Raw genomic sequence first — 54,985 nt, 5'->3', positions numbered from 1 at the left:
GCCGAAATGCTGCAGGAATTCAGAAGTGGTGGAGTACAGGATGGGGCGGCCCGGGCCATCAGCGCGGCCAGCTTCTTCCACCAGGCCGTGGGTCAGCAACGAGCGGATCGAGCTGTCGCTGTTGACGCCGCGCACAGAGTCGATCTGCGGGCGGGTGATCGGCTGCTGATAGGCGACGATGGCGAGGCACTCCAGCGCCGCGGCGCTGAGGCGAGTGGTCGCCTCGAGATGCAGGAAGCGCTCGACCAGCGGCGCGGCCTCCGGGGCGCTGATCAGGCGCAGCTCACCGCGGTAGCGCTGCAGGCGAATGCCGCGGGTGGCGAAGGCTTCTTCCACCGCCGGCAGGGCGGCTTCCACCTGCTTGGGCGGCACTTCCAGCGCGGTGGCGAGCTGGTTCACTGCCACCAAGCCGGGGGCGACGAAGAGCAGCGCTTCAATGCGCGCTTCGAGGGTGAGTTTTTCTTCGTTTGCTGCTGCAGATGCCTTTTTTGCCGCCATGCTATATTAGCTTTACCTTTCGATGAGCAAGCGCGCATTATACCAGCCGGGCCTTTTGGCCCAACTTTTATGCCTGCTGCTGGCCCTGGCTGCCTGCAGCCAGGCCGCCAGCGCCGAGGCGATCAGCGTTAGCGTGACAGCCGACGGCGAAAGCCGCGCTGTCAGCGTGGCGGCCGGCAGCCGGGTCAGCGATGCGCTGCAAGCGGCGGGCGTGACCCTGGGCCCGCTGGACCGCAGCGAGCCGCACAGCCTTGCGCAGCTGGCGGACGGCGACGAGATCCGCGTGGTGCGAGTCGAAGAAGCCTACGAAGTGGAAGAGCAGGCGCTGCCTTTCGTCTCGCGCACATTGCAGAACGAGGCGCTGACGGTGGGTGAGCAGCGCCTGATCCAGAACGGCGTTAATGGGCTGGAAGAAGTCACATATCGCCTGCTGTATGAGGACGGCGAACTGGTCTCACGCACGGCGGTGCGCTCGCAAGTCATAACTCCCCCGGTGGAAGAGATCGTCATGATCGGCGCGCAGTCGTCATTTAGCGCGGTCACTATTCCTGGGCGGCTGGCGTTTCTGGCGGGCGGCAATGCCTGGCTGCTGGAAGACAACACTGGGGCGCGCCAGGCGCTGGTCACCACCGGTGACCTGGATGGGCGCATCTTTGAAATTTCGCCGGATGGCGATTGGCTGTTGTTCTCGCGGGCCAGCGAGGTTGAAGGCCAGATCAATACCCTGTGGGTGGTGAGCCTGAATGACCTGCGCCTGATCGAGCTTGGAGTGGCCAACGTGGTGCATTACGCCGGCTGGGCTCCCGGTGGAGACGCTACCCAGATCGCTTATTCCACCGTAGAACCCAGCCCCAACCCGCCCGGCTGGGCAGCCAACAATGATCTGTGGTTCATCAACTTTACGCCCGGCGGCGAAGTAACCGAGCCGCGCCAAGGGCTGCCCGCACGGCGCACGGATAGCTTGTACAGCTGGTGGGGCTCGGCGTACGCGTGGAGCGCGGACGGCGAGACGCTGGCCTTCACCCGGCCGGATGCAATCGGCAGCGCCGATATTGACACTGACCGCCTGCAGACCCTGCTGGCGCTGACGCCGTACCAGACCAACAGCCATTGGGCGTGGATGCCGACGCTGGCCTGGGGCGATGATGGCTGGCTGTATACCGTTGAGCATGCCGAGCAAAGCGGCGTCGAAAGCCAGCAACGCTCGCAGCTGTTTGACCTGGTGGCGCTCTCGCCGCAGGGCGAGCTGCGCCGCCTGGCGCAGAACGTGGGCATGTTCGCCAACCCGGCGCCGGAGCCCGGAGGCGGGCAGGTGGCCTACCTGCGGGCCTTTACGCCCACCCAGAGCGACATCAGCAGCTATGAGCTGATGGTGATCACGTCAGAGGGCGGCAACAGCATGGCGCTGTTCCCGCCGCAGGGCGCGGCTGGCCTGCAGCCGCAGCGCCTGGCCTGGTCACCAAGTGCTGATGCGGGCGGGATGATCGCCTTCGTATACCAGGGCAATTTGTGGCTGGTGAATGTGCTGTCGGGCGAGGCGCGCCAGCTGACCGGGGATGGCCTGGTGAGCGCGGTGAGCTGGGAGTAAGAGTCCACAGATGCACACAGATAAACACGGATAATTCTTGGCAATAACTTTTGTTCTTTTTGGCGTCCATCTGTGTTTATCTGTGGACGATTTGATTTGCCCCGGCGTGTTAAAATGGCTTGTTTGTAGCAGTACTCCAAACCTAAAAGAGAGCGTACATGCGAATACTGGTAACTGGCGCGGCGGGCTTCTTAGGCTCGCATTTGTGTGACCGCCTGCTGGCTGAGGGGCACGAAGTGGTGGGCATGGACAATTTTGTCACCGGTAAGCCGGAGAATTTGGCCCACCTCAGCACCAATGAGCGCTTTTTGTTCATCCGCCACGATGTCTCCAACTACATCTCCGTACCAGGCAAGCTCGACGCGGTCATGCACTTCGCTTCGCCGGCCAGCCCCAATCCCAATTCGCCCATCGGATATCCCAATCTGCCCATCCAGACCATGAAGGCCGGCGCGCTGGGGACCCACAATACCCTGGGTGTGGCCCTGGCCAACAATGCCCGTTTCATGCTGGCTTCGACCAGCGAGATCTACGGCGACCCGCTGGAACACCCCCAGAAAGAGAGTTACTGGGGCCATGTGGACCCGATCGGTGAGCGCTCGGTGTATGACGAGGCCAAGCGTTTTGCTGAGGCGCTGACGATGGCGTATCACCGCTTCCACAAGGTGAACACATGCATCGTGCGCATCTTCAACACTTATGGCCCGCGCATGCATGTGGATGACGGCCGGGCGGTGGCCAACTTCATCCAGCAGGCGTTGCGCGGGGAGCAGCTGACCATTTACGGCGATGGCCAGCAAACGCGCAGCTTCTGCTATGTGGATGACCTGATCGAGGGCATCTACCGTTTGCTGACCTCGGATATTCACGAGCCGGTGAACATTGGCAACCCGGATGAGATCACTATTGAGCAGTTTGCCAAAGAGATCGATGGGCTGGTGGGCAAGAACGCCGGGTTGGTCTATCAAAAGAAGCAGTTCCTGCCGGGTGATCCCTTGCGCCGCCAGCCTGACATTGCGCGGGCGCGCGAATGGCTGGAGTGGGGGCCGACCATCTCGCTTCGAGACGGGTTGAGCAAGACCATCCCATACTTCCGTGAGCAGCTGGGGTTGGAATGACCGTGCGCAGCAAGCGGCGTGAGATCAAACGCTTTGCGCGCTTTTCCACCGTGGGCGCTTTTGGCGCCGTGGTGGACTTTGCTGTATTCAACGTTCTGCTGAACGTGCTGCATGTGCTGCCGATGGTTAGCCAGGCTGGCTCATTCCTGGCGGCGGTCACCAGCAACTTCATTCTGAACCGCAAGTGGACCTATAAGGATTCGCGCTCCAAGCCGTGGACCCAGCAGCTGGCCCAATACGGCCTGGTGAACCTGGTCGGGCTGCTGATCCGCACACCGATCTTCAACGGCCTGGCGGCCTGGTTCGACCGGTTGGCGGGCACGCGCCCGATGCCCTTTGGCCTGAGCACCTATTCGGTTACACACAACCTGGCCCTGGCCGGCGCCATCGGCATCGTGCTCTTCTGGAACTTCTTCGTTAACCGCTTCTGGACCTATGGGGATGTGGAGTTAGGCAAGTAGAGAACGAGCCACACTATTCCCAACAAAAGAGCACGGTGAAGGCCGTGCTCTTTTGTTGTGCCTTGCAAGCTAGCCTGGCGGCAGATTAGCCGCTGCTTTAGCGATCTCGTTTGGCGTTAGGCGGATATCAAAATTCTCCAGTTGGTATACGCGCATGGCCTTACCGTCTTGTGAGACCTCTAAGCCGCTGCTGACCAACCCGGCGTCTTCCAGCTTTTTGAGGTGCATGATCAGCAGAGGGCGGCTGATGTTGAGGTCGCGCGCCAGCTGGCTGACATAGTTGTTCTTGTCGCGCAGGGCTGCGATGATGCGCAGGCGGTGCGGGTTGTCCAGCGCAGCCAGAACGAGGGGGAGATCATGCTCGGGGTTCTGGGGGCTGCTCATTGAGTCAGTCTCTTGGCATGGTGCTGTGCGGGGTTATTCAACCTCGCGCAGCATCTTCTCGATCTCAGCCATTTTGCCGCGCAGTTCCTGAACGCCTTCGTTGATCTCTGCGAGTGTAGCCTTAACATCGGCTGAATTCTCTCGTGACTTCCCTTTGAGTACGGTCGAAATGAAAGCGAAGGTGATGGCTACAACGGCAACGATCATGATGAACAGATAAGGGGTGGTTTCGAACATTTTGTCTCTCTCTCCAGCTTGGTATGTGTAATAAAAATATTACATGTGTATTGTTTATTTGTCAAGCGTTAACGTAAAAGAGCCGCCCAAGCTGGGCGGCTCTTTGTTGTAAGCGAGTTGCGTTTACAGCCCCAACAGGCGGGCCAGCGAGTCGCTCCAGAAGATGCCAGCCGCCATTAGAAGGCCAGCGATGGCATGCAGCTGGATGGTGGTGGCGTTGGCGCGCACCAGGCTGCGCTCGCGGTACTCACGCAGGATGATGCGGCTGGTTTGGATGGCCAGCGGAGCGGCGATGAGGATCAGCAAGGCACCGATGGGGAACAAGCCGCTGACCAGGGTCCAGTACAGCGCCAGGCCAAAGGCGGCTGCCAGCAGCAGAATATAGCCATAGCGAGCGCGGTCCTTGCCCAGCACCACCACGAGGTTCTCTTTGCCGGTGGCCTTGTCGGCGGCTTCGTCGGGGAACTGGTTGATCCACAGGATGGCGATGGTGAGCAAGCCAATGGGCACGCCCACCAGGAAGTCCGCCAGGGTCACGCGGCCGGTGAGTGCGTACACCGTGCCGGCCACGGCCAGCGGGCCGAAGCTCAGGCCCACGGCCAACTCGCCGAGGCCCTTGCGGGCGGCCAGGCGCAGCGGGGGCGCGGTGTAGAAGTAGGCGAAGAACGCGCCAACCAAGCCGAAGGCCAGCAGGCCCCAGCCGCTCTGCAGCGCTAGCACCAAGCCCATCGCCGAGGACAGTAGCAGAGCGATGCTGCCGACCGCCAGCAGGGTCTTCTCGTTCACCAGGCCAAGCTCGATCGAGCGGCTGCCGCCGGAGTAGGGCAGGAAGTAATCATTGTTGGCGGGGTCGGTGCCGCTGGTCCAGTCAAAGTAATCGTTGAAGGTATTGGCGGCCACATGCAGCAGAATGCCCGCAAACAGCGCCAGGAAGAACTTGCCGGTGGGGAAGGGTGTGACGATGTTGTTGGCCGCCACCCAGGCCGCGCCGATGAGGATCGGCACGATGACGGCGGTGAGGAACGGAGCGCGGGTGATGACCAGCCAAGTGAAGATCTTGGTCATCAGGCTGATCTTGGGCATGGCCTCTTTGACCGGCATGTCGATCTCTTCGGTCACGCCGCAAAAGCCGTTCTGCACGCCATCTTTGAAGGTGGGGGTGATGCGAATGTCGGCGGCGAACAGCTCACCGTTCTTGCGCACGAAGACCGTGCGGCCCACGTACTCGCCTTCTTTGGAAGCTGTGCCCAGCCAGGTGGGCACGTGCTCCAGCACGACCTGGCCAGGGGAGAACAGCGACACGCGCTTCTTGCCGATGATCTCTTCTTTGGTGTATCCGAACATCTTCTCCGAGCCGTCGCCGAAGGTTTCGATGCGGCCTTCCATGTCACAGGTGATAACGGATTTTGCAAGGGTCTTTGCCATAACAGTCTCCTAGCGGTTATCGAAAGTATCTACTTGTGCGTTTCATCACAATTATAGAGGGTTCTGCACTCTTGTCAACGCAGAAACCGGCCGGAATTATGCCAAACGCGAAACCAAAGACAGGCAGAAGCGTATAACATGGTGCAAGCGAACAGTGAGGAGATCCATTGCAGCCTGATGAACAGAAATGGCTGCGCCTGGCCCAGCAGGGCAATGCGCAGGCTTTTTCACAACTGGTGGAGCTGTATGCAACACCAGTACATAACTTGTGCTATCGGATGCTGGGCAACACGCAGGATGCGGAGGACGCCGCGCAGGAAGCTTTCCTGCGCGCCTTCAGGGCCATCGGCCGCTATGACCCCAAGCGCAAGTTTGCCAGCTGGCTGCTGAGCATCGCCGCCAACTACTGCATCGACCAGTACCGGCGGGCGCGGTTGAACACCATCTCACTGGACGAGTCGCCTGAGGCCAGCCTGGGCGACAAGAGCGCAGGCCCGGCGGCACGGCTGGTGCAGCGTGAAACGCACGACGAGCTGCAAGCCTTGCTGGCCCGCCTGGACCCACGTGACCGGGCGGCCATCATTCTGTATTACTGGAATGACCTTTCGTACGAGGAGATCGCTGCGCAGCTTTCCCTCAGCGAGAGTGCGCTCAAGAGCCGCTTGCACCGCGCCCGCCGCAGCCTGGCCGACGCGTGGGAACGTAGCCAGCAGCACCCTGCAACAAGGAGCAAGAAACATGAACAAGCCACTGCACAAAACTGAAACGATGCCACCCGGCTGGGCCGCGCTGGAAGAGCGCCTGCGCTCGGCCGAGATGGTGGCGCCGAGGGCGGGCTTTGCCCGCCGCTGGCAGGCGCGCTGGCGCGCCGCCGGCGCCGAGACGCCGCAGGTTTCCCGCGCCCAGGCCGCCGGGCTGCTGGCAGCCTCCGGCCTGCTGACGCTGGCGCTGTTCGTGCTGTTGCTGGCGCTGCTGCCGCCGCTGGATGCGCTGCAGCCGGGCGGCTTGCTGGCCGATGCGCTGCGTTATCTCAGCGTGCTGGGTGTGGCTAGCCGCGTGCTGGTGACCACGCTGAGCAGCTTTCTGGCTCAGGTTCCGAATGTTGTATGGATCGTAATGAATACCAGCGCATTGGCAGCCCTGGTGCTGACCGTGCTATTACTGGATCGTAAGCATGTACGCAAGGAGACAAAATGATTCGTTCTAAATGGTTTGCAGCCCTGCTGTTGGCTGCTGTAGCTGTGCTGGCTGTACCGGGCGTGGCCTTTGCCGCTCCGGCTGAGCTGCCGGCCTTTGATGAGATCGTGCTGGGGCGTGACTTCACGCTGGAAGCTGGCCGCACCCTGAATGGTGACCTGGTGGTGCTTGGCGGCAGCCTTGTGGTGGAAGAACGCGCCCAGGTGAACGGCCAGGTGGCCGTGATCGGTGGCGATGCTGACATCTCTGGCAGCATTGACGGCGACCTGGTCGTGGTGGGTGGCGCAGCCACCCTCAACGCCGGCGCCTTGCTGAGCGGGGACTTGATCGTGCCGACCGGCCAGGCCGAGATTTCGCCCAGCGCCATCGTGAGCGGTAGCACGGTGTATGACGTGCAATTCCCCTGGGGTGATGGCGAATGGTCTCGCAACCCGGGCATGCGCGATTTTGGCAATGTGCCCCAGCCGCAGACGATCATCCGCGAAGTTGGCCGCGGCGTCTGGGCTGAGTTCGTGTGGATGCTGTTCCGCTCGGTGGCGATGGCTACGGTAGCTTTGCTGCTGGTGCTGTTCATGGAGCGCCACATGCGCCGCGTGGCTGGTGTGATCACCGAACAGCCGCCGATGGCGGCGGGCGTTGGCCTGCTGGCCGTGCTGGCGGTGGGCGCGGCCACTGTGATGCTCAGCATCACGCTCATCTTCATCCCCGTGGCGGTGCTGCTGCCCTTCCTGCTGGTGACCGCCTGGGCCTTCGGCTGGATCAGCCTCGGCCTGGAGGTCGGCCGCCGCATGGCGGACGCCTTCAAGGCGGTATGGTCGCCGGCGCTGCAAGCCTTGCTGGGCACCTTCACGCTCACCTTCGCCACCGGCGCGGTGGGTTGGGTGCCGTGCCTGGGCTGGCTGCTGGGCGTGGTGGTGGGCCTGGCTGGCCTGGGCGCGGTGGTGCTGACTCGCTTTGGCGGGCAGGATTACCCCGGCCCGGGGGCGGTGGTTGCGCCCGCGGCCACGCCGCCGGCGCTGCCCGCACCGCGCAAGCGCGCTGCGGCAAAGACCGCCGCGACCAAGAAAAGCACGCGCCGCAGCTAGCTGCTCTACACAAACGAAAAAAGACCCGCCAACGGCGGGTCTTTTTTGTTGCCAAGCTGCGCATGTTATACTGGCCTTATTCAGTTCGTTTCCCACTTTTGAACGATATGCAACCTTCTGCAACCACCTGGGTTAATTTAATTGACGCTGCTCTGGACGGGCGCACGCGTGGCTGAGTGGACTGACGAGAAGATACTCGCCAAAGCCACCCAGGGCGATAGTGAGGCGTTTGGCATGCTGTATGACAAGTATGCAGGGCGCATCTACAACTATATCTACTATCGCACTGGCAGCACGCAGGACGCCGAAGACCTGAGCTCACGGGTCTTCTTCAGAGCCATGCGGCACATTACCAGCTATACCGATCGCGGCGTGCCGTTCTCCGCCTGGCTGTACCGCATTGCGCACAACCTGGTGGCCAACTGGCACCGCGACAGCAGCCGCCGGCAGGAAGTGGAGCTGGAGGACGGCTACCGGGCCAGCAAGAGCGAGGAGTACCCGGAAAGTGTGCTGATGGAGACGGAGGAGCAGAATGCGCTGATGCGTCTCATCCGCAATCTGCCGGAGGAGCGCCAGCAGCTGCTGATCCTCAAGTTCACTCAGCACATGTCCAACGCTGAGATCGGGCAGATCATGGATCGCACCGAAGGGGCGATCAAGAGTTTGTATCACCGCACGCTGCTTTCGCTGCGTGAGGAGATCCGCAAGGATACATCCGGCCATTTTTCGTTGGAAGATTTTGGCCAACTGCCGGATGAGGAGTAGGGCTGAGCTATGAGCGGAATCATTTGGCCATGGGAGCGCAAGAAGGTGCAGCGCGAGCTGGATTCAGTGGAGGACATGCTCGAATCCGTGTTCAAGCCGGTGGATGCGCGCCCTTCGTTCACGGCGGATCTGCGCAAGCGCCTGGTGCGCAAGCCTGGCCCGCTGGCCAAGGCCAGCCTGACCACGCTGGAGCTGGTGCTGCTGATCGGTGGGGCGATCGCCGGCGTGCTGGTGTTCTTCTTCACCGTGGTGCGCTCGGTGGCGAACCTGCTCACGGGGCGCCGCGCCAAGAAGGCAGGCGGCCGGGCCGCAGCCGCCGAGAAGACTGATAGCAAGCCGCAAGGCAAGTTGAAGACTAAAAAACGGGCCGCTTCGTAAGCGGCCCGTTTTCTTGTGGGTGGATTGCTTCGTCCATCTTGTTACGCAATTGTGCATCCCGAGCGTAGCGAGGGATCCTTGGGGCTGAGTTAAGACGCGTTGCGCGGAAGATTGCTCTGAACGGATTCCTCACTGATGTAGAGTCGGCGATCTGGCGTGGCTGTATGCACTCGTTCGGAATGACACAGCTTCGATTTGTGGGGGTCCGTTCTGTATGTGACAAGGAAGTATTGCTATTAAGCGAAGCTCTCGTTTGGAAACAGCATCCGTATCAACTGGCGCGCGTCGGCAATGAGGTCAATGTCCTCCGGGAAAAAGGAGTCCTCGGCCAGGTTAGGGCGCAGTTTGGGCTGGCGCAGGCGCTGGATCAGCTGGCGCAGCTCTGGCTGGGTATCGTCCTGCGCCAGCATATGGCGGAAGTGCTCGATGACCGAGTTGGTGTCGAGGTTCATGCCGGCTTCGCCCAGATGAGCCTTGATGGCCCAGCCAGCGGCGCGGCGGGCGCACACGCGGGCCATGCCTTCGTTGCCACGCGCCCGGGCCGCATCCGCCGTATTCAACTCGTGTTGAACAGACTCCTGCCAGCTCATGCTTCGGCGAACTTCTCAACCACGCGGGCAATGTGCTGGGTGGCCTTGAGGTACAGATCCTCGCGGATGTTCTCGTTGGGCGCGTGCACCAGCGCACCGGGGTAGCCCAGGCCGGCGGTGACCACCGGCAGCTTGAGGTAGTGCAGGAAGGCGTGATTGGGCCCGGAGCCGCCGCTCATCGGCACACGCGTCATCGGCACGCCATAGACCTCGGCGGCGGTTTCCACCACCATGTTGAGGAACGGGTCGCTGGGGTCAGTGCGGCCGGGAGGCTCGCTGCCCAGCTCCTTCACTTGCACATCGGTGAAGCCTTCCGCGTCAAGGAAGGCGCGCAGGCCTTTCATCACGTCTTCAGGGGTCTGGTTTGGCACCAGACGGAAGTCGATCTTGGCGCTGGCCTTGGCGGGCAGAACGGTCTTGGTGCCGGGGCCCTGGTAGCCGGCGGTCAGTCCGCTGATGGTCATGGTGGGTTCGAGGAACTCCTGCAGGGCCAGGTTTGGGTTGCCCTCGGTGCCGCGCAGGAACTCTTTCACACCGTAGCGCTCTCTGTAGTCATCGCCCTCATAGGTGAGGGCGGCGGCCAGCTGGCGGTCCAACTCAGTGGGCGGCACGACCTTATCGTAGTGGCCGGGGATACGGATGCGGCCATCCGGGCCTTTGAGGCTGTTGAGCGCCCAGACGAGGCGCCAGGCGGCGTTGGGGAAGATGGAACCGCCCAACCCAGAATGTACATCGGTCTTGAGTAGTTCCACGGTGAACTCGACATAGCAGATGCCGCGCATGCCCATGTACTGGATGGGCTTGTCGTTGGCGTCCACATAGCCAAACTCCCAAATGCACGCATCCGCAGCCAGCTTGTCGGCATGCTTCTCGACGAAGGCGGGCATGTGGATGCTGCCGATCTCCTCTTCGCCTTCGACGACGAACTTGATATTACATGGCAGCTCGTCACTCTGTGCCAGCAGGCTGTCGAGGGCGAACAGGCGGCTGACGAAGTGGCCCTTATCGTCGCTGACGCCGCGCGCGTACATCTTTCCGTCCTTGCGGGTTGCTTCAAAGGGCGGTGTATGCCACAGCTCCAGGGGCTCGGCCGGCTGGACGTCGTAATGGTTGTAGAAGAGCAGGGTCTTGGCCGTATTGCGGCCCTTGCGCTCAGCGTAGACCACCGGCGCGCCGCCAGTGGGCATCACCTCAGTGGCAAAACCGCGCTTGGCCAGCATGGCCTGGACGACCTCAACCGCCTCGTCAATGCCGATCCCTTGGGCGGCGACGCTGGGCACGGCGCATAGCTTGGCGAGCTCGTCCAGACTGGCGTCTAGATTGGTGGCAATGTATTGATCTGCTTGCTTGAAATCGGCCATTGCTGCTCCTTCGTTGTTTTAACCACAGATGAACACAGATACTTCCTCAAAGCTAACCACAAAGAGAGCAAGGTTAGCAGTTAGTTCGCGAAGTAGGGCAACCTGAACAAACCGGCCCCTGCCAGCGCGATCATCAGCATCTTCAGCACCTGACCCAGCCAGCAGGCCAGCAGGAAGCGCGGCAGCGGCATGCGCAGCGCGCCGGCGGCGATGCCGCTGAGATCTACGATAGGGTTGGGCACCGCCGCCAGCACGAACACGGTCAGCATGCCGTTGCGCTGCATCCAGCCGACCATGCGCTGGTAGGCCGCCGTATTCTCGATGGCGGCCTGGCCGCTGAAGCCGGCCAGGTAGCCGGTCAGCTCGCCCAGGGCGGCGCCGCTGCCCGCCGCCAGGGCTACGCCCAGCGGCGGCAGGTGTGCGCCCATGGTGAAAACGACCAGCGCGGCGGGCGCGGGCAGGAACACAGTGGCGTACGAGATAAGCGTAAGCAAAAACAGGCCCGGGTAACCCAGCGCCTGTAATTGGCTTGTGTATTCGTCAGGCAGAAAGACGATGGCTAGGCTGACGCCGACCACCAGCAGCAGGGCCAGGGCGCGCCACAGCTTGAGATTGGCTGGGCGCGCCGCCACGCTAGCTCTCCTGGATAGTGATGGAGACCAGCTGGCCGGCTGGGCCGCCGCGGCCGGGATCACGCTCGGGGATGGCCATGAGCACATCCTCGCCCTCAACCAGTTCGCCGAAAACGGCGTGGCGGTTATCCAGGTGCGGGGTGGGGCCGTGGGTGATGAAGAACTGCGAGCCGTTGGTGTTCGGGCCGGCGTTGGCCATGGAGAGGATGCCGCGCTTGCTGTGGCGCAGGCTGGGGTGGAACTCATCGGCAAATTTGTAGCCAGGGCCGCCCATACCACTGCCGGTCGGGTCGCCACCCTGGACCATGAAGTTGCCGATGACGCGGTGGAAAGTGGTGCCGTCGTAATAGCCCTGGCGGGCCAGAAAGACGAAGTTATTTACGGTGGCTGGCACTTCAGCGGCGAAGAGCTTGATGACCATATCGCCCTTATCGGTGGTGATAGTGGCGGTGTAGCTCTTGGCGGGGTCAATCTCCATCGCCGGGGCTTGGTTCCATTGCTTGGACATGTGCAAATTTTCCTTTCAGACTAGTTGGCTAATTCTTTCTTGTATTCGCGCAGGCGGGCTTCAATCCGGGCCAGCACAAATTCCAGGGCGACTTTGTTGAAGCCGCCATAGGGAATGATCAGGTCGGCGTAGCGCTTGGAGGGTTCGACGAACTCCAGGTGCATGGGACGCACCGTGGCAAAGTACTGCTGGATGACGCTTTCGGTCGAACGGCCGCGTTCACTGATGTCACGTTGCAGGCGGCGGATGAAGCGCAGATCGGCGTCTGTATCCACGAACAGCTTGACATCGCACATCTCGCGCAGCTCCGCCTCCACATACAGCAGAATGCCCTCCACCAGCACGATGGGGCGCGGCTCCACGGTGTTAGTTTCCTTGCGGCGAGTGTGGGTGGTGAAGTCGTAGCTGGGCACTTCCACACTGCGGCCCTCTTTGAGGGCGCGGATGTGTTCGACCATTAGCTCGCTTTCCAGCGAGTTGGGGTGGTCAAAGTTGGTGGTCTTGCGCTGGGCTGGGGCCAGGCTGCTGAGGTCCTTGTAGTACGAGTCGTGCTGGATGTAGGCCACACTGCCCGGGGTGGCGCGCTGTACGATGGCCTGGGCCACAGTGGTCTTGCCGGAGCCAGAGCCGCCGGCCACGCCGATTACAAGAGGAACGGGCATGAAGGTGATTATAAAGGATGGGGTCGGCGATTGTAGATTTTTGATTTGAGATTTTGCATTGACTGGTTGATAATCACCAGCGATGAGGCCCTACGATCAGGACGTGTATCGCCAGCTGTTCGTGCGCTTGCTTGACCGCGCCATGCAGCAAGGGAAGGCTCAGCCCGAGGCCGCGCTGGCCTGGCTAGAGCGCCGCTACAAGCTGGGGCTGGCGATGCTGTTCAGCCGCCACAAGCTGGAGCTGGCTGATGCGTACATGGATGTGCGCCAGCACATCATTGCAAGAATGGAGAACAAGATTGGCAATGGGAGCGCTGACGAGCAGGCTGGCGCAATGGGCGAAGAAACGTGAGAGCCACCGATGGGACTCGAACCCATGACCCGTCGCTTACGAAGCGACTGCTCTGCCAACTGAGCTACGGTGGCGTACCCAAGCGTATTTTATTTGCCGGAGGCAAACAAAATGCTTGGGTTTGGCCTTGCCAAAACCAGGCAAGGCCACGCGTGCTTGGCGTATTAGGTTTCAATCACTTCGATAGCGCCAACGCTTTATAAGGAACGAAGGCAGATTATAACTGCTCAATAATTGCTTGCAACTATGACGCCGCCTGAGAATCCGAAACCGCTGAACATCGCCATGCTCAGCTATCACGCTAGCCCGCTGGCGTCGTTGGGCAACGCAAAGAGCGGCGGCATGAACGTGTACGTCGGCGAACTCAGCCGCCACCTGGCCGCCCGCGGGCACCGCGTGGATGTGTATACCCGTGGCCCCCAGAGTGTGCGCCCGCTGGCGAATGGGGCGCGAGTGATCTCGCTGGCCGCCGGCCCACAGGACGATGCACCGGTGCACGAGCTGGCCGCCTACCTGCCCGAGTTCGAGAGCGGCCTGCTTAACTTCGCACAACAGGAAGGCGTGCAGTACGACGTATTGCACGCTCACTACTGGCTGTCGGGCCTGGTCGGTATGCATCTCAAGAAGCAGTGGGGCGTCCCGCTGGTGCTGATGTTCCATACGCTCGGCCTGGTCAAGAACCGCGTCACCGCCCTGGGCGCGCAGGAGAGCGCCGCCCGCATCCGCGGCGAGCTGCGTGCCATGCACGCAGCTGACACGGTGGTGGCGGCCACGCCCGCCGAGCGGGCGGAGCTGCAGTGGCTGTACGAGCTGCGCAGCAACAAAGTGCGTGTCATCCCGCCGGGTGTGGACCTGGCCCGCTTCCAGCCGCAAAACAAGTCCGTGGCCCGCAATCTGCTTGGCTGGGATGATGGTGGTGACCATCATCTGCTCTTCGTCGGCCGTATCGAGGCGCTGAAAGGGATTGATACGCTGATCCGCAGCCTGCACTTTGTGCGTGATGAGCGGCCCGAGATGCAGATCCGCGTGCATATCGTGGGGGGTGATCTGGAGGGCAGCCAGTATGCACTGGATACTGAGCTCGCCCGCTTGCGCGCCGTGACCCGCGCCCTGGGGCTGCAAGACCAGGTCGAGTTCCTCGGCAGCCGCAGCCAGGACACGCTGCCACTGTATTACGCCGCCGCCGATGCACTGGTGATGCCTTCGTATTCGGAGTCGTTCGGCATGGTAGCGCTGGAAGCCATGTCGTGCGGGCGGCCGGTGATCGCATCCAGCGTGGGTGGGCTCAAGTACCTGGTGCAGGACGGCGTGAGTGGTTACCACGTGCGCGAAGGCGATGCGCCCCAGCTGGCGGCGCGCATCATGGCCCTGCTGGGCGAGCCCGGCGCGCTGGAACGCATGGGCAGCGCCGCCCGCAGCGAGGCGGTGCGCTATTCGTGGAGCCGCACCGCGGCCGAGGTGGAAGGGGTGTACGCGGGTTTGCTGGCGGCTAGGGCGCCTGGTACCAGGTAGTCGTTGAAACTGCGCCAAAGCCGATGCCCAGATACAGCGCGCCGGCAATTTCAGTCTGATAAGAGACCTTGATGCGCTCAGCGCCGCGCTCGGCCAGGCGCTGGATGCCTGCGCACAGCATGGCACGCGCCAGTCCCTTGCGCTGGTATGCATCCTCGACCCGCATTGGCTCGACCAGGCCAACCTTGGTTATTGGGTCAAACCAATAAAGCGACACGCCTGCCACTTCACCGCTACTGGTCTCGACTGCCAGGTCAAGCGCAGGGTCGTAGAGCGAGCATTCGGCCAGGCGTTGAGCAACCCCTTCGCCAACGCGCCCTTGCATTGGGTGGGGGGCGCTAGCGCGCTGGGTGCGGTCGATGAGCACGAATTCATTATGCAACTGCCGCGGCTGCGGCAACTGGCGTGTATCCAGCCAGGCCGTGCTGTCGCTTTCGTCTGCCGTGAAACCGGAGTCGAGCGCCAACTGGCGCAGACTGTGGTCATCGTCGTTGATGGGGACTGCAAATTTGGGCGAGTGCGCCGCGGCGTGAGCGATCGCACGCTGCCAGACCACATCCAGATCTACGCCAGCGTGAGGAACGATGACCGGGTCGCACTGCCAGCTTTCGTCGTTGGCGGTCGTAAGCAGCACGCCAGCCACTGGGCCTTCGTCATCGAGCCAGAATAGCTTCTCGGCCTCGTCGGAACGGCGCGGCTTGCGCCAAGACCACTGCATATCGGCGGCTTCCCATACGCCTTCCAGCGGGTCAGCCAGGCGGGCGCGTTGCAGCAGTTCAGTCGCTAGCTCGAGTGCTTCTAGTCCGTTGGCTCTCTGTTCACGCATGGCGCGCTCCTCGAGTGGATATGGACTTAATCAAAAAATCACCCAGGCGGGTGATTTATGGTGGGCGCGGGGGGACTCGAACCCTCGACCTCACGGATGTGAACCGTGCGCTCTAACCAGCTGAGCTACGCGCCCGAAGAAGCGGCATTATAGCACTCCGCCACTCTGCAAGCAAGAAACAGTTGTGTTTACGGGATGAACAGGAAATCCCACGGGTTGACCTTGCCGTACAGGGAGCTGGTCAACTCAAAGTGCAAGTGGGCGCCGGAGGAGTTGCCCGTGTTGCCAACACCGCCGATCACGGTTCCCTGCGAGACGCTCTGTCCGCAGCTGACCGCATAGCTGAACAAGTGAGCATAAGCTGATTGCCAGCCGGTGCCGTGGTCGATCACCACCAGGTTGCCGTAGCCGTAGTTCGACCAGCCGGCGTAGACCACCACGCCGCCATCGGTTGCATAGACAGCATTGCCTTCGGCGCCGGCGATGTCGATGCCGTTGTGGGTAGGCGGGGTCCAGTCAAAGCCGGAGAGGTAGGTGGCCACTGTGGGCCAGCGGAAGGTGCCGTTACCGATGGCGCCTTCGTAGATGGCGCCACATGCGCCCGGGCCATAGTAGGCCGCCACCGCCGCGTTCTGACGGGTAATCGCCGGCGGGCCCCAGTCTCGCAATTCACGCGAGCCGTTGGGGATGATGAGCTGGAAGCCATCCGGAATGTTGGGGTTGTTGGGGTCGGTCTCGTACGGGTCCAGATTGTTGCTGGGCCAGTTGATGATGTCGTCAATCGTGACGGTAGTGGTGTAGCTGGCATTCTCGGCGATGGCGTACAGGCTTTCGCCAGCGTGGTAGGTTACCAGAATGCCGTCCACCGGCGGAATGTTGAGGATCAGCCCAGGCTGAATTTCGCTGGGGTTGTCTTCCAGGGTATCAAAGTTGAACCACAGAATGCTTTCCGGCTTCAAGCCGTACAGGTCGGCGATGCCGAAGAGTGTGTCACCGCGCTCAACCGTGTGATGCATGATGTCCACACGCGCCCGGCTGGGGATAACTGTATCCATTGAAGCCAGGCGGCTAATGCCCTGGCCGAAGTCGATCACCGCGTCGTAGGAAGGCATCAGCGCACTGGCCTCGCCGCCGGTCACGGCGTCGATGGTGGTCTGGGCCATGGCCATGGCAGTGGAACGCAGCTCCTGCTGCTGGCCAGCCTGCATACCGCTGGCCACCGTGTTCATCAGCAATACCACACCCAGCGCGACCACCGCGATCAGACCGATCTTCCAGTAGCGGCGCAGGGGAGCGGGCAGCCGCTCCTGCAGAGAACGCGCCGCGGGCTTTGCGGCTGCGGGGCTCTTAGTCTCAGGGGAGGCTTCGTGTTCGGGGTTTTGTTCCGGCGTGGATTTTGCTTTGCTGGGCATCAGTACACCAAGAAGAATCTTATCATCGCTGCGCCGCGCAGAATTAAGTAGGCATGAGAGCTTGCTGAGCGCGTTGGCATGCGGCTATTCGTCCGCAGCGAAAGCATCGCGTACGCTGGCGGCCGCTTCGGCGGCGGTCATCTCCTGCTTCAGCACTGCCACCACCGCCTGCGAGAGGGCCGTGCCCCAGCGCTCGGTCGTGGCCTGGTCAGGCAGTGCCTGGGCGTTGTTGACCAACTGGCTGGCCAGCGCCTGGTTGGCGCCAGGCGCCCAGGCGGCCAGCGAACTGGGCCGCGGCGGCAGCAGCGATGCGGCCGCGCTGTACTGCGCCAGAAACTCCGGCGTGGAGAGGAACGCGATCAGCTCGCTGGCCAGGGCGGCGCGCTCGCTGTTTTCGGTGGCCACGCTCCATACCCAGCCTCGCACCAGCGTGAACGGCTGGCCGTTCTGGGTGGGCAGCGGCGCGCCGCTGATCTCGGTTTGGCGGTTGGCAAACACCTGGCTGGTCCAGGCTGTCACCATCGGCAGGCGGCCTTCGCTGAAGGCTTGCCAGGTTTGCTCGTTGCTTTGGTATTGGGTCAGCCAGAACGGGAACACGCCGCGGGCTTGCCCGGTGGCGAAGAAGTCAAACAGCTCGAGCAAGTTCTGCTCAGGGATCGTGTTTTCATCCCGCCCGGGCAGCGAAAGCAGCTGCAGCAACGGCAGGCGTGCTTGCGGGTCGGCGGCCGCAAAACCCAAGGCAATGCGCGTATCCATCAGGCGCACCCATGTGGGCGGCACTTGCGAAATCGCGGTGCTGCGGTGGGCGGCTACCAGGCCATCGGCCATAAAGGGCAGGCCATAACGGGCATCTTCGGCGCTGGCCAGCTGGACGGCGAAGGGATACCAGTCGTTGCTGCCCAGCTCGTTGGTCAGTTGGCTCTGTGGGTGCAGCACGCCGGCGGCCGCGGCCTGGGGCAGCAGGCCCGCAGGCATTAGCACCACGTCTGGCAGGGCCAGCGGGGCAGCTTGCTGAGCGCGCATCAGCGACTCGAGCAAGCCGCCCGTGCCGCTTTCATCCTTGATGCGCGTATTAATGAGCACTTGCGGGTGCTGCCCGGTGAACTCGTCCAGGCGGGTTTGCAGCATGCCCGCCGCCAGGCTGCCACTGCTGGGGTCGAATTGCGGCGGCAGCCATAGGATCAGTGTGATGGCGCGCTCGCTGCTGGCCGTTGGCTGGGCCGTGCTGACGACGGCTACATCAGGTGTGCCGGCGGTGGGGGTTGGCACCAGGCTGGCGGTAAGGCTTGCGCAGCCAGCCAGCGCGGCGAAGCAGGCCAGCGCCAGCAGGGTGAACAGCAACCTGCGGTGAGAATGATCCATTGGTTGAATTGTATCCAGTTTAGGGTGTTGGCGTTTCAGTGGGCGTCGGCGTTTCGCTGGGCGGCACCGGCGTGTGAGTGGGCGTGAGGGTCGGCGTGATAGTGGACGACGGGGTAAAGGTCAGCGTCCAGGTGGGCGTTTGGCTGGGGGTGACCGTGGTGGTGCTGGTCTCGGTGGGCGTGGTGGTAAGGGTGCTGGTTTCGCTGGGGCTGGGCGTAACGCTGGGTTCGCCGGTTGCTGTGGCGGTGGGGCTGGGCGTCAGGCTGAGGCGCACGTTGGCGGCTACATAGCCGGCCAGGTAGCACGGCAGGGTCAGCAGTACGATGCCGGCCAGGATATAGCGGACGCGCTTGCGTTTGGCTGGGTCTTTTTGGCTGAACAACATGACCGCCAGATAATAACACTCGCAGTAAGTAGATGGCTAGCTTGGCTTGAAAAGAACATTCGTTCTTGATAATTGCAGATGGATATGCTATAGTCTTAAGGCTGTTGGCGAGCTTCTTGTGTAAGAGAACTTGCTTGCAGCAAATGTTTTTAAGAAGACTTTGTGCATCGTTCATTGAAATTTGAGCGAAATTTGAGCGACACAAACAAGTAAAAGGGAAAGATGTCTACTGAGTATTTGACCAAAGAAGGCTTCAAGAAACTGCAGGACGAGTTGGATACCTTACGCAATGTGCGCCGCAAGGAAATTGCGGAGCGCCTGCGCGAGGCGGCTGAGAACAGCCTGGGCGAGTTTGTTGAGGACCCTGAGTTTGAAGCTGCCAAGAACGAGCAGTCCTTTGTTGAGGGTCGCATCAAAGAGCTGGAGATCCTGCTGGCCAATGCCACGCTGATCGAGAACAAGGGCCGCAAGAAGGGCGGCGCGGTCGAGATTGGCAGCAAGGTGACCATCCAGCAAGGCCGCCGCAAGCCCGAGGAGTACATGATCGTGGGCGCCGCGGAGGCCAACCCGCGTGAGGGCAAGATCAGCCATGAGAGCCCGCTGGGCAGCGCTTTGCTGGGCAAGAAGGAAGGCGATAAGGCGGATATCAACGCGCCCTCCGGCTCTTTCTCGGTGAAGATCACCAAGGTTGTGTAAGCAAGCACGCACACAAAGAGGCCCGAGGGCAGAAGCCCTCGGGCCTCTTTTTATGTTTTAATCGCGGAGCAAATGATGAGCGAAGACCAACACTACAGCGAAATCGAACGCCTGCGCCTGGCCAAACTGGAGGCGCTGCGCCAGCAAGGGCACGAGCCCTTCCCGCCGCGGGTAGAGCGCACCCACACCACCGCAGCCGCCATCGCCGCCTTTGAAAGCGGCGGCGAGCAGCCACTGGCTGCCGCCGTCGTGGGCCCCACCGTGGTTGTCGTGGGACGCATCCGCTCCATGCGCCTGATGGGCAAGCTGGCCTTCGCCCACATTGAGGATGGCTCCGGCACGCTGCAGCTGTTCCTGCGCGCAGATGATTTCGGCGTCGAAGCGCTGCAGCATTTCAAAGATCATTACGACCTAGGCGATTTTGTTGAAGCGCAGGGCGAGATGTTCCGCACCAAAGCCGGCGAGATCTCGCTGAATGTCAAAGCGTTGCGCATGATCGCCAAAGCCATCACGCCGCTGCCGGCCGCCAAGGATGAAGTGGTGGACGGCGAGGTGGTGCGCCACGCTACCTTGGCCGACCCTGAGGTGCGCTACCGCCAGCGTTACGCTGACCTGGCCGTCAATCCGCAGGTGCGCGAAGTGTTCCGCACCCGCGCCGCCATCCTGCGCGCTCTGCGCGAGTTTTTGGATAAGCACGACTTCCTGGAAGTAGAGACGCCCGTGCTGCAGCCGGTCTACGGTGGGGCGGCGGCGCGGCCGTTCGTTACGCATCACAATCAGCTCAAGCAGGACTTATATCTGCGTATTTCTTTCGAGCTGTACCTTAAGCGCCTGCTGGTGGGCGGCATCGAGCGCGTCTATGAGATCGGGCGTGACTTCCGCAACGAAGGCGTAGACCGCACGCACAACCCTGAGTTCACCATGCTGGAGTTTTATATGGCTTACGCCGACTACCAGCGCGTGATGGAGTTTACCGAAGAGATGATGAACTTCGTCGGCAAGCAAGTGCTGGGCGGCAGCAAGTTCAGTTACCAGGGCCACGCCATTGACCTGGCGAATGCCTGGCCGCGCATCTCGATCGCCGACGCCGTGCAGGAGTTCGCCGGCATTGACCTGAGCAAGTATCCTGACGCCGCCAGCCTCTCCAAGGCGATGGCCGAGAAGAATTACAAAGTGCGCGCTGGTGGCAGCCGTGGCAAGCTGATCGAAGACCTGGTGGGCGACCATGTGGAGCCGCGCCTGATCCAGCCTAGCTTCTTGTATGACTACCCGCGCGAGGTCTCGCCGCTAGCCAAAAGCCAGCCGGGCGACCCCAGCACCGTCGAACGCTTCGAAGGCTACATGGGTGGCTTCGAGATCTGCAACGCCTTCAGTGAGCTCAACGACCCGCTGGACCAGCAGGCGCGGTTCGAAGAGATGGGCCGCAGCCTGAAAGCCGGCGACGAAGACTTGCACCCCATGGACGAAGACTATCTGCGCGCCATGCGCTACGGCATGCCGCCCAATGGCGGATTTGGCATGGGTATTGACCGCATCACCATGCTGTTCACTGACCAGCCCAATATCCGCGAAGTGATCCTTTTCCCGCACCTGCGCCGCCGTGAAGGGGAGTAGTGGCCGGGCAAGCTAAGCCCGGCAGTGCGTTCCTGGCCAAGCTGTCCAACCCGGCCCGCAGCGCGCTGGAGCATGCTGGCATCACTACCCTGGCGAAGCTGGCCAAGCACAGCGAGAAAGAGATTTTGAAGCTTCACGGCGTCGGGCCTGCTTCGTTGCCGGCGCTGCGCCAGGCGCTGAAAGATGCCGGCTTGGCGTTTCGTACAGGCTAATCTGTCTCCCCGTCATTCCCCCCTCTCGCGCTAGCGCCGTTTTGTGGCGCTACACCGCTAGTTCGGAATGACATGTCGCTTTGCCGCTCGAGCCTCTTACTGATTGAAGCTAAGAGGATCCTCTCTACGCTCGGGATGCACGATCATGACGCGCGGTCAGGGTTCTCTGCTATAATCCTTTCACGCCTGCGGAACTACGCGAGCGCAGTCTCTCCCAGCAAGCTGCCGGTGGATGCAAGGCAGCAGAGACCGCCCGCTTTCCACTCCGCCCGCATTTTGCGGTAGCTGGCCTGCCGAAAGGCAGCGGGTTCGCCCGATAACGCGAAAATTGAGGTGTGCACCGCAGGCTGGCGCACACAAATGCAGGTGGCACCACGGCGCCCCCGTCCTGCAAAGGAATGGGGCGTTTTTTGTTAAGGAGACCTATGCTGGACATCAATTTGATTCGTGAAAACCCTGAACTGGTCAAGGCCAGCCTGATCAAGCGCAATATGGACCCGGCCCTGGTGGACCAGGCCGTTGGGCTGGATGCACGCCGCCGCGACCTGCTCAAAGAGGTCGAGGTGCTGAAGGCCGAGCGTAACGCCGTCTCTAAAGAGATCAGCACGATGAAGGACAAGACCGCCAAGGACGCTCGCATTGCAGAAATGCGTGTCGTTGGCGACAAGATCGCCGCGCTCGATGCGGATTTGGCTGCTGTGGATGCAGATTTTGACGCGACCATCTCGGTGATCCCTAACATCGTTGAGGAAAAGGTGCCGGCCGGCGGCGAGGAGAACAACATCGTCGCCAAGGAATGGGGCGACAAGCCCGCATTTAGCTTTGAACCCAAGCCGCACTGGGAGCTGGGCGAGCAGCTGGGCATCATTGACTTTGATGCCGGCGTGCGGGTCACCGGCAGCCGTTTCTACGTCCTTAGCGGGGCTGGCGCCCGCCTACAGCGTGCCCTGATCGCCTGGATGCTGGATCTGCATACCCGCCAGGGCTACACCGAGAAATACACGCCCTTCATGGTCAAGGGCGAGACCCTGTATGGCGCCGGGCAGCTGCCCAAGTTCAAGGAGAACCTCTACAAGGACGCCGAGGAAGACTTGTACATGATCCCCACGGCCGAGGTGCCACTGACCGGCCTGCACATGGGCCAGATCCTGCCCGAAGAACAGCTACCGCTGCGCTATACGGCCTATTCGCCGTGTTTCCGCCGCGAGAAGATGAGCGCCGGGCGGGATGTGCGCGGTATCAAGCGTGGTCACCAGTTCGATAAGGTAGAAATGTATAAGTTCACCACGCCCGACCAGTCTGAGGCCGAGTTCGAACAGATGGTGGCCGACGCCGAGGCTACTTGCCAGGCGCTGGGGCTGCCGTATCGCCTGCTGCTGAAAGCGGCTGGCGATACCAGCGAGTCGGCCCACATCAGCTATGACATCGAGATCTGGGCGGCGGGCTGCAACGAATGGCTCGAAGTTTCGTCTATATCTCGTGTAGGAGACTTTCAAGCCCGCCGGGCGGCCATCAAGTACCGCCCCGATGGTGAAAAGGGCAGCCGCTTCCTGCACACCATCAACGGCTCCGGCCTGGGATTGCCGCGCACACTGATCGGCGTGCTGGAGAACTACCAACAGGCCGATGGCTCGGTGATCGTTCCGGAAGTGCTGCGACCCTGGATGGGCGGGATTAAGAAAATCTCCGCTGGAGGTTAGGTGACTGAATTTTCTGAAATATTGACCCGCTTTCTACAGATCGGCCTGCCGTTCATTTTGATGTTTGTAGGCCTGTTTGGTTTGATCATCCCCATCTTTCCAGGCGGGGTCATCATCTGGATCGGCGCGCTGTTCTATGGCCTCGCCGCCGGCTTCAGCACCTGGGGCTGGGTGTTCTTCATCATCATCACTTTGCTGATGATCGCCTGCTCGCTGGTGGACAATGTCCTGATGGGCAAAGAGGCGCTGCGCAGCGGCGCCTCGTGGTGGAGCTTGTTCTGGGCCGCCACGGCCGGCGTGCTGGGCACGTTGTTCTTCCCGCCATTCGGCGGCCTGATCGGCGCCCCGCTGGGCCTGGCCGCTTCTGAATGGTGGCGGCATCGCGACTGGAGACGGGCGTTCAAGACCACCCGCGGCCTGGCCGTTGGCTGGGGCTGGTCCTTCCTGGCGCGCTTTGGCATTGGCGTTGTAATGATCATCGTGTGGGGCATGTGGGTATGGAGCAACGCCGCCTAGGCAAAACCTTGCGCGTCTGGCTGCTGGCGCTGCTTGCCGCGCTGCTGGCGGCCTGCACGCCTGCATCCGAAGCTGGCAACCCGGTGCAAACCGCCATCGCCGCCACGCTGACGGCGCGGCCATTCAGCACGCCGCCCACCGCCACCGAAGTGCCGCCCACGCCTACGCCCACCTTTGAGCCCGGCGGGCGGCCGCGCGGCAAGATCGTCTACGTGTGCCAGTACAGCAAACAGTCGGGCCGCAACCAGATCTGCATCATGAACGCCGATGGCAGTGACCCGCGCACCCTGACCCAGGGCGGCCAGTATGATGACTTCTTTCCCTCCATCACGCCGGATGGGCAGTATGTGTTGTTCGTGTCTGACCGCACTGGGCGTTACCAGATCTATGAATACGAACTGGCCACGGATCAGCTGACACAGCTCACCGAGTTCAATAACATCAGCGCTTACGCTCCCACCGCTTCGCCAGATGGACGCTGGATCGTGTTCTATGCGATCCTGGACGGCCAGCAGTACCCGGCCAGCCACAATATCTGGAGCATGCGGCGGGATGGCTCCGGCGCGTTGCAACTCACCCAGCGCCGCGGCGGCGGCTGGGACCCGGTCTGGTCGCCGGATAGCGCCCGCATCCTCTTCGCCTCGGAGACCAATGGCTTCCCGCAGTTGTTCATGATCAACGCAGACGGTTCGCAGACCCGCCAGGTGACCGATCTGAGCGGGCTACGCGGTCGCAATGATTGGTCTGTCGATGGCTTGCTGGCGACTTACCTGGGCAGCTCGTGGGACCGGGATATTTACGTCTTCGATACTAACGGCGAGAACGTGGTGCAACTGACGGATGGCGGCAACAACCTGGCACCCAGCTTCTCACCCGATGGGCATTGGCTTACGTTCATGTCCTATCGCGACAATCCGCGCCAGGATCTGGGCTGCGAAATTTATGTGATGCGCGTGGATGGTTCGGATGCCCGCCGCCTGACCACCAACGACATTTGTGATTGGCAGCCGCGCTGGGGGCCGTAAGCCGTTCAGCTATTCTGTTACTTCAAAATGCATATGCAGTTCGCCGGCGGCGTTGTAGATGTACAAGGCCCACAGCGGCGCGCCGCCTGGCGGGACAGCCAGCACCTTGGGCAGCAGGGTGGGGATGTCCTCCACCATGGCCAGGTCAGCCAGCTCGGCCACTTTGACCCATTGCAGCGTCCCCTCGCTGGATTGGCGCAGTTCGCCATCCTGCGGGGCCGGCCCGCAGAACACACTCATGTGGATGCCCACCTCGGGGTCGCCCGTATCGATCGCCACGTTTGCGCATAGCCACAGGCGTTGTGGCCGCAGTCCAGACTCTTCTTCAATCTCGCGGTAGGCCGCCGCCAGCACGCTCTCGCTGCGCTCCACATGCCCGCCCAAACCATTGTATAGGCCGGGGAAGACCGGGCGGTCATCGGCGCGTTTCATCAGCAGCACTTCATCCCCACGCGTCAAGAACACCAGCACGCGCGGGATGAACTGGTAGCGGGTCTTGCTAAATTTCTGTGGGTTGGTTGACATTATTCAGTTATAGACATGCATGGTTTCGCTGCACGTGAACGCAGATACAAGACCTGCATCAGCGTGAATCTGCGTTCATCTGCGGTGAGATTAATCGGACAGGTCTTTGACTTCTTCCTGCTCGGCTTCCTTGCCGAAGTAGAAACTGCGCTGCGGGGCCACCTTGGCCGGATTCGTAGTCTGCTCAACGTAGCGGCGCGTGCCTGGCAGGGCCAGCAGATCGAACAGCGTGGCGAACTGCTCTTCCCATGCGCCGGTGATCTTGACGCGATCCTCGGCCGCCAGATCCCACATCGCTTCCTTGAACGGGCCAATGGCGCGCTTGCGGTTTTCGTACAGGAACTGCTCGTTGGTGTGGTTGGCCTTGCGGTCAACGCTGTAGTGCTTGTTGACGTAGGCATAGATGGCGCTGAGGAGCGGCTTGGGCAGGCGCTCAAACACCATGTTCTGGAAGTTGGTGGCCAGGTGCACCTCGCAGGCTTCGGCCTCCACAAACTTGCCGAAGGCGTCCTGCGGCAGCGTGCTGGCGCCGTGCTGCACCGCGCCGGCGTAACCATAGCTGCGCGCCACGCGGCTGAGGTGCAGCAGGGTATCGAAGTCCACCTTGACCTGGGCCACGCTGCCATCCGGCAGCACAACGCCGCCGTGGGATGTGCCGGTTTGGATGCTGATCTTGCTCAACCCCTCCAGGCTGCTCCCGCCAGAGGCGGAACCGTTCTTGGCTGCCAGGGCTTCCTGGTAGCCATCCACATAGGCCCGCAGCTCCTCCTCGGTGGAGTTCTGGCTGCCTACCTCGCCGATCTCGCCGCCCACCGAAACGGTGACGCCGGCGGGCTCGTGCTGGCGGATGAACTGCGTGAAGTGCGCCGAGAGCTCGGCGTTCATGGCTTGCTGGGCGCGCTCGCCCTCCAGGTGAATATCCACCAGGGTTGAGGTGTCCACGTCAATGTTGAAGAAGCCGGCCTGCATGGCTTCGGCGGTCAGCTCCTCCACCGCGGCGATCTCTTTATCGGGGTCCTGCTTATAGCGCGAAGCCGAGATCTGGAAATGGTCGCCCTGAATGAAGACCGGGCCACGGTAGCCCTCGGCGATGGCCGCGCCCAGAATATTAGCGGCGTACTCAGCCGGGCGTTGAGCGGTATAGCCGATCTCAGAGCGGGCGATCTCGAAGATAAAGGCCCCCGCATCCAGTCGACGGGCCACGCGGAACACGGCGCGAGCCGCTTCAAAGGCCAGCACGCGCAGGTTCATGGCCGGCACGGTGAAGGTGGGGGGCACCTCGCCACGGCCGCGGGCCATGTATAGGTCATGAATGCTGGCCGGCACTGCGCCCAGCTCCAAAGCGATCAGGCGCACCAGGTAACGGGCCCAGGCCTGCTCGGTCTCGCTGCCGAGGCCGGCGAGGCGTACCAGCTGGCCGATGTGGCTGCGCACTGCGTTTTCGTCTGTGATGTGGATGGCGCCATCGCTGTAATGGGCAGCCGCGGCGCCGAGGGCGGAGAGGATGGAGGAGGGGGCTTCAGCAGTCATGATGGGCTGATTTTACTATAGGCTCTAGCGGTCCGTCATTGCTAGGACTGCGCTGCGTAGCAGCGCGAACGAAGCAATCTCCTGCCTTGCCCTGAGGCAGACCCGTCCAATGTTTACAAAACGCATATGCTAAGTGTCGTATAATCATTTCGATGTACGTTAACCGTGCAGAGTGAGGCTAAACATGAGTGATTTGTTCGATCAAGTAACCGCAGACCAAGATCCATTTCGCATGCTGGCCAGCAAACTGCCTGGTTTTTCAGGCTACATTGAGCGGGAGAACCGCCGCGCCGCAGACAAAATTCTGCGCGAAAATCTGGCCGACAGGTTCGAGGCCATTCGCAAGGAATTGAGCAACGTGCAGAAGGACCTCGCCGCCGCTCAGGAGCTCAAGTATATTGACGACCTGGAAGGGGCGGCTACCAAGCTGCAAACCTTCATTGACAAAGTGCGCACCGCCGCCTACGGCAACAGCAGCTTCTTCGACGCCATCAAGATCAACGCAGATGAGCTGGCTCGCCTGTATGACTATGACCTGGCGCTGGTAAGCCACGCCGAGAGCATCGAGCGCGGCGTACAGAACGTAGCAGCCTCGGTGGGCACAGACGGCATGGATGCCGCTGTGCGCAACGTGGTCACGCAAAGCCGTGACCTGGTGGCCGCGTTCGATCAGCGAAGTGAAGTGATCACTGCCCAGGCAGCCGAATAAGGCTGACCGCTCAAGAGGAGAATGACCATGGCTCGCATTTTTGATGTAATTGAATATCCCAATGAGATGAAGGAAGAGATCGTCCATCGCTTCCCGGAGAGCGGCGCGGGTGACTTCCGTATTGGCTCTCAGGTGATCGTGCGCGAATCGCAGAGCGCGGTCTTCTTCCGTGACGGCAAAGCGCTGGATGTCTTCAAGCCCGGCCGCCACACCATCGCCACCGCCAACGTGCCGCTGCTCATCGATCTGGTTGGCAAGGCCTTCAATGATCGCAGCCCCTTCACGGCCGAGGTCTACTTCGTCTCCCGACGCGAGTTCCTCGACCGCAAGTGGGGCACTCCGCAACCTATCGTCATGCAGACCCCTGGCGTGGGCCTGGGCTGGCTGCTGCTGCAGGGCTTCGGCACCTATGCCTATTCCGTTGAAGACCCGCAGCAGTTCGTGACCCAGGTCGTAGGCACGCAGGGCGTGTACGACACCGTGGACATCGAGAACGATCTGCGCTCGCGTTTGCTGCGCTCCTTCTCTGACCTGTTGGGTGAGATGAAGGGCAAGTACACCACCGTGCAGGACATCATCGGCAATCAGGAAGAAATCAGCGCCGCCGTGCGTGCCAAAGCGCAGGATGACTTTGAAGCCCGCGGCCTGACCCTGAAAGCCTTCGTGATCGCCAACATGACGCCTTCGGCCACCACGGCCGAGGCGTTGCGCAGCATGGGCTTGCTGGATAGTGCCACTTACACGCAGCTGCAGGCGGCTGACGCCATGCGCGAGGCGGCTAACAACCCCAGCGGCGGTGCGGGCCTGACGGCTGGCATCGGCGCCGGCGTGGGTATCGGCCAGGTGATGAGCGAAGCCCTCAAGGGCGCTGGCACCACGGCCGCCGCGGCGGCCGCTGCCATGCCCGACGTGATGACCGCTGCCGAAGCGGCCCACGTCTTGAAGGTGACCGAAGCCGACATCGTCGCTGCCATTGAATCCAAGGAACTGAGCGCCAAGAAGGTGGGCGGCAGCTACCGCATCACCAAGAAGGCTATGGAGAAATTCCTCGGCGGCGAATAGCCTTTAGCATCTGGACAAAATAAAGAAGGCCGCAGCGTATGCTGCGGCCTTTTTAGGTACTGATTATTTGTGGAGTTACTTCCTCTCCACAAACCGTGCTTCTTCGGCGGTTACCTCGCCGCGCTCCCGCCAGGCAAAGCGGTGGGCATATTTGTTGGGCTTGCCCTCCACCACATCGGCCGTTACGCGCCCAATCAGTGGCGTGAACTTGAAGGCGTGACCGCTGCCGCCGGTGCTGACTACCAGGCCGGGCCGCTCTGGGTCATGATCGATCCAGAAATCCCCGTCAAACGTATCGCTATAGAAACACAGGCGCTCAAACGTGCGCTGCGCGTCTTTGAGACCCGGCAATGATTCGGCAAAGAACTTGCGGAACATGGCCTCGGTTCCGGCGGGCATGATGCGCGGCAGGGTGGGGTCCATTGGCCAGCCAGGCCCGTGGTTGGCCAGCTTGAGTGTGCCATCCGCCTGGGCTGGGAAGCCGTACCAGCCGGTCTTGCCCACATCCGCCGTCCACACCGGGAACAGCGGCGGCTGGTAGCTTGCCAGCTCGGCGGCCGGCACCTGGAAGTGCATCACCGGCTGGGCGGTCGACCAGATCACATCTTGCAGCCAGGGCAGCAGTGTGCTGGTCCAGGTGCCAGCGCACACCACCACCGTATCGGCGAAGTGCTCGCTGCCGTCAGCAGTGCGCACGCCTTTGACGCGGCTGCCATCTTCGATGAGTTCGGTGAAGCGCGCCCCTTCGATGATGTTCACGCCGGCGGCGCGCGCCCGAGCGGCCAGTACCGTCACCACGCGGCCGCTGGGCGACCAACCGCCTTGCGGATTGATGTAGCCATCCGGATACATCGTTGCATTCCAGGCCGGGTAGCGCTTGCGGATCTCGTCTGAGTTCAGCCGCTCGATGGTGTGGCCGCGCTTGAGCAGCAGCTGGTAGCTCTCGTATTCAAAGTCGCCCGGCCCCATGCCATCCAGCGTGAAGTACAGCACCCCGGTTTCGTGGAACACTGTTTCGCCAAGATCCTGGTTCCACTGGCGCCACAATGCCAGCGACTCTTCCATCATCTCCATATAGAATTCATCGCGCCCGTAATCCATACGGATGACCTTGCTGATATCCGTAGACGCTGCATCGGGATGCGGAACGGGGCCAGGCTCCAGCAGGGTCACGGCGTGACCGCGGCTGCGGAGCTCCAGCGCGGTGTTGATGCCAAAGGTGCCACCGCCAACGATGAGGATCTGGGATGTATTGGACATTTTGGAATTCTAAATGGATTTAGCCGCGGATGAACAAAGAGGAACGCGGATTATTTGTGCAATTTATTTCTCGAAGGTCTTCTCGCCCGCCCTTATTGGCACGCTCAGGCGATTCTCTGCCGGCGGTATGGGGCAGTTCCACATCTCATTGTAGGCGCAGTAGGGGTTGTACGCCAAGTTGAAGTCGATCAGGAACTTGCCATCCGGCAACTGCTCCGGATCCAGATAGCGGCCCGCGCCATAGGTTTCCGTGCCCGCCAACGAGTCGACGAAGAGCAGAAAGTAGCCATGCGGGCTGGAGAACAGGGTCAGTTCGGCGGTCTGGCCTTCCACCTCGAACGAGAAGCGGCCATAGCGCGTGTAGCTCTTCACATCCCCGGTGGAGGTCGCCATCTCGACCATCGCTTGCTCGGCAAACGGCTCAATCTCCACTTCCAGACGCAGCGCCGGGTTCTCGGGGAAGTAGCTCAGCGCGGTGAAATGTTCGCGTTGCTCCGGCGTGAGCGGTGACTGCGAGCTGGTGGCAAAGAAGGCATCTTTGCCAGTGCGGAATTCTTGGAGGCTCATCGATTAGGTGGCCTTTTGCGCACTGATGAGCAGCGAGCCGGAAAATTCTCGTATTAACGGCAAGGTTTCTAGCACTCTGCCGAGCGTCTCGGTCACACCAATCAGAGGCGCGGGGATAGCAGGGTGCAGCCAGTCAAAAGGTGTGATGCTAATGTGAATAAAGCCATGTTGGCGCAACAACCCCGCAAGAGGCCAGCGCACAAATGCTGTTTCGTCCGGGGAGACATAAGCCAGTGCTTTACGAAGAAAGGTTCGTTCGGCAAACACCTGTGGGTTGAGCATATTCGGTTCTGCAAAAGCTAGATAGCCGCCCGGCTTTAGCAGGCGATGGCTCTTGGCCAGAGAGTGCTCAACCTCAAGGTGATGCAGGACCGATGAGCCTAGGATGGCGTCATACTGCACCGTTTCCGGAAGATCTTCAAAGCGCGCGCAAATGAAGTCTACATCAGGGTTTTTTGCTTTAGCCAATTCGATCAGATCTGGCGAAATGTCATTAGCAGTTATCCTGGCGCCGCTACTGGCAAACAACTGGGTGAACATGCCCGTGCCGCAACCAAGTTCTAATGCATGGACTCCTGGCCTTAGTCCGGCGGCGTCTAGGATTTTCCTAGCCCGCTTTAGTGCACGCTGCTTGCCAGCTTCAGTACCCCAGCCCCAGGTTGCTTCGGCACCCTGACTAGCTAAGTACTTGCCATGCTCAATTTCATGGAGTGAACGACTAGTGGTCATTGCGTCAACTATCCTTGGGTTTGTGTATCAACACAATTTTAGCAAACATACCTAGCTGATTGCGTAGAGGCGACAGTAAGAATTCTATTAAGCGAAAAAAACCATGGCTCCACCCCGGGAATATATTGCGCAGAGAAATTCCTCCAGAGAGGAGGTACCGAAAGGGCATGAATGGGGTGACTTCCTTAATCTGCAACGAGGGAAAGCGTCGTATAAACTCCTTGCGATCTCTTGCAAACAATATCCACGGAAGAGCAGTGTTCGCAGCCGACAAGGGTCCTTCGCCATCTATTTTCCAACTGGTATTCGCTTCATCAACGGGCTCATGGTGAAGATTCTTGTACACGAAGCGAGACCAACTTGTAAGCCACGGCTCAATCATGATGATCTTGCCTCTAGGTACTATACAGCGTTCCCCTTCCCTAAAAAGCAGTGCCGGCTCAGGAATGTGATGTAGCACATTTGTCATTACAATCCCATTTAGACTTCCAGCTGCAAATGGCAGGCATTGAGCATCCAAAATAATCTTCATCCCTTCAAGAAAGAAAATCTCACTAGTAATTAGCTTAGGTACCTTTTCTGCCAGGAAGCCCGCGCCTGAACCAAGCTCCAAAAGTGGCAGTGTAGTTGAAATGTTGTGCACAGCCTCTGCGACCTTGGAATACCAGTCTTCATAAATCCTCTTTAGAAAAGGCTTGCTATCGATAATCTGGCGGCGCAGAGCGGTAGTCTCTGGCGAATCGATGTTTCGCCCACGCGTAAGTGGGTGGGCTAGCCATCCTTTAAGTCTAGATATGCTCATTATGGCTGTGTCTTTGTCGAGGCGATGGTTAGGTAACCGTAGTCATCGAGAACAGTAAGCTGACCTAAAAGATTATCGGCTAGGCGAGAACTGTCAAAGTTAACGTTATGCCTTTCCTGAGTAGTTACATATTCCAATGATAGGCCAATGTCCCACGGCCATTGAGTTTCTGAGAGGCTTGCAGGTCTGATCCCTCCAATGGCCACCAATCCTGATTCAACGGAAATTCCAAGGATAGATGTCTCCTCAAAATCACTCGGAAGGGAGAACCAATGCGCGGGGCCAGGCTGCATTGCAATCAGGTGGCTTGCTTCCTCGCTTTCCAGCTTTAATACAAAAGGCTCCGCGGTTTCTTCTAGAAACAACTGCCAAGAATCGCTGAGCAAATTGTATTCACTACGCACTAACAGCTGTGTGTCGTAGCTTAGCTGGATGCCCAAATGTGATGTGAGCGGCATTCCGCTTTCATAAAGAAGGTTCCGTTGAACTATGTAAACGATTGGGTCTGTTTGCTCCAGAGCGGTCTGCAGATCTGGTGTTCGTCTCAGGGCAGGTTCATAAACCGCCCCATGGCTCAAGCCGCCGTGGCTGAGAAAATAGTACATGCCCAATTCATCCATGTACAGAATTGTTCCGCCTGAGTCGTCTAGTAGCTTAGATTGCAAAGGATTGATGTAAAAGTCTCTTGCCTCGTTGATTGCTTGCTGATAAGAAGCGGCCGCTTGGTAATTTTTGAGAGTGGACTTTGCTAAACTTGTGCCTAGCGCAAGGAGCAAAACTGTGCTTAGCAATCTTAAGCTGGTGGTTTGCCCAGATCGTTTGGTTGCATTCGTATAGCGTAGAAGATAGTCGAAACCGTTTGCGACTAATGCGATAAGGAGTATCGCAAGTAAGGGCCAAACCCGCACAAGAGTAAAGCCGCCGTACCAGGGTACAACGTACAGAGCCGCGAAAGCAATTAGAGAAAGTACAGCTAGTGCGCTCAAAAGGAATTTGAAATAGTTCGATGAAGGAATTCCCTTCAGGCCTAACCACACCAGCACAACTAGTGCTACAGTATTGGGCAATTGCTGCGCTGTATGCACAAAGACTTGTGCATAGAAATCAAGGTTGTCTCGTAGCTCTCGGAGATAGCTCCAATTCCCTGGGTAAAAAGACACAGTGCTAAATTCAAGCGTGGGTCGTTCTAGGAATTTTGGCAGCAGCAGATTGACAAGGCAAAGCGCGAAAATTATCGCTGAATTGATAAGTACGCTTTTGGGCACCTTGGAAGGTGCAAGTAGTAAATAGAGGCAAAGAGCAATGAAACTGTAAATTACTCCCATTGGATGCATGAGTATAAGGATTATTGCGAGCGGTACTAATACAGGATCCAAGTGCTTATGTCTGTTGAGCACTAGTCCCCATACCAAACAAGAAAGCGCAATTGCCAATACTGAGGCAACTGGCAGGCTCAGTCCGTGGCTTGTGAACACTATCGGGGTAAGCAAGAAAAGAGCCAGGCTTGCAGTGCGCGACCCCCATAGGGAATGGATCCAATAAGCTATAAAACATGGAACGATTATTTTGCCTAGGAAGAACAGAATATCAAACGCGGTTTCAAGGCTCACGCCTAGTTTGCTTATCATCAAAAGGATGAATGTATAAAAGTGGTGACTAAGCAGGATTATGCGGGTGAATTGACGATTACGAATGTAAGCCGAATCAAGATTGTCTGTGGGAAGCAGGAATTGCTCTCGCAGATCCTCTAGGGCTTTGCAATCTTGAAGGGGGCAGTCGCGCAATTGGGCTGCCTTGAGAATATAGCTGTACCCGTCATCTCCGCCTGCAGGGAGCATTCTAGTAATTACGGGCGATGCAATGAATGCCTGTATGGCTATATATAGTGCTAAGCTGCCCCAGAAAACTCTTTCTGCCGTGAGAATTTTGGAGAATCTGGTCAAGAGCGTTGAGTTAAAACCAGTAGAGCGTTCGAGCGCTTTTAGAATCCGCTCAATTAGCGTTTGAGGTGTTTGTGGTCTGGAGGGCTTCATATCATTCGCCTTGCTGCTTTGGCGCTATTACCTTGGCGATTATTAGCGAGCTGCTATCTTCGATAACTTCAAGTTCGTATGGTAGCGAATTGGCTATGGCGGAGTGGCTTATAGAAAATTTACTTTCTGCATTTTCTAAGAAAATAGTGATGGTGACGTTGTTATTCCATGGCCATCGAGTGCTATCTGCGCTGTCAAACCTGAGCCCATTTATATTGAATGGTTCCTCTGTCCGCAGGCTGACTGAAATAACAGATCCTGGACTTGAGAAAGCCAGCCAGCCTTGATGATTAGCGGGAATAAGTTCCGTCACCGGTTCTCTATTGTTTCCCCAGTGAATGAGAAGTGGGATTTCCGCTTCATTGTTGCTAACAAAAACTTGAAATTCTTCAAATTCCCTCGCTGCTCGAATCGCAACTTCTGAGGAAACAGAAATACCTTGAGCTGGCATAGGGTTAGCGGCTACAAGGTATTTAATGTCAACCGAACGCTCTTTCAGCCAGTACTCCTCCTGGGGAGTGTTTAGCACAACAGGAGCATAGATGGCGCCATGGTCCAAACCCCCAAGCGTCAAGAAATAATATAGCGGAGTTTCATGTGTGTAGAGAATCAGATCGGTTTCTTTACTTAACTGTTCCAAAACTTCGGTGGCGGGCTCGGGCGCAAATTCTAGGTCCTGACGGGAGATCTGATTCTCTAGGGTTAGAGAGTAGTGTCTTAGATAAAAACCTGGATAAGTGATACCCGCGAGGCAAAAAAGAAGAAGTGCACCACCGGCGGCGAGGCTCGTCAATTTTGGTGGCCGGGTGAAGATTGAGTTCGATTTCAAGCCAGCCTGAATTTGAGATGCCAAGAGTTTAGCTGCACACACAATGCCAAACGCTACCAGCGCCGTGAAGAGAATGCCAAGAGCTACCCACGTCCGCTCGAACATTAAGGCCCCAAACCAAGGCACCACGTACACCACTCCAAGCGCAGCCAGCATTGTAAGAGTGATCAAAGTCGCAAAAACTTTGTGGAGTTTATTTATATGGAGTTGATAGATTCCATTCCCTAAAAGGAGAAAGCCAAAAACCGGAAAGGTGAATGCGGAGAACCAGACAATTACAATTTTCAATGATGAAAGGTTGGCTGGGATAATGTTTGCTAGCATATTCCAGTCGTAAGGATAAAAAGCGAGTGGATTAAAACTTAGAACTGGCCGTGTGACAAGACTCGGCAGTAGTAACGCAATCGCTATTGCTGCTCCAGTTAGCAGTATAAAAAGCTGCTGCCTTTTCGTGGATGCTACAACCTTGAAGTTAATAAGCAAGTACATGCCCAGGGCGGCTCCGGCATATAACTTGCCAACTTGGTGAAAGAGCATCATGGCTAATGACAGGGGAAGAAAAAGCTTCGTTGCAAGACGGTGTTGACTCGCGATGAGGCCCCAGAGCCACAATGCCAGCGCCAGGGCCATCGTGCTGGGCACTATTGTATGCAAGCCTGTACCTGCAAAAGTGACTGGCGAGAGCATGAACAAAGCAAGCGCGGTGGGTAGCCTCCCAAGCAAATTTAAAAGCCAATAAGCCAACCCAAGGCACAGCACCAACTTCATGCTAATTGCAATAGAGGCATAAGCAGTTTCATTGCTAATGCCTATGTCGTGTAGTCCGCTCAGTAGAATTGAGTGTAGCGGGTGGTACGTGACAAATAGCCGATGGTATACGCGTATCTGAGTTAATGCGAGTTCTTCATCATCGGTTTCGAAAGTTAATTGCTGATTTAGAGTAGTAAGTGCAGCGCAGTCCTGTAAGAAACAAGTTTGCATCTGCGTTGCCTTGGCAATATAACTGTAAGCATCATCGGCTTCAATGGGCGCACTGCGAATCACAAACGGAGCCGCAGTCAGATACATCTGGGAAAGTGTAAAAACTAAAAGAGCACCCCAAAAGACCAATTGCTCTGCTTTTGCATTCCGTAAGCTTCTTTGCATTTTCTATGAAGAAAACTTTAGACTAAACATTGCCGCCAACGTGATACGCAAAAGCATCCATCCGTGGCGCCACCGCTGAATATTTGTTTGCCCGTATTTGCGCTCCCGATACCGCACTGGCAGATCTACAATTTTCAGGTTAATTCTTGATGAGCCAACGAGTAAGTCGAAGTCTCCAAAAGGATCCACTTTGTTAAACAACTCGTATTCACGTTTTAACAATTCAAAGTCTGAGCGGTAGAGCACTTTTGTCCCGCAAAGAGTGTCTTTGACTGGTTGGCCAAGTAGCCAGGAAAAAATCATGCTGAATGCTTTGTTGCCAACCAGGTTGGCAGCTTGCATTGCTTTCTGCTCCATTGGATAAACTAAGCGTGTGCCGTTGATGAATTCACCTTTATTTGAGGCAATCGCTTGAAAGAAGCGCTCTAGATCTTCTGGGGGCACAGAAAGATCTGAATCTAAAATAAAGAGAATGTCATTGCTTGCGGCAGCAAAGCCCTGCCAAACAGCATTTGCCTTGCCGATTCCACTTTGTTTAAGCAGAAGTGACTTAACCTGTGGATTCTTCTCGATTTCGTCTTCGATCACCTTGTATGTGGTGTCTTTGGAGTGGCCTTCCACAAAGATGAATTCAAGAGCGCTTCCGATCTGTGGAACACGCTTAAATATCTCTGCAATGTTGCCGGCCTCGTTTCGTGCGGGAATAATGATTGAGACGCTGGGCACTGCAGCCCTGGCTCCTTGCATTGGGCGTGTCACAATGAAATTGGTTAAGGCAAACAAATTAAAAAACGGAAGCTTGGCGAGAAAGCCATTTAAAAAACTGGATAACAGAGGAACTTTAAGCGGAAAAAGAATTTCAGGCGTTGTTTTTATAGTCTGATAGTCAGTTAACCCCATTAAGTTTTCTAGATCTTCAACCGTAAGCCAGTTTTGTTGAAGAGTTTTTTGCTTAAGTCCTAGCGTTTCGAATATGCTTAGAGGTAACTGCCAGAGGCGACTGTAGGAATTTAGGATAATGCGCGTGCGGTGATGGACTAATTTCTTTAAGCGCTCAAGAAGAAGCTGAACATCCCAAAGATCGTTTACTAGATCGGACAAGATGATTACATCAAACGTCCCACTCAAGGGAAGCTCGTGCGCATCTGCTTGGATCCAGTGATGTGACGGATAGCGACTTTTTGCTAATGCAATTGCCCCTTTGCTGAAATCAATGCCAACGCCTACCTTTGGATTGAGTGCCGCGAGGAGGCGCCCATTACCGCATCCAAGTTCAAGAACTCGTTGTCCTTTAGGTACAAGTGATCTGTACCGCCTGGCCAACAGTTCGTGGTAGTACAAGGCTAGCCGGGGTTTCCGGCTAGCCTTGGAATGCAGCACATCCCAAAAATTCCGACGAGTTTTTGTATACGCCAGCACGTCTTACCTAAACAAACCCATCACATACGGAGTAGCCAGGTTCAGCAGCAGGCCCAGCGTGAAAAATTCGCCGGCCTTGCGGTTGAACAGCATCGCCCAGCTCACGTACCACAGCGGCCACACAGTCCAGCCGGCCGGAGCCTTGGCGGGCTTGGGCTCGGAGTAAGCCTTCCAGGTCTGGCGCAGGCGCGGGATCGCCAGGAAGGTCAGCAGCACCGATGGGCCGGTGTACTTGAGCGCCACCATGGCGACGATCAGGATGTAGAAGATGATGAAGGTGACCTTGTTGAGCTGCAGCGAGCGCTTCTCGCCCAGCAGTACCGGCACCGAATTCACGCCCACTTTCTTGTCGGGCTTGATCTTGTCAATATGCTTGCCGATCAGTACCGAGGCCACGATCAGACCATAGGGCAGCGACAGCACCCAGATGGCGGGCGTGATCACGCCCGCCGCGGCGAAGGCGGTGCCGCCGATCATCAGCGGACCCCACACCAGCAGGGCAGTTAGCTCGCCCAGGCCGGCGCGCTTGAGCACGCTGGTGTACAGCAGGCTGAGCAGCAAACCGGCCACGGCGAAGCCCACGATCAGGATGCCGCGCTGGCTGTACAGGTACAGCATGATGGCAAGGTCTACCAGGTTCAGCAGGCCGGCGGCCAGCAGCAAGCCCTTGGGGGTGGTGAGACCGCCCAGGATCGGGTGCACGCTGTATTGGGCGCGCGGGTAGTCTTCAGTGTCCACACCCTGGCGTACGTCAAAGTAATCGTTGAGCAGGTTGTTGGATGCGTGGGCGGCCACAATACCGATCACAGCCAGGAAGCCTAGCAACCAGTTCACATTGCCAATGCCTACCTGCTCAGCGGCGATCAGCAGGCCCAGCATGCCGGAGGTGAATGACATGGAGAACACGCACGCTCGGGAAATTACTAGCCAGCGAGTCACTCCATCTGCAAGTTCAAGTTGGGGGATGTTGCAGCCATTCAGAACCATCTGCCAGCGTTTAACCAGCGGGATGGGGTGCGTCTTTGCGGTCTTGCGAGCCGCAGCTCTTGTTGCCATTGGAGCTCCTTGGTAGAGATAAGAACTTTTGTGAAGTTCGTAATTAGTTGCATTATATAACAAACAGGGGTGGAGTAGGAACCTGAGCGAGGCCAGCGGAGTAGTATCAGTACACCGCGGTCAGCCAAGGCCGCCTCGAGGCAACATTTGGATGAAATCAGTTTAGTAGCCCAGGCCCGGCAGGGCAGCCAGTCTGCCTGGGCGGAGCTTGTGCGCCTGCACCAACAGGCCGTATTCCGCTTGGCCTATCTGCATCTGGGCGATGCGGCCGAGGCGCAAGACGCAGCCCAAGACTGCTTCGTGCGCGCCTTCCGCCACCTTGGCCGCTTTGACGCCCAGCGCCCGCTGCGGCCCTGGCTGCTGCGCATCGTGGCCAACCTGGCGCGTAACCGCCGCCGCAGCGCGGGCCGCTACTGGGCCGCCCTGCAGCGCGCCGCACGCCAGCAACCGCAGGCGGCGGACAGTCCTCAGCCGGGCAGGGAGGCGGCCGAGCAGGCGGAGGAGTTGTGGGCGGCAGTCCGCAGGCTTCCGCAGCGCCAGCAGACCGTGCTGTACCTGCGCTATTTTCTGGAGCTTTCGGTGGAAGAAGCCGCCCAGGCTTTGGATCTGCCCGTGGGGACTGTGAAATCGCAGACCCATCGGGCGTTGCAAAAACTGCATGAAGTTATACGGGCAGACTTCCCGCAGTTGGTGGAGGACCGCTATGAATGAACGCGCAATCGTAAAGCTGGAGCAAGCCCTGTTGCAGGCCGGGCGCCAGTTACCGTATCCAATAACTCCTGATCTGGCCGCGTCTGCCGCCGAACGCCCCCGGCCGGCTTTGCGGCTGGGTTGGGCGCTGGGCGCCTTGCTGGCCATGGCCGCTAGCCTGCTGGCCGTGCCGGATGTGCGCGCTCGTGTGCTGGAATTTCTGCAGGTGGGTAGCGTGCAGATCGCCTTGCCGCCCGAGGGCGTTTCCCCTGTCGCCTGGGAACCTTGGTCTACTGGCGAATATGGCCAGATTGTGCCACTCAGCGAACTGGATGGCGAAACCACTCTGGAGCAGGCGCAGGCTGAGATGGGCTTTACATTCAGCCTGCCAGCATATCCACCCAGCCTGGGTAAACCCGACCGCGTTTACTTGCAGTATGTGGATCAGGATCCCTTTGCCATCCTGCTCTGGATGGATGAGCACACAACTCCCCAATTGGCGCTGTATATCCTTGCCCAAGGGGCATTCCTCAGCAAGACCGAGCCACAAACAGTGCAGACTTTGCAAGTCAACGGCCATCCGGCTGCCCTGGTGATTGGAAGCCACCTTTTGCGCTTTGGCAATGACGTGGGCTCAGGCATCCTAGTGCAGGCGCCTGCTCTCATCTGGCAGGTAGGCGAGCTTACCTATCGTTTGGAAGGCAACCTGCCGCTGGATGAACTCCTGCGCGTTGCCGGATCAATTCAATAAAAAAAAACGGCGCTCAGGCGCCGTTTTTTGTTTTGCGTAGCGAGCTGTACAGCAGCCATGCGCCGCCACCGATCAGCATCAGCGGTCCAATATAAGACCACAGCGCTTCAAAACCCAGCGCCAGCATCAGACCAAACAGCAGCAGCGGAATGCCAGGGTAGATGCCCCAGCCCATTCGCTGCGTGCCGACCTTTACCGTGGAAAGCAGTAGGAAAGTAAGCCCCAAGCCAATGAAGAGCAATCCGGATGGATCAAAGGGCAGGTTGCCGGGGCGGCTTTCAAAGTACGCCACGGCTGCCAGCGAGAGCATCACGCCGCCGGGGATGAGCGCCCACCACATCTCGCGGTTCAAGGTGAACACCGAAAGGAAGCCCAGGCTCATGAAGCCCAAAAAGATCGGCCCGCCCAGGTTTTCGCTCACCTCAGGCAAGAAAGTGCCCAGAAGACTCACGAGCGCCAGGCCGGAAACGAAGCAGCCCACCATCACAGCCCACCAGCGGCTGCGGTCCGCCAGGAACAGCGTGAACAGCGCCACCGCCGCGATGGCCAGCAGCACACCAAAGAAGCCATCCCGCGCCGAGCCGGGGATCAGGTCAAACTGCTCCAGCGCCAGGAAGGCGCCGGCCAGGATGAGTACGAGTCCAAGAATGTTGCGGCTGTCTTTGAGCATGAAGCCTCCGTCTGATGATTATACGCTTTGAGGACCAATAAGTTTCAAAAGCTAGCTGACCCGCCCCAGCGCGTAGTATGTAGGCACTTGCAGTTTGCGGGTGCCCGCTGCCCAGGCCGCCGCATCCTGTGCCAGCCAGCGCTCCAGCTGCTCGGCGGGCACATGTCCGCTCAGGTCGGCGCGCAGCATGCTGGCTTCCTCGGCGGCGGTGCTGGCGCTGGGGCAGCTGGTTTGCAGCGGCCCGGCGTCCACCACCTGCAGCCCGGCCGCAGCAAACAGCGCCGGCAGGCGGCCGCCAACCGCAGGGTCTGTCCCGCGGGCGCTCAACGCCTCGGTCTGTGCCTGGCCCAGCGCGGCCAGCTCGGCTGGCTCGTCGATACGCTGGGTATAGTCCGGCTCGGCCAGCACCAGCACCGCGCCGCCGGGGCGCACCACGCGGCGCATCTCGGCCAGCGTTTTGGCAGGCTCGGCCACCCACAGCAGCACAAAGTGGCAGAAGGCAATGTCAAAGCAAGCGTCAGGGTAGGGCAGTGCGTGCGCGTCCCCCGCCGTCAGCGCTGCATCTGGCGCGTGCTGCCGCGCCAGCGGCAGGGCGGCACGGTCAATATCCAGGCCCACGATCACTGCGCCTGCAGGCGCAGTGATCGTGCCTAGGACTGCGCCGGTGCCACAGCCCACTTCCAGCACGCCGCGGGCATTGGGCAGCCCGGCCGCCGCCAACAGATGACGCCGCGCCGGCGCAGTCCAGGCGGCTTGCTGCATATAGCGTTGGTGGGCTGCCGTGGGCTCAAGCATAGGGATAACCAATAGACTAATCGATTATTGGCTTAATCGCGTATACTTACATTTATGGCGCTCGATATACGTTCCGCTTCGGTCAAAAAGCTCTGGCAGGGACTTCGCAGCGATACGGCCAACTTCATGGCCGCCTTTTCCCAGCCCGAAAAACCCCGCATCGGTTTGCACGCCTACGACATCGCCATGGCCAACGGGCGCAGCATGCGTATTCATCTGCGCATCGAGCCCAGCGGCAACGGCGTCATGTTTGTGGACGTGACCGATGTAGTCCACCTCAACCACACTGCTGCCCTGATGGCCAAGATGGCCCTAGACGGCGTGCCGCGGCCGCAGGCTCGTGCCCGTATTGGCGGCTGGCACCCTGAGGCGCCGCTGGCCCAGATCGAGCGCGAGCTGACCCAGATCTACGACATGGTCGAGGGCTTCGCCCACCCGGACGGCGACTGCCCGACCTGCGAACTGAGCGATACCCTCGAGATGTCGCCGATGTTCAGCGTGGAAGTCAACGCGCCCTATAAAGTAGACATTGCACTCACCTACGGCTGCAACAACGAGTGCCCACACTGCTACAACGAGGCTGATCGCCTCAACATGCCCTCGCTGCACTTGCAGGAGTGGTACGCCGTGCTCGACCGCCTGGCTGAGCTGGGCGTGCCGCACCTCATCCTCACCGGCGGCGAGGCGACCCTGCACCCGGACCTGCCGCAGGTCATCCGCTATGCCGACCAGCTTGGCATGGTTGTCGGCCTCAATACCAACGGCCGACACATCGCTCACAACGAGTACATGCAGCAGCTGGCCGAAGCCGGCCTGAACCATGTGCAGTTCACGCTCGACTCCAACCGCCCGGATGTGCACAACGCCATGATGGGCGCTAAGGCCTGGCACCAGACCGTGCAAGGCATCGAGAATGCTATCGCCAGCCGTGTCCATGTGATCACCAACACCACCCTGATGCGCGCCAACATGGGCCACGTCGAAGAGATCATCGAGTTCTTGTACTCGCTCGGTATCCGCACCTTTGCCATGAACGGGCTGATCTACTCCGGTGGTGGTTTTGCCCACTCCAACGCCATTGACGAAAAAGAGATGCCGGCCCTGCTGGTGCGCGTGCGAGACAAGGCCCGCGAGCTGGGCATGCGCTTCCTGTGGTACACGCCCACCGAGTACTGCCGCATGTCGCCGGTGGAGCTTGAGATCGGCGCCAAGCGCTGCAACGCCGGCGAATACTCGCTGTGCATTGAGCCCAACGGCAACGTGCTGCCGTGCCAGTCGTACTACGTTTCCGCTGGTAACATCCTGCATGACCCGTGGGAGCAGATCTGGGACGGTGAGCTGTTCCGCAGCTTCCGCTACCGCGAGCTCGATCCCAAGGGCTATGGCCTGCCCGAAAAATGCTGGACCTGTCCTGACTTGCCGCTATGCGGCGGCGGCTGCCGCATCGAGCGCGAAGCGCGTGACGGTGTGCGTGTCGCCGAGGGCAGCGGCGGCGGTTGCTCGGGCTGCAGTGGCAGCTGTGGCACTGGCAGTTCGGCCCACCAGGTCAAGGGGCACTCTCATACCGCCGGGTACATTCCCGCCGGCGGCTTCACGCCGTCGCCCAGTACCACGCGCACCAAGACGCGTGCCAGCGGCAACTTTGACATGATCTCCCTCGACGAGATTCAATAGTTTGCTTTGAAACTGCGCAGAGATTCCAATAGGCTCCAGGGTTACGATTATTCGTTGCCAGGAGCTTATTTTGTTACCTTGGTTTCGAAGAATCGTGAAGCCATTTTTGGAAGACTGGTTGGTGAGCAGATTGTGTTGCATGAGGCTGGCCAAATCGTGGTTGAAGAATGGAGAAAGACATCTGACTTGCGCAGCGATGTTTCTTTGGATGAATTTGTTGTAATGCCAGACCACTTTCACGCAATTTTGCTTCTCCAGGGGAAACCTTTAGCAAGCGACGGTTCCCCAAATCGGAATTCGTTAGGGGCGCACCGCGGTGCGCCCCTACATAACTCTCGTCTTCGTCGCGAACCTAACTCACTCGGATCCATCATCGCTGGATTCAAATCCAAGGTCAGTCAGCGAATTGGCCGTAGTGTTTGGCAGCGAAACTACTTTGATCGCATTATTCGTGATGAATCCGAACTCAATAAGTTCCGCGAATACATCCTCTACAATCCGTTGCTGCTGAGCCAGGAGGCAGGGCAATAATGCTTGCCGCCTTCGAAGCTAACGCCATCCTGCGCATAGCCATAGCCGCCGTGTTCACGGCGTTGCTGTGGCTATTGTTCTTGCAGCTGGCCCGTGGCCACGGCAAGCTGCCCTTCGCCGCCCTGGGAGGCGGGCTCCTGGCGCTATTCTGGGCCGTGCCCGCCGCGCTGCCGCTGGCCTTCATTCCGCTACTCGCCGCACTGGCCTGGGCCGCATGGCGTCGGGCGCAGGCAGCCAGCTATCTGCCCGCCGTAGCCCGCATCGAGGGCGGCGGCGTGAAGCGCGGCCTCACGCCGCCCGAGGCAGCCGTGCTGCTCGGCCGGCCGATCAATATCACCCTGGCCTTGCTGCTGTTCGAGCTTTTGAAAAAGGGCGTTCTGCGCCAGACCCACGGCGAGCCGTTCACCGTCGAAGTGGACGAAGCCTTCTGCACCCACGGGCTGCAGCTCACCGCCCAGGAGCGCGGCGAACGCCGCCGCCTGGCCGCTCAGGCCATCAACGCCTCCCTGCACAAGTTTGAAGAGCCGTTCTTAGAAATTATCGAGAGCCATCCCGGCGTGCCGGTCTGCCAGCTCGACCTAGGCGTGGCGGTGCAGCCGCTGGTGCGCTATGTGGCCGGGCGGGCGGGGGGCTACAGCTTGGATGAAACCCGCACCTACTACGACCTCATCATTGACCGTGCCCCGAAGGAAGCCCGCAGCGACGGCAAGCTGACCTTTGACCGCGAGCGCATCTTCAACCGCAATCTGGGCTGGGTGCTGCTAGGCGCTGATTTCGTCAGCGTCCTCGACCAGCCTGATTACTCCTACGTGCCCCAATGGCTGCGCAAGCAGCCGGTCGCCTTAGGTCCGCGAACCTTCGCCCAATGGGTACAAGCCGTCTACGCCGAGCTGGACGGCATCGTAGACGAGCGCGACGTCAAGCTAGACCTCGGCGATGATGCCGACGCGGTCACAGCCGCGCTGCTGAGCGATATCCGCAGGACTACGTTTTATGGGTGATTCCCCGTCATTGCGAGGACTGCACTGCGTAGCAGTGCGGACGAAGCAATCTAATATAAAGATGTCAAGTACGCCGAGCTCAGCTAATTCGAGAATCAGAGTTTTCGCTGGCTTGCCCTTTTTGATCTGCCCGGCTAGTGCTTCTTCGAAGCTTTTTTCATGGCACACATTGCTTAAAAGCAAAATCCTCTATTGGTCCACTTAAGCTCTTTAAATCCTCCGGCAGAGAATCCCAATCCTGATATGTTTGCTCAGGGTCAGTGGTATCTAGAAAATTCGCTAGCCTCCATCGGTCATTTTCAGGCACAAAAATGTACACTCCGCGGAATTCGCGAGTCCAAGGGTCGGTTATCGGCTCGTTAGCACTATCTAGTTGAACCAAGGTGCTTTTAACACAAGCAATTACCCTTAGCTTCTCCGCTGTAGCCTCTATCACTATCAAGTCCTCTACCTGTGCTTTAAGGATTACTAATCGGTCTGGACCAGCAAAAGACAAGGAATCCAGCTTGCTTTCTTCATGGGTTTCGATTAATTCCCTTGCCGCTAGAGAATACTCCGCAGTCAAAGCAAGTTCTGTTGGGTTAGCACGCGTTACTCTACTTCCCGAACAGGAAATTAAGGCCATAACAACAAAAAATACGAGGCTTTTATTTTTCCAATTCACAAGAGCTCTCACTATTTACATGAACTGTATATGCCCCGCTGCTAAATGATCGAGATGACGATATATGGCGAGGATAAGAAAACCGCCACAAGGCGACTTATTGAACTGCTGTTGTAGCAACAGATATTTTTCAGTTTTCTTTGTGATCTACTTCCCCCAGATCACATCCCAACCATCGCGTACAAAATTACCCAACACCTTGTTCGTGCCCTGGCCCGGCAGCACATCGCCGTCTGGCTCCACGTACAGCCAGGCCTTGCCTGCCCCTTGGGGCAACTCCCGGCCGTGCGCAGCCGCTAGCTCCAGGCTGACCGGATTGAGCGCCGAATATGGGACCGGCAGGTCCCACACCAGCGGCAGGTTCAGCGCCGCCGCATGGTCGCGGGCGGCCTGTAGCGCCTCGCTGAGCGAGCTGTCCGCTTCGCTCAGCGAAAGGGCGCGGATGCCGCTGCCAGACAGCTTGTCGATAAGCCCATTGGCCTGGGCCGCATTGTCCTTGGTCAGTGTTAGATGGGCGGCGATGAAGATGTCGTCGTTCAGCACTTCCCGCCAGTAGGCAAAGCTAGCCAACGAGTCCCAGGTCTGCGTGCCGCTGGGTTGCAGTACGATCATGGCATGGTCCAGCCCGGCGTCCAGCAGGGTCTTCAGGTAGCGTGTGTCGGTGAGCTTGTGGCCATCGGTCACCAGGCCGGTCACCAGCCCGCGCGTCTCGGCGTGCGCCAGCAGCTCGGCCAGGTCCTCGCGCAGGGTCGGCTCGCCGCCGGTGAAGGTGATGTGCGGGATGCCGGCTTCGTAGGCCTTGTCGATCACTTGCTTCCACTCTGCGGTGCTCAGCTCGCGCTCCACCCGCTTGCTGGGCGCTGCATCGGTGGGGGCGCCCTCCGGCAGGCGATAGGTCAGGGCAATATCCAGGCGGTACGGCGCGCTCAAGTCTTCGTAAGGCGTGGCGCGGTCTACGTCCAGATAGGTGACCGGGTCAAGGTCCGGCGTTTCGATCAGGGTCTGCACCGTCTTGGCGAACTCGGCGTAATCGTCAGCCGCATGCTTCTTGTCGGTGCTGTAACGCTTGGCGATCTGCTCGGCCACTTGTTCCGGCGGCGTCAGGCGGATGAAGTGCCAAGCCATTTCCGTGGCGGTCTGGTTGAGGTGCAGCACCGTGCTGGCGTTGATCACCAGCAGGCCTTCGCCGCCGGGCTCAACCCGCAGGTGCAGGCGATAGTGGTTTGGGTGGCTGGGCGGCGAGGTGTACGAGAACAGGCCCGGCTCCAACGGCTGAGCCTTTTCGCCGCCGCGTAGTTTGTCCAGAAAGCCCATTAGCGGCCTCCTCCGGCGCAGGCGCAGGCACAGCCTGCGCACGCACACGCACATGATGAACCGCCGCCGCTGAAGCCGCCACCGCCGCTGCTGGTGGAGGGTGGGGGCGGCGGGTTGGTCACCTTGGTCACGCCGCCGGTAAAGTCAGACAGGTTGCCCACGACGCTGCTGGCAAAGCTCTGCACCCCGCCCACTACCGAGGCGGCAAAGTCGCCGCCGGGCAGGGTGGGCAGCGAGGGGCTGCCGGTGCTGCGCGTGGGGCTGCCGCTGCTGCGGCCCACGCTGGGGGCGGATGAGGTCTTGCCCGCCGTGTTGTAGGCCGGGTTGTAGCCGCCATACCAGCGCGGCAGGTACACCGGCCCATCCGAGAACACATCCCGCGTGCGGCGGTCGTAGTTTGGGTCCAGCATGGTCCATTCCAGGTTCTCGTCGAACGCTTCGCTCTTGACCTTGGGCGTATCGGCGGCTTCCACTTCGGCCCAGGCGTCGGCGGTGATCTTTTTGTAGAACTCAACCGTTTCGCGCTTGCTGAAGCCGCGCATCTTGTTGGCCACGCCGCGCACCATGCGCACCATCATCTGCTGCAGCTCACGGCGGCGCTTGGCTTTGTCGCTCTCGGCGAACGCGTTCAGGAAGTCGTTCTCGTATTCCTTCAAGCCGGTCGGCTGTTTGGTGACACGCGCCACATCGAGTGGGTCGCGGGTCACAACTTCGGCTGCGCCCTTTTTGACCACCGAGAACATGATCATCGAGAGGATCTTGTCCATCGGCTGTTCCAGCAGGATGGCGGCCTCCGGAGCGGTCAGGCCGCGTTTGATGCCGTGCCCTTCGACCGAGATCTTGGGAGGCAAATACTTCAGCTTGCGGCTGCGCTCGGCCCGCACTGCAATCACCACAATAAAGGTGAAGAAGCCAGCAAAACACAAGCACACCATCAGGCCGATGACCACGTCAGGGTCAATGCCGTAGCGCTGCCAGAAAGTGGGCACGGTCACGCTGCCCTCGCGTACGGAGCGGGCGGGGAACGAGGCGCCAAATAAATAATCCCGCCCGGCGCTGGCGTTGGTGTTGCGCCAGGTGTAGGTGATGCGGCCAGTGTTGTCTACGCCGGTCACTGGCGTGTCAGGGAAGCCGGGATGCCCGGCCGTGTGCCAGCGCGGCTCACTGGGCTGCACGCCCGGCGGCAGGTGGAACACTACCGTGATGTCGCTGCTGCCGTTCACGAAATCAGAGTCGAAATAGTTCGGCATGAACAGCGCGCTGGCATAGCTGCTGTCTTCGTTGTCCTCGTACAGCACATTGCTCACGTTGGTAGCGGTCATGCGCACCGTGCCGCTTTGCCCGGGTTGGATCGCATATGCCCCCAGGCCCAGCTCCACGCCGCTGTCAATGTAGGGCGAATAGGCAATGTGCGAGATGGGGCGGCCGTCAATGGATGCGCTGACGTTGGAGACCGAGTAGCTGTTGTTGGGCAGGCCTACGTCTACATAATCGATCGGGTCTGCGTAGCTCTCATTGCGAAAGGTGATCTCGTAGGTGACGCTCAGCGTGCCGTTGGGCTCCCAGTACACATCTACGCGCTGGGTTGGCACCTGGAAGGCATAGGTCTGCGCATAGGCCACGCTGAGCGGAACCAGCGTGATGAGCAACAACAGAGCAATGGAGAGAATGCGATGGCGGAGTTTCATTGGTTAGCTCCTGGCAACTAGCTTTGCTGTCGTCTGTGAGCTGTTAACTGTTGGCTGGTTACCACTTGGGGGCTTCTTCGATCTGGTAGACCGCACCGCAGTAGGGGCAGGTGACGTTGAGCGCGCCGCCCACCAGAGCCACATTCTTGTCGCTCAGGGCGCCGCCGCACTGCTGGCACAGAAACTTCTCCAGCTTCACATCGCCGGTCAGGTCCACGTTGTAGGTGACCTTTTGCTCGCCGGGGGCGGCCAGCTTTTGGTTGGCGTACCACATTAGGCCAAAGCCCAGGCCGACGGTGATCAGGCCGGTGGCCAGGTTGCCCCAGCTCGTCTGGGTGCCAAACGCGGCCCAGATGAAGAGCACGCCAAAGAAGATCAGGATCCACGATGCAATTTTTGCAATTGATTTCATTTGAGCGTCTCCTGGAAATCAAGTTTAGCCGATTTTGGGCCTTTTCTCAATTCAGGCAGATGCGCAGGCTTAAAAAGCAAAGCCCCAGGCGCAACCTGGGGCTTTGCTGAGTTTGCGTAAATACTACGTGATTAGCCAATCCATGCCCAGCAGCAATACCGCCACCAGCGCCAGCAGCAGCAGGTTCCACAGCTTGCGCCGCGCCGTCACGGTGGCCTTGTAGCCGTCTTCCACTGTCTCCAGCTTGATCTGCACCACCGCAAAGAAGTTGATCACCGCCGCCAGCAGAATGCCCGCCAGCACCAGAATGCCGATCGGCAGCTGCACACCGGCCACATTGAGTGCGCCGCTTTCCATCGCAGCCATCAAATGCGAAAGTCCAGGGGTGTTCATCACCATCGCTAGCGGCTGGCCCGAGAGTACATACGCCACCGCAAAGCCTTCTACGATCAGGGCGGGCACAAGCAGCAGCAACCCAAGCGCCGCAGCCTTGCGGCCATTGTCAAGCCAGTTTTCGCTAACCAAGTTTCCGTTCACAGTTTGCCTCCGAGTGCGCGTGTTTTGTAAAGCAAGCAGGGTGAAGCCCGGCAACGCCATCAAGGCTTCCTTCCAATACCAGAACTGTGCTGCCGGCAGGCCGTGTTCGCCCGCGATATGCACGAAGGTTTCGTGCATATCGCCCAGGATGGCTTCACAGCTCGGCGCTGGCAGCACGCTGCGCAGCAGCCGCGCCGCCAGCGCAGGCGGTTGCAGGCTGGGCCGCTTCATGAGAGTCCCTGCTCGCTGCTGGGGATCGCCGCCCACAGCGCTTCATGCAGCTGCCGGGCTTCGTTGAGCGCTTTCAGGCCCTTGGGGGTCAGCGAGTAATAGCGCTTGCTGCGGCCGCCGCGTTGCGGGGTTGGTTCGCCCTCGCGTACGGCCAGCAGGCCGCGCTGCTCCAGGCGCTCCAGCGGAATGTAGATCGCGCCGACGGACCAGCGCTTGCCGGTCAGCCGCTTCAGGTGTTCGCCGAGCGCCAAACCATACGCCTCGGGCGCCAAAGCCCTCACAGCCAGCATGATCGTTTCTTCAGTACGGGTTAGTATCTTCATCTGCGTTATTTTTCTATTTTATAGAATAAATGCTTCGTTCGTCAAGGGTTGCAAATGAGCCTTTGCTGAGAAGCGCATGAAACTCAAACTCATCATCGCCGTATATACTCGGATGCATACGTGTGCATTTTGCGTCAAGCGACTTGACTGAGAAGAACCAAAGCGCTCCCCGCTGTGGGTGATTCTCATAATAGAAAAGAGGAGAGCAATGCCAAACGAAATCGCTTACAAGATCTATGGGGATGATCTGCAACTGCTAGAGATCGAGCTTGACCCCGGCGAGGCGGTGCGCGGCGAAGCAGGCACCATGACTTATATGGAGAGCGGGGTGGAGATGCAAACCGGGGTGGGCGGCATCTTCAAAGGCCTCAAGCGCATGTTCACCGGGGAGAGTTTCTTCATCTCCACCTTCACGAATGCCAGCCAAGCCGTCTCGCACGTGGCCTTTGCAGCCCCGTACCCTGGCAGCATCCTGCCCATCAACCTCACCGCTGAGGGCGGCAAGTTCATCTGCCAGAAGGATTCGTTCCTGTGCGCGGACACCAGCGTCGAGATCGAGATCGCCTTCACCAAGCGCCTCGGCGCCGGCCTCTTCGGCGGCGAAGGTTTCATCCTCCAACGCCTCGAGGGCGCAGGCATGGCCTGGGTGCACGCAGGCGGCACCCTGATCGAGAAGACCCTCGCCGCGGGCGAAACCCTGCGGGTGGATACCGGCTGCCTGGTGGCCTTCGCCCCCAGTGTGGACTATGACATCAAGATGATGCGCGGCTTCACTAACGCTCTCTTCGCCGGCGAAGGCCTGTTCCTGGCGCAGCTGACCGGGCCGGGCAAGGTGTACTTGCAGAGCCTGCCGCTTTCGCGCCTGGCTGACCGCATTCTGGCTGGCGCCAAGCGCGGCAAGGGCAAGTCTGGTGGCGGCGTCGCCGGCGAAGTGATCGGCGGCCTGTTCGGCGGCTAGAGTAGAATTTAAGCTATACGGAGAAGCCATGGCCAAGACCTTTAACCCGCGCGTCTACAAGATCACCTTTGCCAGCGTGTACCCCATGTACGTGCAAAAGGCCGAGAAGAAAGGCCGCACCAAGGCCGAGCTTGACAAGATCATCCAATGGTTGACTGGCTACAACAAGAAGCAGGTGGACTCACAGATCAAGCGCGAGACGACCTTCGAGACCTTCTTTGCCGAAGCGCCGGACATGAACCCGGCCCGCGCCTTGATCACCGGCGTGATCTGCGGCGTGCGCCTGGAAGAGATCGAAGACCCGCTGATGAAAGAGATGCGTTACCTTGACAAGCTCGTAGACGAGCTTGCCAAGGGCAAAGCCATGGACAAGATCTTGCGCCAGCCCACAACCGTTAGCTAAAAAACAGCCGCTGAAAAGCGGCTCTTTTTTGTTGCCTACCGTCATTCCGAGGCGGCATACCCAAGCAGCAATGATGCTAAAAGCGATACAGCCGAGGAATCCTTTAGGCAATAAAAGTCTCGTTTGTTTTGCGCTGTTGCTTATCTGTCGTTGACCGGCACCCATTTCCTATCATCCACACCCGTGTACTCTGACTGCGGGCGGATGATGCGGCCCTCGGCGCGCTGCTCGAAGCAGTGCGCAAGCCAGCCGCCCACGCGGCTGACCGCGAAGGTGGGCGTGAACAACGGAATGGGGAAGTCCAACCCGTGCAGTAGCAGGGCGGTATAGAACTCCACGTTGGTTTGCAGGTTGCGGCCGGGTTTGTACTCCTCCAGCAGACGGATGGCGGTCTTCTCCACATCCTGCACCAGGTTGTAGAGCGCCATGTCGCCGTCGGCTTCGTAGAACTCATGCGCCGCCTTGGAGAGCACGTCGGCACGCGGGTCGCGCACCTTGTAGACGCGGTGGCCAAAGCCCATCAACAGCTCGCCCGCGCTCAACTTCTTGCGCAGCACCGGCTCGGCGTTCTCGGCCGTGCCGATCTCGAAGACCATGTCCAGCGCCGGGCCAGGCGCACCGCCGTGCAACGGGCCTTTGAGCGCGCCGATGGCGCCCACGATGGCCGAGACGAAGTCTGTCCCGGTTGACATGATGACCCGCGCCGTGAACGTGGACGCGTTGGAGCCATGGTCGATCACGGTATTGAGGTAGGTCTCCAGCCCACGCACGCGCGCCGCGCTGGGCGCCATCCCCTCCAGCATGTAGAGATAGTTGGCGGCATGACCCAGGCTCGGGTCGGGTGCGATGGCTTCCTTGCCATTCGAGAGGCGCCAGGCGGCGGCCACGATGGTGGGGAAGGTGGCCAGCAAGCGTTTGGCCAGCCATTCATCAGCGTCCTGCTCGGGCGCGTCGAGGCCTAACGTGCCTGTCGCCATGCGTAGCGCGTCCATCAGATCGAGCTTGGCACTCGCGGCATCTTTCAGCAGCGCCAGGGTGGCATCCGGCAGGGCGCGCAGCTGCGCGAGCGATTCGGTGAACGCTTTCAGCTCCGCCGTATTGGGCAGTCTGTCGAACCACAACAAATAGACCATCTCTTCAAAACTGGCGCGGCTGGCGATCTCCTCCAGTTTAAAGCCAGCAATGACCAGCTCGCCGGCCTGGCCGTCTACTTTGCTCTTGTTGGTCTGCACGGCAACGACGCCTTGCAAGCCAGGGACATATGTGGACATGGGGGATGCTCCTTGAATGTAAAGACCGGTAGTGTGCTTATATTCTAACCGCAGCATTGTTCACAGATGAACACAGATGAACTTAAATCAGCGTTCATCAGTCTTCATCTGTGGATGTTTAGCCCTTACAATCTCGCCTGGAATGCAAACACTATCTTTGCTGAAACTCATCGCCATTGCGTCCTTCGGCTTCGCTCTCACTCTGTTCAGCAACACGCTTGACCCAGCGCTGTACGGATTCAAAGTGCTGCAACTTGCGCCTGACAATCCCAACACCCTGCTCGGATTCAGCACCGCCGCCGGCTCGCTGCTGGTGCTGCTGATGGGGCCGCTGGTCGGCCTACTATCTGATCGTACCCGTTCACCGCTCGGCCGCCGCCTGCCATACTTCCTGATCGGCGTGCCGCTGATGATCGCCGGGCTGTTCACTGTGGGCCTGGCTCCGGCGGTGTGGGTCTTTGTGCTGGGCGTGCTGCTGTGGCGCTTTGGCGACAACATCATCTTCGCCCCCTGGGAGGCGCTGTACGCGGACCGCGTCCCGGCGGCGCAACGCGGCCTGGCCTCTGGCCTCAAATCGCTGACCGAGATCCTGGCCGTGCTGGTGGGCCGCCTGGCCGCCGGCGAGCTGCTCTCGCGCCAAGTTACGCTGGGGGATACCGCCCTATTCGCTGCCATGGCCGTGCCGGTGGCCGGGCTGCTGCTGGCGCTGCTGTTCACCTGGCTCGGCATGCGTAATGAACCCTATGAGCAAGGCGAGCCGGTGCGTGAGCCATTGCTCAAGACCTACATCGACAGCTTCCGATTCGACTGGCGCAGCCAAATTGCGTTCCGCTGGTGGTTTGCCAACCGCTTCCTGTTCTGGATCGGCTTTGTGACCTTAAGCCAGTTCCTGCTGCTGTTCGTGGTGGACGTCGTCGGTCTCCCGGAAGCCGAAGCCCAGCGCTACCTGGCGCGGCTTTCGATCGTGCTGGGTGGGGCGATCTTGGCGGTGGCGGTGCCCGCCGGCCGCCTGGCCGACCGGCATGGCCGCGCGCCGGTGGTGATCGCCGCCTGCCTGATGGCCGCGCTGGGCACGGTGATGGTGCTGTTCCTGCGTGACCTCAGCTGGCTAACCCTGGCCGCTGGCCTCATCGGCTGCGGGGCGGGCGCCTACCTGTCGGCCAACTTCGCCCAACTGACCGATATCGTGCCCAAGCCAGAGGCTGGGCGCTATATTGGTCTGGCGGGCATTGCCGGGGCGGCTGGCGGCACGGTGGCGCGCCTGCTAGGTGGCCTGCTGATCGACCCGCTCAATAAGCTCACCACAGACGGCACTCTGGGCTATCTAGCCTTGTACGGGTTGGCGGCGCTGCTGTTCGTTATCGCAGCATGGGTCGCCAGCTTCAAAGAGCGATGAACGTTGTGAGAATCAAAAAGAAGCCCTTTCGAGGAAAGGGTTTTTTTTGTTGGCTATAGTTTGCTACCATCCCGGGCTATTGCAGGAGTCAAGGTCGCCGGACTGCAAACCATCTTGCAACGCCGCCAGGCGTTGCTCGGATGAGCCATGCGTCCACGCGTCGGGAACGATGTAACCTTGCGTCTGCTGCTGGATGCGGTCGTCGCCGATCGAGGCAGCCGCATCCAATGCTTGGATGATGTCTTCGCGGGTCAGGCTTGCGATGTATCCGGTTTGCGTGGCGTGATGCATCCAGATGCCGGCCAGGCAGTCTGCCTGCAACTCGGTGAAGACGATCTCGCTATCCGGGCCAGTGTCTCTGATGGCGCCCGAAGTGTTCAGTACACCAAACAGGTTCTGGACATGATGTCCATACTCATGTGCGATCACATAGGCATTGGCCAGGGGGCCACCCTGCGCGCCAAGGCGCGCCATGATGGTTTCAAAAAATGACAGATCAACATAGACCATCTGGTCGCGCGGGCAATAGAACGGGCCTGTGGCGCTGGATGCGAAGCCGCACGCGGCTTCAGTAGAACCGGAGAACAGCACGGTCTGGGCTGGCACATAGTTCATGCCATACTCCGGCAGTTCGTTCGTCCAGAAGGCTTGGATGCTGTTGACGAAACCGACCAGCTGACAGTCTTCGCGCTGGTTGGCGTCTGCGCCGGTCTGGCATTCAGAGGCCAAGTCTGCAGCGTCCTGATAGTAGCCATCCGAGCCTGAGGAAGTCTCGCCGAGCAAAACCGAAGGGTCCACGCCGAGGAACATCGAAACCAACAGCAATATAAGACCCAGCCCACCTCCGCCTACCAGCACCGTGCGGCCTGTGCTGCGCCCGCGCCGGTCTTGCACTTGTGATGGGTCAAGTCGTTTACGATCATTGAATGACATTCATCCTCCGATGAACTCTGCCAACTTTCTGCAGGGGGTTGCGATTCTAGCTGAATTTTGTTTCTGCTTGTATTCACGCCGCGTGTGGCAGCGTCTGCTGGTCAAGCCGCCATACGTTACAGATAATCGGATTACCTTTGGGATATTCATAGGCGCTAGTGCCGAGCAGTTCGAAACCAGCCTTGCGGGAGACCGCGTTGGATGCCAGGTTTTCAACTGTGGGGTAGGCGAAGAAATAGCGGTGACGCTGTTGCGCATGCGCCAGCGCCGCCGCGGCCAGCGTGGCCTGCGTGGCGATGCCGTGGCCCTGCCATGCCGGCACAACCGCCCAGCCTGTCTCCCAGGCTTGCTGGCCGTCGTGTTCGTGCTCCCAGTAACCCACAGTGCCAGCGGGCTGTTCTTGCGGGCCAGCCAAGATCACATACATGGCATTGTGGCCGGTGTTTGGTAATGCAACATAGCGGGCGTGACGCGAGCGCAACTTCTCTTCACTTTCAGGCCCGCCCAGGTAGGCGGTCATCTCCGCCACGCCCAGCGTGGCCTGCAGAATTTCAAAGTCGTCTTCGCGGTAAGGG

General features: G+C 59.6%; 60 protein-coding genes and 2 tRNA genes (1 of these 62 cut by a window edge). 26 read left to right on the top strand and 36 right to left on the bottom strand.

Annotated features, from left to right (window positions below; translation table 11 throughout):
• Nucleotides 1-498, bottom strand: partial view of an SMC-Scp complex subunit ScpB gene (gene scpB / locus KIT08_00310; protein ID UYN89700.1) — the 5' portion only. The gene continues 90 nt to the left of window position 1, outside the view; the window shows 498 of its 588 coding nt (coding positions 1-498); its start codon is at nt 496-498; its stop codon lies off the left edge, out of view.
• A 22-nt stretch (nt 499-520) separates the two neighbouring features.
• Here scpB and KIT08_00305 point away from each other — a divergent pair, with 22 nt between their 5' ends.
• The 3 genes from KIT08_00305 to KIT08_00295 all read left to right on the top strand — a co-directional run bounded on the left by KIT08_00305 (nt 521) and on the right by KIT08_00295 (nt 3,665).
• Complete coding sequence (locus KIT08_00305) at nt 521-2,086, top strand: G5 domain-containing protein (GenBank protein UYN89699.1); 1,566 nt, start codon at nt 521-523, stop codon at nt 2,084-2,086.
• Between the two features lie 158 nt (nt 2,087-2,244).
• Nucleotides 2,245-3,204, top strand: a complete 960-nt coding sequence (locus tag KIT08_00300) for an SDR family oxidoreductase (protein ID UYN89698.1) — start codon at nt 2,245-2,247, stop codon at nt 3,202-3,204.
• Entirely contained in the window at nt 3,201-3,665 is a 465-nt protein-coding gene (locus KIT08_00295; GenBank protein ID UYN89697.1) for a GtrA family protein, read from the top strand. The genes KIT08_00300 and KIT08_00295 overlap by 4 nt, the downstream gene beginning before the upstream one ends.
• 69 nt (nt 3,666-3,734) lie before the next feature.
• Here KIT08_00295 and KIT08_00290 read toward each other — a convergent pair whose 3' ends face one another.
• From KIT08_00290 to KIT08_00280, 3 genes are all read right to left on the bottom strand, one after another.
• Nucleotides 3,735-4,049 carry a winged helix-turn-helix transcriptional regulator gene (locus KIT08_00290; GenBank protein ID UYN89696.1) on the bottom strand — a complete coding sequence of 105 codons (315 nt, stop codon included), beginning with the start codon at nt 4,047-4,049 and terminating at the stop codon, nt 3,735-3,737.
• A gap of 33 nt (nt 4,050-4,082) precedes the next feature.
• Nucleotides 4,083-4,286 (bottom strand): hypothetical protein, encoded by a 204-nt coding sequence (locus tag KIT08_00285; protein ID UYN89695.1) that lies wholly within the window; start codon nt 4,284-4,286, stop codon nt 4,083-4,085.
• A 123-nt stretch (nt 4,287-4,409) separates the two neighbouring features.
• Nucleotides 4,410-5,711 (bottom strand): UbiA family prenyltransferase, encoded by a 1,302-nt coding sequence (locus tag KIT08_00280; protein UYN89694.1) that lies wholly within the window; start codon nt 5,709-5,711, stop codon nt 4,410-4,412.
• A 167-nt stretch (nt 5,712-5,878) separates the two neighbouring features.
• On the opposite strand from KIT08_00280, the gene KIT08_00275 reads away from it, so the two are divergent.
• The 5 genes from KIT08_00275 to KIT08_00255 all read left to right on the top strand — a co-directional run bounded on the left by KIT08_00275 (nt 5,879) and on the right by KIT08_00255 (nt 9,136).
• The gene (locus KIT08_00275; protein ID UYN89693.1) at nt 5,879-6,475 is read left to right on the top strand and encodes a sigma-70 family RNA polymerase sigma factor; all 597 of its coding nucleotides are present in this window, start codon (nt 5,879-5,881) and stop codon (nt 6,473-6,475) included.
• Nucleotides 6,450-6,908 carry a hypothetical protein gene (locus tag KIT08_00270; GenBank protein UYN89692.1) on the top strand — a complete coding sequence of 153 codons (459 nt, stop codon included), beginning with the start codon at nt 6,450-6,452 and terminating at the stop codon, nt 6,906-6,908. The genes KIT08_00275 and KIT08_00270 overlap by 26 nt, the downstream gene beginning before the upstream one ends.
• Nucleotides 6,905-7,993 carry a polymer-forming cytoskeletal protein gene (locus KIT08_00265; protein UYN89691.1) on the top strand — a complete coding sequence of 363 codons (1,089 nt, stop codon included), beginning with the start codon at nt 6,905-6,907 and terminating at the stop codon, nt 7,991-7,993. Before KIT08_00270 ends, KIT08_00265 begins: the two co-directional genes overlap by 4 nt.
• 168 nt (nt 7,994-8,161) lie before the next feature.
• Nucleotides 8,162-8,758: a sigma-70 family RNA polymerase sigma factor gene (locus tag KIT08_00260; protein ID UYN89690.1), complete on the top strand. Its 597-nt coding sequence runs from the start codon at nt 8,162-8,164 to the stop codon at nt 8,756-8,758.
• 9 nt (nt 8,759-8,767) lie between these two features.
• Nucleotides 8,768-9,136, top strand: coding sequence for a hypothetical protein (locus tag KIT08_00255; protein ID UYN89689.1), 369 nt, complete (start codon nt 8,768-8,770; stop codon nt 9,134-9,136).
• A 236-nt stretch (nt 9,137-9,372) separates the two neighbouring features.
• Here the strand turns inward: KIT08_00255 and KIT08_00250 are convergent, their stop codons facing one another.
• From KIT08_00250 to udk, 5 genes are all read right to left on the bottom strand, one after another.
• A complete protein-coding gene (locus KIT08_00250; GenBank protein ID UYN89688.1) occupies nt 9,373-9,726 on the bottom strand; it encodes a hypothetical protein in 354 nt (117 codons plus the stop codon).
• On the bottom strand, nt 9,723-11,087 hold the full coding sequence (locus KIT08_00245) for a M20/M25/M40 family metallo-hydrolase (protein UYN89687.1): 1,365 nt from the start codon (nt 11,085-11,087) through the stop codon (nt 9,723-9,725). Before KIT08_00245 ends, KIT08_00250 begins: the two co-directional genes overlap by 4 nt.
• An 80-nt stretch (nt 11,088-11,167) precedes the next feature.
• The gene (locus tag KIT08_00240; GenBank protein UYN89686.1) at nt 11,168-11,719 is read right to left on the bottom strand and encodes a VTT domain-containing protein; all 552 of its coding nucleotides are present in this window, start codon (nt 11,717-11,719) and stop codon (nt 11,168-11,170) included.
• 1 nt (nt 11,720) lies between these two features.
• On the bottom strand, nt 11,721-12,197 hold the full coding sequence (locus KIT08_00235; GenBank protein ID UYN90767.1) for a peptidylprolyl isomerase: 477 nt from the start codon (nt 12,195-12,197) through the stop codon (nt 11,721-11,723).
• 50 nt (nt 12,198-12,247) lie between these two features.
• Complete coding sequence (gene udk, locus KIT08_00230; GenBank protein UYN89685.1) at nt 12,248-12,889, bottom strand: uridine kinase; 642 nt, start codon at nt 12,887-12,889, stop codon at nt 12,248-12,250.
• A gap of 82 nt (nt 12,890-12,971) precedes the next feature.
• Between udk and KIT08_00225 the strand changes: the two genes are divergently transcribed.
• Nucleotides 12,972-13,241, top strand: coding sequence for a hypothetical protein (locus KIT08_00225; protein ID UYN89684.1), 270 nt, complete (start codon nt 12,972-12,974; stop codon nt 13,239-13,241).
• Between the two features lies 1 nt (nt 13,242).
• Here KIT08_00225 and KIT08_00220 read toward each other — a convergent pair.
• Nucleotides 13,243-13,315: transfer RNA gene (locus tag KIT08_00220), tRNA-Thr, on the bottom strand.
• A 172-nt stretch (nt 13,316-13,487) separates the two neighbouring features.
• Here KIT08_00220 and KIT08_00215 point away from each other — a divergent pair.
• Nucleotides 13,488-14,753, top strand: coding sequence for a glycosyltransferase (locus KIT08_00215; protein UYN89683.1), 1,266 nt, complete (start codon nt 13,488-13,490; stop codon nt 14,751-14,753).
• On the opposite strand, the gene KIT08_00210 is transcribed toward KIT08_00215, so the two are convergent.
• The 5 genes from KIT08_00210 to KIT08_00190 form a co-directional block, all read right to left on the bottom strand.
• Entirely contained in the window at nt 14,731-15,579 is an 849-nt protein-coding gene (locus KIT08_00210) for a GNAT family N-acetyltransferase (GenBank protein ID UYN89682.1), read from the bottom strand. The genes KIT08_00215 and KIT08_00210 overlap by 23 nt on opposite strands.
• A gap of 58 nt (nt 15,580-15,637) precedes the next feature.
• A tRNA-Val gene (locus KIT08_00205) sits at nt 15,638-15,714 on the bottom strand.
• A gap of 53 nt (nt 15,715-15,767) precedes the next feature.
• Nucleotides 15,768-16,991, bottom strand: coding sequence for a M23 family metallopeptidase (locus KIT08_00200; GenBank protein ID UYN89681.1), 1,224 nt, complete (start codon nt 16,989-16,991; stop codon nt 15,768-15,770).
• An 84-nt stretch (nt 16,992-17,075) separates the two neighbouring features.
• The gene (locus KIT08_00195; protein UYN89680.1) at nt 17,076-18,353 is read right to left on the bottom strand and encodes an extracellular solute-binding protein; all 1,278 of its coding nucleotides are present in this window, start codon (nt 18,351-18,353) and stop codon (nt 17,076-17,078) included.
• 19 nt (nt 18,354-18,372) lie between these two features.
• Nucleotides 18,373-18,738, bottom strand: a complete 366-nt coding sequence (locus KIT08_00190; protein ID UYN89679.1) for a hypothetical protein — start codon at nt 18,736-18,738, stop codon at nt 18,373-18,375.
• A 222-nt stretch (nt 18,739-18,960) separates the two neighbouring features.
• Here KIT08_00190 and greA point away from each other — a divergent pair, with 222 nt between their 5' ends.
• The 6 genes from greA to KIT08_00160 all read left to right on the top strand — a co-directional run bounded on the left by greA (nt 18,961) and on the right by KIT08_00160 (nt 24,501).
• Nucleotides 18,961-19,434 (top strand): transcription elongation factor GreA, encoded by a 474-nt coding sequence (greA, locus tag KIT08_00185; protein ID UYN89678.1) that lies wholly within the window; start codon nt 18,961-18,963, stop codon nt 19,432-19,434.
• A 75-nt stretch (nt 19,435-19,509) separates the two neighbouring features.
• Entirely contained in the window at nt 19,510-21,048 is a 1,539-nt protein-coding gene (lysS, locus tag KIT08_00180) for a lysine--tRNA ligase (GenBank protein UYN89677.1), read from the top strand.
• Nucleotides 21,048-21,260, top strand: a complete 213-nt coding sequence (locus KIT08_00175; GenBank protein UYN89676.1) for a hypothetical protein — start codon at nt 21,048-21,050, stop codon at nt 21,258-21,260. The genes lysS and KIT08_00175 overlap by 1 nt, the downstream gene beginning before the upstream one ends.
• Nucleotides 21,261-21,685: 425 nt before the next feature.
• Nucleotides 21,686-22,960, top strand: coding sequence for a serine--tRNA ligase (serS, locus tag KIT08_00170; protein ID UYN89675.1), 1,275 nt, complete (start codon nt 21,686-21,688; stop codon nt 22,958-22,960).
• Nucleotides 22,961-23,476: a DUF456 domain-containing protein gene (locus KIT08_00165; GenBank protein UYN89674.1), complete on the top strand. Its 516-nt coding sequence runs from the start codon at nt 22,961-22,963 to the stop codon at nt 23,474-23,476.
• Nucleotides 23,458-24,501 carry a PD40 domain-containing protein gene (locus KIT08_00160; protein UYN89673.1) on the top strand — a complete coding sequence of 348 codons (1,044 nt, stop codon included), beginning with the start codon at nt 23,458-23,460 and terminating at the stop codon, nt 24,499-24,501. The genes KIT08_00165 and KIT08_00160 overlap by 19 nt, the downstream gene beginning before the upstream one ends.
• Before the next feature lie 9 nt (nt 24,502-24,510).
• Here KIT08_00160 and KIT08_00155 read toward each other — a convergent pair whose 3' ends face one another.
• Together KIT08_00155 and KIT08_00150 are read right to left on the bottom strand one after the other, a co-directional pair.
• A complete protein-coding gene (locus KIT08_00155) occupies nt 24,511-25,026 on the bottom strand; it encodes an NUDIX domain-containing protein (protein UYN89672.1) in 516 nt (171 codons plus the stop codon).
• 90 nt (nt 25,027-25,116) lie between these two features.
• Complete coding sequence (locus tag KIT08_00150) at nt 25,117-26,556, bottom strand: class II fructose-bisphosphate aldolase (protein ID UYN89671.1); 1,440 nt, start codon at nt 26,554-26,556, stop codon at nt 25,117-25,119.
• A gap of 232 nt (nt 26,557-26,788) precedes the next feature.
• Here KIT08_00150 and KIT08_00145 point away from each other — a divergent pair, with 232 nt between their 5' ends.
• On the top strand, nt 26,789-27,265 hold the full coding sequence (locus tag KIT08_00145; protein UYN89670.1) for a hypothetical protein: 477 nt from the start codon (nt 26,789-26,791) through the stop codon (nt 27,263-27,265).
• A 27-nt stretch (nt 27,266-27,292) separates the two neighbouring features.
• Nucleotides 27,293-28,327 (top strand): SPFH domain-containing protein, encoded by a 1,035-nt coding sequence (locus KIT08_00140; GenBank protein ID UYN89669.1) that lies wholly within the window; start codon nt 27,293-27,295, stop codon nt 28,325-28,327.
• A gap of 75 nt (nt 28,328-28,402) precedes the next feature.
• Here KIT08_00140 and KIT08_00135 read toward each other — a convergent pair whose 3' ends face one another.
• From KIT08_00135 to KIT08_00100, 8 genes are all read right to left on the bottom strand, one after another.
• Nucleotides 28,403-29,587: an FAD-dependent oxidoreductase gene (locus KIT08_00135; GenBank protein ID UYN89668.1), complete on the bottom strand. Its 1,185-nt coding sequence runs from the start codon at nt 29,585-29,587 to the stop codon at nt 28,403-28,405.
• Nucleotides 29,588-29,650: 63 nt separating this feature from the next.
• Nucleotides 29,651-30,154: a DUF1684 domain-containing protein gene (locus KIT08_00130; protein UYN89667.1), complete on the bottom strand. Its 504-nt coding sequence runs from the start codon at nt 30,152-30,154 to the stop codon at nt 29,651-29,653.
• 3 nt (nt 30,155-30,157) lie between these two features.
• Entirely contained in the window at nt 30,158-30,883 is a 726-nt protein-coding gene (locus KIT08_00125; protein ID UYN89666.1) for a class I SAM-dependent methyltransferase, read from the bottom strand.
• Nucleotides 30,884-30,887: 4 nt separating this feature from the next.
• Nucleotides 30,888-31,685: a methyltransferase domain-containing protein gene (locus KIT08_00120; protein UYN89665.1), complete on the bottom strand. Its 798-nt coding sequence runs from the start codon at nt 31,683-31,685 to the stop codon at nt 30,888-30,890.
• The gene (locus KIT08_00115) at nt 31,685-33,718 is read right to left on the bottom strand and encodes a hypothetical protein (protein ID UYN89664.1); all 2,034 of its coding nucleotides are present in this window, start codon (nt 33,716-33,718) and stop codon (nt 31,685-31,687) included. Before KIT08_00115 ends, KIT08_00120 begins: the two co-directional genes overlap by 1 nt.
• A gap of 1 nt (nt 33,719) precedes the next feature.
• Nucleotides 33,720-35,615 (bottom strand): hypothetical protein, encoded by a 1,896-nt coding sequence (locus KIT08_00110; GenBank protein UYN89663.1) that lies wholly within the window; start codon nt 35,613-35,615, stop codon nt 33,720-33,722.
• Between the two features lie 81 nt (nt 35,616-35,696).
• Complete coding sequence (locus KIT08_00105; protein ID UYN89662.1) at nt 35,697-37,034, bottom strand: glycosyltransferase; 1,338 nt, start codon at nt 37,032-37,034, stop codon at nt 35,697-35,699.
• 81 nt (nt 37,035-37,115) lie between these two features.
• Nucleotides 37,116-38,168, bottom strand: a complete 1,053-nt coding sequence (locus KIT08_00100) for a prenyltransferase (GenBank protein ID UYN89661.1) — start codon at nt 38,166-38,168, stop codon at nt 37,116-37,118.
• Nucleotides 38,169-38,315: 147 nt separating this feature from the next.
• Between KIT08_00100 and KIT08_00095 the strand changes: the two genes are divergently transcribed.
• Complete coding sequence (locus tag KIT08_00095; protein UYN89660.1) at nt 38,316-38,879, top strand: sigma-70 family RNA polymerase sigma factor; 564 nt, start codon at nt 38,316-38,318, stop codon at nt 38,877-38,879.
• Nucleotides 38,872-39,609, top strand: a complete 738-nt coding sequence (locus KIT08_00090) for a hypothetical protein (GenBank protein UYN89659.1) — start codon at nt 38,872-38,874, stop codon at nt 39,607-39,609. Before KIT08_00095 ends, KIT08_00090 begins: the two co-directional genes overlap by 8 nt.
• Nucleotides 39,610-39,622: 13 nt before the next feature.
• On the opposite strand, the gene KIT08_00085 is transcribed toward KIT08_00090, so the two are convergent.
• Nucleotides 39,623-40,279 (bottom strand): hypothetical protein, encoded by a 657-nt coding sequence (locus KIT08_00085; GenBank protein ID UYN89658.1) that lies wholly within the window; start codon nt 40,277-40,279, stop codon nt 39,623-39,625.
• 51 nt (nt 40,280-40,330) lie between these two features.
• The gene (locus KIT08_00080; protein ID UYN89657.1) at nt 40,331-41,074 is read right to left on the bottom strand and encodes a methyltransferase domain-containing protein; all 744 of its coding nucleotides are present in this window, start codon (nt 41,072-41,074) and stop codon (nt 40,331-40,333) included.
• Nucleotides 41,075-41,128: 54 nt separating this feature from the next.
• Between KIT08_00080 and KIT08_00075 the strand changes: the two genes are divergently transcribed.
• Genes KIT08_00075 through KIT08_00065 form a run of 3 tightly spaced genes read left to right on the top strand, consistent with a single transcriptional unit; the run spans nt 41,129 to nt 44,280 of the window.
• On the top strand, nt 41,129-42,748 hold the full coding sequence (locus tag KIT08_00075; GenBank protein UYN89656.1) for a radical SAM protein: 1,620 nt from the start codon (nt 41,129-41,131) through the stop codon (nt 42,746-42,748).
• Nucleotides 42,749-42,754: 6 nt separating this feature from the next.
• Complete coding sequence (locus tag KIT08_00070; protein UYN89655.1) at nt 42,755-43,279, top strand: hypothetical protein; 525 nt, start codon at nt 42,755-42,757, stop codon at nt 43,277-43,279.
• On the top strand, nt 43,279-44,280 hold the full coding sequence (locus tag KIT08_00065; protein UYN89654.1) for a hypothetical protein: 1,002 nt from the start codon (nt 43,279-43,281) through the stop codon (nt 44,278-44,280). The genes KIT08_00070 and KIT08_00065 overlap by 1 nt, the downstream gene beginning before the upstream one ends.
• 157 nt (nt 44,281-44,437) lie before the next feature.
• Here the strand turns inward: KIT08_00065 and KIT08_00060 are convergent, their stop codons facing one another.
• From KIT08_00060 to KIT08_00035, 6 genes are all read right to left on the bottom strand, one after another.
• Nucleotides 44,438-44,944, bottom strand: a complete 507-nt coding sequence (locus tag KIT08_00060) for a hypothetical protein (GenBank protein UYN89653.1) — start codon at nt 44,942-44,944, stop codon at nt 44,438-44,440.
• 147 nt (nt 44,945-45,091) lie between these two features.
• The gene (locus KIT08_00055; GenBank protein UYN89652.1) at nt 45,092-46,258 is read right to left on the bottom strand and encodes a radical SAM protein; all 1,167 of its coding nucleotides are present in this window, start codon (nt 46,256-46,258) and stop codon (nt 45,092-45,094) included.
• Nucleotides 46,258-47,946: a hypothetical protein gene (locus KIT08_00050; protein UYN89651.1), complete on the bottom strand. Its 1,689-nt coding sequence runs from the start codon at nt 47,944-47,946 to the stop codon at nt 46,258-46,260. The genes KIT08_00055 and KIT08_00050 overlap by 1 nt, the downstream gene beginning before the upstream one ends.
• Before the next feature lie 58 nt (nt 47,947-48,004).
• On the bottom strand, nt 48,005-48,358 hold the full coding sequence (locus tag KIT08_00045) for a hypothetical protein (protein ID UYN89650.1): 354 nt from the start codon (nt 48,356-48,358) through the stop codon (nt 48,005-48,007).
• Between the two features lie 123 nt (nt 48,359-48,481).
• On the bottom strand, nt 48,482-49,126 hold the full coding sequence (locus tag KIT08_00040) for a hypothetical protein (protein UYN89649.1): 645 nt from the start codon (nt 49,124-49,126) through the stop codon (nt 48,482-48,484).
• Nucleotides 49,123-49,449, bottom strand: a complete 327-nt coding sequence (locus KIT08_00035; GenBank protein ID UYN89648.1) for a PadR family transcriptional regulator — start codon at nt 49,447-49,449, stop codon at nt 49,123-49,125. Before KIT08_00035 ends, KIT08_00040 begins: the two co-directional genes overlap by 4 nt.
• 208 nt (nt 49,450-49,657) lie before the next feature.
• Here KIT08_00035 and KIT08_00030 point away from each other — a divergent pair, with 208 nt between their 5' ends.
• Nucleotides 49,658-50,407, top strand: a complete 750-nt coding sequence (locus tag KIT08_00030; GenBank protein ID UYN89647.1) for a TIGR00266 family protein — start codon at nt 49,658-49,660, stop codon at nt 50,405-50,407.
• 28 nt (nt 50,408-50,435) lie between these two features.
• Entirely contained in the window at nt 50,436-50,810 is a 375-nt protein-coding gene (locus tag KIT08_00025) for a DUF2200 domain-containing protein (protein UYN89646.1), read from the top strand.
• 140 nt (nt 50,811-50,950) lie between these two features.
• On the opposite strand, the gene KIT08_00020 is transcribed toward KIT08_00025, so the two are convergent.
• Nucleotides 50,951-52,081, bottom strand: coding sequence for a citrate synthase/methylcitrate synthase (locus KIT08_00020; protein UYN89645.1), 1,131 nt, complete (start codon nt 52,079-52,081; stop codon nt 50,951-50,953).
• Between the two features lie 142 nt (nt 52,082-52,223).
• Here KIT08_00020 and KIT08_00015 point away from each other — a divergent pair, with 142 nt between their 5' ends.
• The gene (locus KIT08_00015) at nt 52,224-53,477 is read left to right on the top strand and encodes an MFS transporter (GenBank protein UYN89644.1); all 1,254 of its coding nucleotides are present in this window, start codon (nt 52,224-52,226) and stop codon (nt 53,475-53,477) included.
• Nucleotides 53,478-53,540: 63 nt separating this feature from the next.
• On the opposite strand, the gene KIT08_00010 is transcribed toward KIT08_00015, so the two are convergent.
• Nucleotides 53,541-54,410 carry a neutral zinc metallopeptidase gene (locus KIT08_00010; protein UYN89643.1) on the bottom strand — a complete coding sequence of 290 codons (870 nt, stop codon included), beginning with the start codon at nt 54,408-54,410 and terminating at the stop codon, nt 53,541-53,543.
• A 73-nt stretch (nt 54,411-54,483) separates the two neighbouring features.
• On the bottom strand, nt 54,484-54,985 hold a 502-nt coding region (locus tag KIT08_00005; GenBank protein UYN89642.1), incomplete at its 5' end, for a GNAT family N-acetyltransferase.

It is taken from the genome of Anaerolineales bacterium, from assembly GCA_025808555.1.
Classification (GTDB): domain Bacteria; phylum Chloroflexota; class Anaerolineae; order Anaerolineales; family UBA11579; genus JAMCZK01.
This window is presented reverse-complemented; position numbering and strand designations above follow the sequence as displayed.

What these genes read in the sequence shown, in the direction of transcription:
- KIT08_00110 (UYN89663.1), bottom strand. Translation starts at nt 35,615, where the DNA reads ATGTATCTGACTGCGGCTCCGTTTGTGATTCGCAGTGCGCCCATTGAA.
- KIT08_00250 (UYN89688.1), bottom strand. Translation starts at nt 9,726, where the DNA reads ATGAGCTGGCAGGAGTCTGTTCAACACGAGTTGAATACGGCGGATGCG.
- KIT08_00285 (UYN89695.1), bottom strand. Translation starts at nt 4,286, where the DNA reads ATGTTCGAAACCACCCCTTATCTGTTCATCATGATCGTTGCCGTTGTA.
- KIT08_00020 (UYN89645.1), bottom strand. Translation starts at nt 52,081, where the DNA reads ATGTCCACATATGTCCCTGGCTTGCAAGGCGTCGTTGCCGTGCAGACC.
- KIT08_00090 (UYN89659.1), top strand. Translation starts at nt 38,872, where the DNA reads ATGAATGAACGCGCAATCGTAAAGCTGGAGCAAGCCCTGTTGCAGGCC.
- KIT08_00080 (UYN89657.1), bottom strand. Translation starts at nt 41,074, where the DNA reads ATGCTTGAGCCCACGGCAGCCCACCAACGCTATATGCAGCAAGCCGCC.
- KIT08_00210 (UYN89682.1), bottom strand. Translation starts at nt 15,579, where the DNA reads ATGCGTGAACAGAGAGCCAACGGACTAGAAGCACTCGAGCTAGCGACT.
- KIT08_00255 (UYN89689.1), top strand. Translation starts at nt 8,768, where the DNA reads ATGAGCGGAATCATTTGGCCATGGGAGCGCAAGAAGGTGCAGCGCGAG.
- KIT08_00290 (UYN89696.1), bottom strand. Translation starts at nt 4,049, where the DNA reads ATGAGCAGCCCCCAGAACCCCGAGCATGATCTCCCCCTCGTTCTGGCT.
- KIT08_00270 (UYN89692.1), top strand. Translation starts at nt 6,450, where the DNA reads ATGAACAAGCCACTGCACAAAACTGAAACGATGCCACCCGGCTGGGCC.
- KIT08_00160 (UYN89673.1), top strand. Translation starts at nt 23,458, where the DNA reads ATGGAGCAACGCCGCCTAGGCAAAACCTTGCGCGTCTGGCTGCTGGCG.
- KIT08_00075 (UYN89656.1), top strand. Translation starts at nt 41,129, where the DNA reads ATGGCGCTCGATATACGTTCCGCTTCGGTCAAAAAGCTCTGGCAGGGA.
- KIT08_00280 (UYN89694.1), bottom strand. Translation starts at nt 5,711, where the DNA reads ATGGCAAAGACCCTTGCAAAATCCGTTATCACCTGTGACATGGAAGGC.
- KIT08_00190 (UYN89679.1), bottom strand. Translation starts at nt 18,738, where the DNA reads ATGTTGTTCAGCCAAAAAGACCCAGCCAAACGCAAGCGCGTCCGCTAT.
- KIT08_00135 (UYN89668.1), bottom strand. Translation starts at nt 29,587, where the DNA reads ATGTCCAATACATCCCAGATCCTCATCGTTGGCGGTGGCACCTTTGGC.
- KIT08_00200 (UYN89681.1), bottom strand. Translation starts at nt 16,991, where the DNA reads ATGCCCAGCAAAGCAAAATCCACGCCGGAACAAAACCCCGAACACGAA.
- KIT08_00150 (UYN89671.1), bottom strand. Translation starts at nt 26,556, where the DNA reads ATGACTGCTGAAGCCCCCTCCTCCATCCTCTCCGCCCTCGGCGCCGCG.
- serS (UYN89675.1), top strand. Translation starts at nt 21,686, where the DNA reads ATGCTGGACATCAATTTGATTCGTGAAAACCCTGAACTGGTCAAGGCC.
- KIT08_00225 (UYN89684.1), top strand. Translation starts at nt 12,972, where the DNA reads ATGAGGCCCTACGATCAGGACGTGTATCGCCAGCTGTTCGTGCGCTTG.
- KIT08_00130 (UYN89667.1), bottom strand. Translation starts at nt 30,154, where the DNA reads ATGAGCCTCCAAGAATTCCGCACTGGCAAAGATGCCTTCTTTGCCACC.
- udk (UYN89685.1), bottom strand. Translation starts at nt 12,889, where the DNA reads ATGCCCGTTCCTCTTGTAATCGGCGTGGCCGGCGGCTCTGGCTCCGGC.
- KIT08_00145 (UYN89670.1), top strand. Translation starts at nt 26,789, where the DNA reads ATGCTGGCCAGCAAACTGCCTGGTTTTTCAGGCTACATTGAGCGGGAG.
- KIT08_00050 (UYN89651.1), bottom strand. Translation starts at nt 47,946, where the DNA reads ATGAAACTCCGCCATCGCATTCTCTCCATTGCTCTGTTGTTGCTCATC.
- KIT08_00295 (UYN89697.1), top strand. Translation starts at nt 3,201, where the DNA reads ATGACCGTGCGCAGCAAGCGGCGTGAGATCAAACGCTTTGCGCGCTTT.
- lysS (UYN89677.1), top strand. Translation starts at nt 19,510, where the DNA reads ATGAGCGAAGACCAACACTACAGCGAAATCGAACGCCTGCGCCTGGCC.
- KIT08_00120 (UYN89665.1), bottom strand. Translation starts at nt 31,685, where the DNA reads ATGAGCATATCTAGACTTAAAGGATGGCTAGCCCACCCACTTACGCGT.
- KIT08_00305 (UYN89699.1), top strand. Translation starts at nt 521, where the DNA reads ATGAGCAAGCGCGCATTATACCAGCCGGGCCTTTTGGCCCAACTTTTA.
- KIT08_00040 (UYN89649.1), bottom strand. Translation starts at nt 49,126, where the DNA reads ATGAAGCGGCCCAGCCTGCAACCGCCTGCGCTGGCGGCGCGGCTGCTG.
- KIT08_00100 (UYN89661.1), bottom strand. Translation starts at nt 38,168, where the DNA reads ATGGCAACAAGAGCTGCGGCTCGCAAGACCGCAAAGACGCACCCCATC.
- KIT08_00245 (UYN89687.1), bottom strand. Translation starts at nt 11,087, where the DNA reads ATGGCCGATTTCAAGCAAGCAGATCAATACATTGCCACCAATCTAGAC.
- KIT08_00300 (UYN89698.1), top strand. Translation starts at nt 2,245, where the DNA reads ATGCGAATACTGGTAACTGGCGCGGCGGGCTTCTTAGGCTCGCATTTG.
- KIT08_00215 (UYN89683.1), top strand. Translation starts at nt 13,488, where the DNA reads ATGACGCCGCCTGAGAATCCGAAACCGCTGAACATCGCCATGCTCAGC.
- KIT08_00035 (UYN89648.1), bottom strand. Translation starts at nt 49,449, where the DNA reads ATGAAGATACTAACCCGTACTGAAGAAACGATCATGCTGGCTGTGAGG.
- KIT08_00235 (UYN90767.1), bottom strand. Translation starts at nt 12,197, where the DNA reads ATGGAGATTGACCCCGCCAAGAGCTACACCGCCACTATCACCACCGAT.
- KIT08_00265 (UYN89691.1), top strand. Translation starts at nt 6,905, where the DNA reads ATGATTCGTTCTAAATGGTTTGCAGCCCTGCTGTTGGCTGCTGTAGCT.
- KIT08_00065 (UYN89654.1), top strand. Translation starts at nt 43,279, where the DNA reads ATGCTTGCCGCCTTCGAAGCTAACGCCATCCTGCGCATAGCCATAGCC.
- KIT08_00025 (UYN89646.1), top strand. Translation starts at nt 50,436, where the DNA reads ATGGCCAAGACCTTTAACCCGCGCGTCTACAAGATCACCTTTGCCAGC.
- KIT08_00195 (UYN89680.1), bottom strand. Translation starts at nt 18,353, where the DNA reads ATGGATCATTCTCACCGCAGGTTGCTGTTCACCCTGCTGGCGCTGGCC.
- KIT08_00140 (UYN89669.1), top strand. Translation starts at nt 27,293, where the DNA reads ATGGCTCGCATTTTTGATGTAATTGAATATCCCAATGAGATGAAGGAA.
- KIT08_00115 (UYN89664.1), bottom strand. Translation starts at nt 33,718, where the DNA reads ATGAAGCCCTCCAGACCACAAACACCTCAAACGCTAATTGAGCGGATT.
- greA (UYN89678.1), top strand. Translation starts at nt 18,961, where the DNA reads ATGTCTACTGAGTATTTGACCAAAGAAGGCTTCAAGAAACTGCAGGAC.
- KIT08_00045 (UYN89650.1), bottom strand. Translation starts at nt 48,358, where the DNA reads ATGAAATCAATTGCAAAAATTGCATCGTGGATCCTGATCTTCTTTGGC.
- KIT08_00010 (UYN89643.1), bottom strand. Translation starts at nt 54,410, where the DNA reads ATGTCATTCAATGATCGTAAACGACTTGACCCATCACAAGTGCAAGAC.
- KIT08_00055 (UYN89652.1), bottom strand. Translation starts at nt 46,258, where the DNA reads ATGGGCTTTCTGGACAAACTACGCGGCGGCGAAAAGGCTCAGCCGTTG.
- KIT08_00085 (UYN89658.1), bottom strand. Translation starts at nt 40,279, where the DNA reads ATGCTCAAAGACAGCCGCAACATTCTTGGACTCGTACTCATCCTGGCC.
- KIT08_00015 (UYN89644.1), top strand. Translation starts at nt 52,224, where the DNA reads ATGCAAACACTATCTTTGCTGAAACTCATCGCCATTGCGTCCTTCGGC.
- KIT08_00125 (UYN89666.1), bottom strand. Translation starts at nt 30,883, where the DNA reads ATGACCACTAGTCGTTCACTCCATGAAATTGAGCATGGCAAGTACTTA.
- KIT08_00030 (UYN89647.1), top strand. Translation starts at nt 49,658, where the DNA reads ATGCCAAACGAAATCGCTTACAAGATCTATGGGGATGATCTGCAACTG.
- KIT08_00155 (UYN89672.1), bottom strand. Translation starts at nt 25,026, where the DNA reads ATGTCAACCAACCCACAGAAATTTAGCAAGACCCGCTACCAGTTCATC.